Raw genomic sequence first — 54,006 nt, forward strand, 5'->3', positions numbered from 1 at the left:
CGTTGTCGATCTTGCGGGCGGCGATTTCGCGCAGTGCCAGCACGGTCGGCTTGTCTTCGGTGTCGTTGTCCAGGGTGGCCTGCACGCCGTTGGCGAGCTGACGGGCACGCTTGGAGGCCATCATGACCAGCTCGAAACGGTTGTTAACGACTTCCAGGCAATCTTCTACGGTGATGCGGGCCATACGGGCTCCCGGCGACCGGTCGGCCGCTCAGTCGAATGAGGGAAAGGGGACGGAGTGTACTGGCAGGGGCTGGACAAAATCAAGCCAACCCCCACCCGATTCTTTTGGAATCAGTCAGTTGCGCCCGTATCCGGGGTCAGCAGGGCCTGGATGAGGCCGGCGTGGCGGACCTTCTGGGCCTCCCGGCGCAGGCGGCTGGCGGTGAAGATGGCGCACAGCTCGTCCACGGCGGTGTCGAACACCTCGTTGACGATGACGTAGTCGAACTCGTTGAAGTGCAGCATTTCATCGCGGGCGGCACCCAGGCGCTGGGCGATGACCGCCTCGCTGTCCTGGCCGCGCTTGCGCATGCGGTCCTGCAGGGCCTGCTTGGACGGCGGCAGGATGAACACCGTCACCGTGCCCGGCACCAGCTGGCGCACCTGCTGGGCGCCCTGCCAGTCGATTTCCAGCAGCACGTCCTGGCCGGCGGACAGCTGCGGTTCCACCGACTGCCGGGCGGTGCCCTTCCAGTCGCCATGCACCCAGGCATGCTCGAAGAAGTCGCCGTCGGCGATCATTTCCTCGAACGTCTCGGCACTGACGAAGTGGTAGTGCTCGCCGTTCACCTCACCCGGGCGCATGGCGCGCGAGGTGAAGGAGATGGACAGGGCGATCTGCGGGTCACGCGCCAGGGTGGCGTTGACGATGCTGCTCTTGCCGGCACCCGAGGGGGCGGCAACGATGTACAGCGTACCGCGCGCAACGGCGGCCGACGGAGTGGACGGAGCGCTCATGCGCGGAACCCAAGTTGTTGATTTCGCAAAATTTATCCTCGATGTTCCAGAACCGGCGCGGAGGATCGCGCCAGCACGGCGGGAGCTGCGCGGAACATCCTGGAACCAGGCCCGGCAGATGGCTCCCCGGGGTGCGGGCACGCAACTTTAGCAGAGCGGGCCGGGATGGCTGATCCCACCGCCGCAGGAACTCCCCCCTCAGCGGGGCCGGTTTATCCTCGCCGCGGCAAACCCCGGAACCGAGCCGCACAAGACCGCCTCGACTTCATCCAGCCCCAGGCCGGCAGCAAGCGCTTCCAGCACCAGACACTCGCCCATGTATCCGGTGAGCCCGGCATTGTCGACCAGGCTGCACCAGACCAGCCGGTCAACAGGGCTCAAGCCGCGCTGCTGGTCGAGCCGGGAAGCATAGACAGCGTGCCACCGACGTCGCCCTGTCCTGTCCTGCTGGCTCCAATAGCAGCGCGCCGCGTCGACCGCCGCGCGTTGATCGGCATCCAGGCGGTCCCCCAGCCGGTCGCAGAAGGCCATGGCCAGCGTCGCCGTGGCGCGTGCGTCGTTTTCCAGCCCGGCGACGTCCAGAACCTCATCCAGCAGGTCCACGGTGGCGCGCATCGCCAGATGGGGATCGTTCGCGTCGTCCATGCGTACCCGCCTCCAGCAAACCCAATGAAGAAGGGCGCCCGAAGGCGCCCCGCTGCACATCATTCGATGTTCTGCACCTGCTCGCGGATCTGATCGATCAGCACCTTCAGCTCGACCGCGGCATTGGACGTGCGGCTGTCCACCGACTTCGACCCCAGCGTGTTGGCTTCGCGGTTGAACTCCTGCAGCAGGAAGTCCAGGCGGCGGCCCACCGGCTCGCGCTGCTTGAGCACGCGGCGGATCTCGACGATGTGGCTGCCCAGGCGGTCCAGCTCCTCGTCCACGTCCAGCTTCTGCAGCCACATCACCAGTTCCTGCTCGGCACGGCCGGGGTCGACCGGGTGCGGGAGGTCGGCCAGGCGGGCGGCCAGCTTGGCGCGCTGGCCGTCGCGAATGGCCGGAATCAGCGTGCGCACGTCATTGGCGATGCGCTCGATGCCATCCACGCGCTCGGCAATGGCGGCGGCCAGCTTGTCGCCCTCGCGCTCACGGGCGGCGACGAAGCCGTCCAGCGCCTGGTCCAACAGGGACAGGGCTTCGGCCTGCAGGGCGGCGGCGTCGGTGGCCTCGCCCTGGGTCACGCCCGGCAACTGCAGCAGTTCGGTGAAGCTGACCTGCAGGTTGGGGAAATCGGAGGTCAGCCGGTGCGCGAGCTGGCCCAGCTGGCCCAGCAGCGCTTCGTTCACCTGCAGGCTGGCGGCACCTTCCGGCGCGCGCAGGCGCATGACCAGGTCCAGCTTGCCGCGGCTCAGGCGGGCGGCGATGCGCTCGCGCAGCTGCGGTTCAAGCGCACGCAGTTCCTCGGGCAGGCGGGTGCCCACTTCCAGGAACCGGTGGTTGACCGAGCGCAGCTCGCAGCCCAGCGTGCCCCACGGGGTGACGCGCTCGCCGCCGGCATAGGCGGTCATGCTTCGAATCATGGAATGTGTCCGGTGCGTGCAAAGGGGGAATGGTACCCTAGCGCCCTCACCTGAGCCCCCCTGCCCGCCCCCTCAAGGTCGCGGGCATGGCGGCGTACTCCCTTGCCCTTACGGAACCCGCACCATGTCCGATTCCCGCCCCAGCGGCCGCCAGCCCGACCAGCTCCGCCCGGTCGTCATCCAACGCGGCTTCACCCGCCATGCCGAGGGTTCGGTGCTGGTGTGCTTCGGTGAAACCCGCGTGCTGTGCACCGCCAGCGTGGAAAACCGCGTGCCGGGCTTCCTGCGTGGCAAGGGCGAAGGCTGGGTGACCGCCGAGTACGGCATGCTGCCGCGCGCCACCCACACCCGCAGCGACCGTGAAGCCGCGCGTGGCAAGCAGGGCGGCCGCACCCTGGAAATCCAGCGCCTGATCGGCCGCAGCCTGCGTGCCTGCGTCGACCGCAACGCGCTGGGCGAACGCACCATCACCCTGGACTGCGACGTGCTGCAGGCCGACGGTGGCACCCGCACCGCCGCCATCACCGGCGCCTACGTGGCCCTGGTCGATGCGGTGAACGTGCTGATGAAGCGCGGCGACATCAAGCGCAACCCGATCCTGGGTGCGGTGGCCGCCGTATCGGTCGGCGTGTACCGCGGCACCCCGGTGCTGGACCTGGACTACGCCGAAGACAGCGACTGCGACACCGACATGAACGTGGTGATGAACGACGGCGGCGGTTTCATCGAACTGCAGGGCACCGCTGAAGGCCACGCCTTCCGCCGCGACGAACTGGACGCGCTGCTGGGCCTGGCCGAGAAGGGCGTGGGCGAGCTGCTGGCCGCACAGCAGGCGGCGCTGTCGGCATGAACCGCCGCATCGCCCTGACCACCCTGGTGGTGGCCGACTACGACGAAGCCATTGCCTGGTACACCGGCAAGCTCGGCTTCGCCCTGTTGGACGACATCGACCAGGGCAGCAAGCGCTGGGTGGTGGTCGGGCCGACCGATGGCAGCGCTGCCGCCCTGCTGCTGGCCCGCGCCAGCAACGAGGAACAGCGCAGCCGCATCGGCAACCAGACCGGTGGCCGCGTCGGCTTCTTCCTCAACACCGATGACTTCCACCGCGACCACGCCGCGATGCTGGCCGCCGGTGTCGAGTTCCTGGAAGCGCCGCGCGAGGAGCCCTATGCAACGGTTGCGGTGTTCCGCGATCTGTATGGCAACACCTGGGACCTGCTGGAGCCCCGCCAATGAAGAAACTGGTACTGGCCAGTCACAACGCCGGCAAGCTGGTGGAAATGCAGGAGATCCTCGCCGACCTGCCGCTGCAGATCACCTCGGCCGCTGAGCTGGGCCTGGGTGACGTGGAAGAGACCGGCCTGACCTTCGTCGAGAACGCGCTGCTGAAGGCGCGCGCGGCCTGCGAAGCGACCGGCCTGCCGGCGCTGGCCGATGATTCGGGCCTGATCGTCGATGCCCTCGGCGGTGCGCCCGGCCTGTACAGCGCGCGCTACGCCGGCCACCCGACCAATGCCGCGGCCAACAACGCCAAGCTGCTGGAAGCGATGGCCGATGTTCCCGATGGCCAGCGCAGTGCCCGCTTCTATGCGGTCATCGTGTTGCTGCGCCATGCCACCGACCCGCAGCCGCTGATCTGCGAAGGCCGCTGGGAAGGGCAGATCATCCGCGAACTGCGCGGCACGAACGGCTTCGGCTACAACCCGGTGTTCCTCGATACCACCCACGGCCTGACCGCTGCGGAAATGGAGCCGGCGTTGAAGAATGCCATCAGCCACCGCGCCACCGCCCTGCAGCAGCTCAAGCAGCAGCTGGCCACCTGGCTCTGATGCCGTCCTGATTACCCAAGGGAAGCCGGCCAGCGGCCGGCACTACCGATGAAGCCCATGCCGCACGACCACGACCACTGCAACCACCTGCCCGGCGAAGCCTGTTCCGGCGACCACGCGCACGACACCGCGCCGCGCCTGGTACCGCCGCCGCTGTCGCTGTACGTGCACCTGCCGTGGTGCGTGCGCAAATGTCCGTACTGCGATTTCAACTCGCACCAAGCCAAGGGCGAGCTGCCATTCGAGGCCTACATCGACGCCCTGCTGCGTGACCTCGACCAGGACCTGCCGCTGGTCTGGGGCCGGGTGGTGCACAGCGTGTTCTTCGGTGGCGGCACGCCCAGCCTGTTCCCGCCGGAAGCCATCGACCGCTTCCTGCAGCAGGCCAGCGCGCGACTGCGCTTCGCGCCCAATGCCGAGATCACCCTGGAAACCAACCCGGGTACCGCCGAGCACGGCCGCTTCGACCGCTACCGCGCGGCCGGCGTGAACCGCCTCAGCTTCGGCATCCAGAGCTTCGACGATGCCGCGCTGAAGCGCCTGGGCCGCATCCACGACAGTGGCGAAGCCGAGCGCGCGGTGAAGATGGCGCAGGACGCCGGCTACGACAATTTCAACATCGACCTGATGTACGCCCTGCCGGAACAGACCTTGGCCGGTGCCGAGGCCGACCTGGAACGCGCCTTTGCGCTGCAGCCGGCACACATCTCGCACTACCAGCTGACCCTGGAACCGAACACCGTGTTCTTCGCGCGGCCGCCGCAGGGCATCCCCGACGAGGACCATGCCTGGGACATGCAGGAACACTGCCAGGCGCTGCTGGCGCAGGCCGGTTTCGGCCAGTACGAAGTGAGCGCCTATGCCCGCCCCGGCCGGCAGAGCGCGCACAACCTGAACTACTGGCGCTTCGGCGATTACCTGGGCATCGGTGCCGGCGCGCACGGCAAGATCAGCTCCGGTGCCGAAGAACACGTGCTGCGACGCTGGAAGCTCAAGCACCCGCAGGCCTACATGGACAGCGCCGGCAGCCCAGCCTCGTTCGGTGGCGACGACGTGATCGCGGCCGACCGCCTGCCCTTCGAGTACATGCTGAACCTGCTGCGCCTGCATGAAGGCTTCGGCCTGCGCGATTTCGAGTCGCGCACCGGCCTGCCGCGCAGCGTGCTGGATGCGCCGCTGGCCGAGGCCGTGCAGCGCGGCTGGCTGACCGTGGCCGATGGCCATGTGCAGCCCACCGAGCTGGGCCGCCGCTTCACCAATGATGTGGTGAGCCTGTTCCTGGAGGATTGATCCTCCTGCGTCGCACCCGCCGGGCACGACCCGGCCGCTGGCCGGCCTTCGCTGCGTTTGAACGGGTGCCCACCGCAGAAAGTCCTCAAGTAGCGCCCGCGGCTGCCGACACGGTAGATTCCCATGTCGATCCGCGGGAATCCCGGAACTGCTCCCGATGTCTGCCGCTTTCCCTTTTGCCTCCCCTGACAGCGCGCGCCTGGCCGCCGCAGACCTTCCCCCACGCGTGCGCGAGCTGCTGGGTGAACTGCTGGTGCTGTGCCGGCATGTGCTGACCGCCCCGCTGATCCTCACCGTGGAAGCGGCCGAACAGGCGTTGCTGCACGATGCCGACCACGCCCGCAACCCGCAGATGCAGGCCGAGCTGCTGGCCCAGCGTGGCCAGCTGCATGCGTTTGCCGGCACCTTCTGCGATCGCATGCTCGATGCGCTGGCCGACAGCCTGGTGCAGCTGCGCGTGCCGCAGGACATCGCGCCGCCGGCAGCACCCGCCCGCCCGCCGGGCCTGCTGGGGCTGTCGCTGGTGGATGACCACGAAGTGGACCGCAACCTGGTGCTGACCGAGATGGTGCGCCGGGAGAACCAGCGTTCGGGCAATGCGCTGAACCTGCTGGGCCAGCGCCTTGCGGTGCTGGCCGCCGCCCCCGCGTTCGACAACGACACCCTGCCACTGGCACCGCAGGCGCTGTGCGCCCTGGTGCGGCGCCTGGCCGAACAGGATGGCCTGAGCGCGGAACTGCAGCTGGCGCTCTACCGCAGCTTCGAACGCCAGCTGCTGGAGCGCCTCGGCGACGTCCTGGAGCGCTCCAACACCCTGCTGGCGCAGCACGGCGTGCTGCCCGGCCTGGTCTACACCCCGTACCTGGCACGGTCGTCCAGCACCCGCCGGATCATCACCCAGTCCGTCGGCGGCGGTCGCGCGACGCAGCCCGCGCCGCGCTCGGCCGAACCGCTGACCGGCTGGAGCGGCTCGGGCCGCGCCGGTTCGTGGTCGGCGCTGATGCAGAACGCCTTCGCCGATGCCACGCCGCCGGGCGCAGCCAACCCGGAACTGACCACGCCACCGGCCAACCTGCTGCACGACCTGCTGCAACAGGCGCGGCATGCCGCACCGATGGCCATCGAACCGCCCTCGGTGCCCAGCGGGCTGGTGGATGCGGTGCTGGCGCGCCTGCAGGCACAGGCCGGTGCCGCCACCAGCATCACCGACCTGCAGACCGCGGTGACCGCGCAGCTGCGCAGCGAGCACGGTGCGCAGGCCCAGCTGGCCAGCCATGACCGCGACCACCTCGACCTGCTGCGCCTGTTGCTGCAGCAGGTGCAGCAGCAACAGCGCCCCGACCCCGTGCCGGCCGCCCTGCTGGCCCGCCTGCAGGTGCCGCTGGCACGCGCGGCGATGGCCGACCCCGCCTTCTTCGTGCGCGACGAACACCCCGCACGCGAACTGCTCAACACCATCGCCGAAGCCGGTGCCAACTGGCTGGGCGATGACGATGTGGACCCGCAGCTGATGCAGCGGCTGGCGCAGAGCGTGCAGGGCCTGCTGGGCCAGGATGCGCGCACGCCAGAGGCATTTGCGGCGGCCAACGAGGAAATCCAGCAGCACCAGCGCGCCGCCGCGCATCGGGCCGAGCTGGCCGAACGCCGCCATGTGGAAGCAGCACGGGGCAAGGAGCGGTTGGCCCTGGCCCGCCGCGAAGCCAGCGCGCAGATCGACCAGCAGTGCCAGGCACAGGAACCGCCACGCTTCGTGCAGACCCTGCTGCGCGAGGCCTGGGCCGACGCGCTGACCCTGACCCGGCTGCGCCATGGCGATGACTCGGCGCAGTGGCAGGAACGCCTGCAGCAGACCGAACGCATTGCCGCCGTCACCGCCGCGCCGGCCGAGGCCGACAGCGTGCCCGACGCGCCGCTGGCCGCGGAAGTGGAAGCGGCCCTGCTGCAGGTCGGCTACCACCCCGAGGAAGCTTCGGCGGTCGCCCGTCGCCTGGCCACGCCCGGCGGCGAAGACGAGCACACCTCACGCACCGAGCTGAGCGCGCGCCTGAAGGCACGTGCACGCCTGGGCGAGCATGCGGCGCCCCATACCGGCGCCCACGCCGCCGCACCGCGCACGGCGGCCGAACAGGCCAGCCATGACCAGCTGACCAGCCTGCCCTTCGGCAGCTGGTTCGACCTGGCCGACGAGGACGGCAGCGTGCGCCGCCAGCGCCTGTCCTGGTACAGCCTGCTGACCGGCCACGTGCTGTTCGTCAATCCACGCGGGCAGAAGAGCAGCGAAACCGACCTGGATACGCTGGCCCGGCAGATGGCCGCTGGCCGGGCGCAACTGGTCACCGAAGAAAAAGGCCGCCTGGTCGACCGCGCGTGGCAGGCCAGCCTGTCGGCCCTGCGCGCGTTGGCCGGTCGCCGCCGCCAGGAGCCTGACGCATGAGCCAGCTACCGCCGCAGGACACCCGCCGCGCACCGCGCCGCCAGGTGTCCGACCTGGTCCCGGTCACCGACCAGATGCGCGACAGCGTGGTGGGCCGGCTGGGCAATGTGTCCGAAACCGGCATGCTGATGCTGGCCAGCCAGCCGCTGCGTGACGACGCGCTGTACCAGCTGCGCTTCCCGCTGCCGCTGGGCGACGGCCGCAGCGCAGCCATCGATGTGGGCGTGCACCTGCTGTGGAGCGAGCCGGCGCATGCCCCGGGCCAGAGCTGGGCCGGGTTCCGCTTCCTGACCCTGTCGCGCGAACATCGGCATCTGCTGCGCGCCTGGATCGGCGAGGACAGCGACGAGGCGCCGGTTTCGACAGGCTGAGTGCCGGTTCCTGCACAGCGGTTTTCTGCGGTATGCGGCAGAATCTAGGGCCGTTTTCCGTGTCGAGCCACCGCAATGATCCAGCAAGACCCTGGCGCCCTGTATTCCGACCACCTGGCCGTGCTGTGCCGACGCGCCGAACAGGCGCTGGCACGCGGCGGCTTCGACCACCTGGTGGTGCCCAGCGGCACCCTGCACTACCAGGTATTCGACGATCGTGACTACCCGTACGCGGTGAACCCGCAGTTCAAGGCGTGGCTGCCGCTCACCCGCGTGCCCAACAGCTGGGTGGTGTTCACCCCGGGCAAGCGCCCGGCGGTGATCTTCCACCAGCCGTTCGACTACTGGCACGTGGTGCCGGACGCGCCCAGCGGCTGGTGGGTGGAGCACTTCGACATCCACATCATCCGCAAGCCGGAAGACGCGCTGGCCCTGCTGCCGGCCGATCCGTCGCGCTGCGCCATCCTGGGCGAGCCGCAGAGCACGCTGGGTGCCTACGTGCCGAACAACCCGGCGCCGGTGGTGAATTACCTGGAATGGCACCGCGCCTACAAGACGCCGTATGAAATCGCACTGATGCGCCAGGCGCAGGTGCTGGGCGTACGCGGCCATCGTGCTGCCGAAGCCGCGTTCCGCAATGGTGCCGATGAGTTCAACATCCACATGGCCTACTGCCAGGCCGTGGGCCAGGATGCCAATGAACTGCCGTACGGCAACATCGTCGCGCTGAACGAACACGCCGCCGTGCTGCACTACACCGAGCTGGGCCGCAAGGCGCCGCAGCCGCTGCGCAGCTTCCTGATCGATGCCGGCGCCAGCGCGCATGGCTACGCCAGCGACATCACCCGCACCTATGCGGCCAAGGGTCACGACGAGTTTGCCGCGATGATCGACGCGGTGGACGCCGCCCAGCAGCAGATGTGCGCGGCGGTGCGTGCCGGCTTCGACTACAAGCAGCTGCACGTGGACGCGCATCTTTCGCTGATGGGCGTGCTGAAGGATTTCGGCGTCATCAAGGTATCGCCGCAGACCGCGCTGGAGACCGGCGTCAGCGCCGCGTTCTTCCCGCACGGCATCGGCCACCTGATCGGCCTGCAGGTGCACGACGTGGCCGGTTTCGCGGCCAGTGAAGAAGGCGGCCGCATCGAGCGCCCGGTCGGCCACCCCTACCTGCGCCTGACCCGCGTGCTGGAACCGGGCATGGTGGTGACGATCGAGCCGGGCCTGTACTTCATCGACATGCTGCTGGACGAAGTGAAGGCCGCTGGCCATGGCGATGCAATCAACTGGGACCGCGTGGATTTCTTCCGCCCGTACGGCGGCATCCGCATCGAGGACGAGGTGCTGTGCACCGAGGGCGAAGCGGACAACCTGACGCGCCCGGAGTTTGCTGCAGCCAACGGCTGAGCCCCTCGTGGTTGGGCGCAGGGTGCGGCGGGATTACGGATGTCTGGCCGGGCGGATGGGCTGCGCAGGGGACGCTGCAAGTACGTCCATGTAAGCTCGGTCGCCGCATCCATGCGGCTCACGCCCCTGCGCAACCCATCCGCCCGGCCACGGACAGTTTCCGTGCGCGTCCAACCACGGAAAAGAAAAAGAAGATCAAGAGCGGGTCGCTTGCTGCGCTCGCTCTGTGTCGACCAAGGTCGACACCTACCAGTAGATCCACGCCATGCGTGGATGATTCACTCGACACCTGACAGATGTGCCGACCAACGGTCGGCACCCACCAACAGCCGCGCGTGCCAGTAGATCCACGCCATGCGTGGATGATGCATTCGATATCTGACAGATGTGCCAACCAACAGCCGCGCGCGCCAGTAGATCCACGCCATGCGTGGATGATTCATTCGATACCTGACAGATGTGCCAACCAACAGCCGCGCGCGCCAGTAGATCCACGCCATGCGTGGATGATTCACTCGATACCTGACCGATGTGCCGACCAACGGCCGGCACCCACCAACCGCCGCCGGTACCTGTGCTGTTGAGGTTGCCGGCCAGCGGCCGGCACTACCGCAGGTGCAGGGCTGCAAGCCCTGCAAACAAATCCTCAACCCGCCATCACCGCTTCAATCTCGTCGGCACTACGCGCCAATCCTTCGGTCAGCACGCGATGGCCGTCATCGGTAATCAGCACGTCGTCCTCGGTGCGGATGCCGATACCACGCCAGCGCGGCTCCACCGTCGTGTCGTCGGCGCCGACGTACAGCCCCGGCTCGATGGTGAACGCCATGCCCGGTTCCAACAGGCGGGAATCGCCGGCCAGGCGGTAGTCGCCCACGTCATGCACGTCCAGCCCGATCCAATGCCCGGTCTTGTGCCGGTAGAAGCGCTGGTACAGGCCCTCGGACAGGTTCTTCTCCAGCGTGCCCTTCAGCAGGCCCAGCCGCAGCAGGCCCTCGGTCAGGGTCTGCACCGCCGCCAGGTGGCCGGTCTCGTAGGCCACGCCCGGCTTGGCCTGGGCCAGCGCCGCCGCCTGTGCTTCACCCACCAGATCGTGCAGCGCGCGCTGCTCGGCACTGAAACGACCGTTTACCGGGAACGTCCGGGTGATGTCGCTGGCATAGCCGCGGTACTCGGCACCGGCATCGATCAGCACCAGCTCGCCATCGCGCGACCGTGCGTTGTTGTCGCGGTAATGCAGGATGCAGCCGTTGCGGCCAGCGCCCACGATGCTGCAGTAGGCCGGCACGGCGTCGTTGGCGCGGAACACGCGCTCCAGTTCGGCCTGCAGTTCGTACTCGTGGATGCCCGCCTTCGCCGCGCGCATTGCTGCCAGGTGCGCACGCACGCTGATCTGCGCCGCGTGGTGCATCAGCGCCACCTCCGCACCGGATTTGAACAGGCGCTGTTCGTGCAGCAGGTGGCCCAGTTCCAGGAACTCATGCGGCGGTTGCGCGCCGTGGCGCACCTGCGAACGCACGCGGTTGACCCAGCCGATCAGCTTCAGGTCGAAATCCGCATCGCGGCCGAAGTGGTAATAGACGCGCGATCGCCCTTCCAGCAGGCCCGGCAGGATGTCGTCCAGATCGTCGATCGGGTAGGCATCGTCCATGCCGTACTGCGCCACCGCGCCTTCCTGGCCGGCGCGACCGCCGTCCCAGGCCTCGCGTTCGGCATCGCGCTCGCGGCAGAACAGGATCACCTCACCGTGGCGACGGCCGGGAATCAGCACCAGCACCGCCTCCGGCTCGGGGAAGCCGCTGAGGTACTGGAAATCCGAATCCTGGCGGTACGGGTAATGCGTATCCAGGCTGCGCACCTTCTCCGATGCGGCCGGCAGCACCAGGATCGCGTCATCGCCGGCCATGTCCATCAACTGGCGGCGGCGACGCTTGTACTCGCCGGCCGCGATGCCGGTGCGCTGCTTGATGTCCATCAGTTCAGGCGCTGGCGGTGGCGCGCGGCCAGCACCACGTCACCGTGCAGCAGCAGCACCGCCACGCGGATGAACTCCTCGATCTCGGACAGGGCTTCGTCGTCGTCCTCGCCACCGGCCTCGAAATCCTCGCTGGACGCACGGGCCAGGCTGGCCATGTCGGTCAGCGCTTCCTCACCCTCTTCGGACAGGGTCGGGCGGCGGCCGCCGCTGCCCAGGCCGAAGCCACCGAGGAAGCTGCGGGTCCAGGCAAACATCGCGTCGGCCTGCGCGGCCACGTCGTCGTTGTCGGTCAGCAGCAGTTCGAAGGCGAAGTCGCGGTCCTCCAGCTGCTTGATGGTGGCTTCCAGCAGCTGCGCCAGCGCACTGCCGTCAGCCACCGGGGCCAGGTTGTCGTCGGCCAGCACGCGTGCCGGCCAGTCATTGCCGGGGGCGCCGCCGGCCGCCAGCCAGCCGCACAGGCCGCCATGCAGTTCGGCAGCGGTGGCGCCCAGGCCCAGTTCCTGGCTGGCGCGGGAAACGTCGTCGACGGAGGGAAGTTCGGTCATCGTGCGGCTCGTTCGTAAGGGAAACCCGGGGTGCGCACGCGCGCGCCCGTGAGCCCGCTAGTGTAGCAACCCAACCGGCTCCTCCTCGTGGCGGCCCGGCCCTGCTGCGGCAACGCTTGACCGCCCTTGCCCGGCTTGCCTATCGTGCGGCATGGAACCCGCCGATCCCCTTGCCCAGTTGCAGGCCTTCGCCGCCCGCGTGGAAGCGTTGCTCGAACGCAACCAGCGCCTGGCCGAGGAGAACCGCAGCCTGCGCCACCAGCAGGAACAGCTGGTGGCCGAGCGCTCGACGCTGCTGGCCAAGAACGAGCAGGCACGCTCGCGGGTGGAAGCGATGATCAGCCGGCTCAAATCCCTGGAGCAGCACACATGAGCGCCGAACCGGTCAGTGTCCGCATCCTCGATCGTGAATACACGGTGGGCGTGGGTGGCGATGAACGCGACAGCCTGATGGCCGCCGCCCGCCTGCTCGATGCGCGCATGCGCGAGATCCGCGGCAGCAACCGCATGGCCGCGGTCGACCGGGTCGCGGTGCTGGCCGCACTCAACCTGGCCCACGAGCTGCAGCAGCTGCGGGATGAGAATGCCCGGCAGGCCGTGGCCCTGCAGCAGACCCTGGCCGATCTGAACCGGCGCCTGGACCGGGCGATCGACAGCAGCACGTAAGAAGGGTGTGCATCGCGCCTTTTCATAACTGAATTGGCACGTACTGTTGCCGACGAACGGCCTATCCAGATCGCGCGTGCTGGCTATAATGGCCACGCGTTCTCTGCGGTACTCGACGGCATGTGCAAACATTCGCCTTGTCCCTTAAGAACGACACCGGGAGCGCGACAGCGCCGGGAGTGCAGGTCCGCCTTGTAGCGGGAAGCCCGATGGTTCTCCAGCGTTCCCACTTGAGCCCCCGGGTTCAAGGTCGTTTCGCATGCATCGACATTGCGGAGAATGCAATATTCCAGCAAGGGCGGCGTCTTCGGGCGTCGCCCTTGTTCTTTACGGCACAATGGCGGCTGTTTCCCGCCGCACGCTGCCATGACCGACCCGCGCCAGGCCCTGCGCCACGACCTGCGGCAACGCCGCCGCGATCTTTCCGCGCCCGCGCGCATCGCCGCCGCCGAATCGCTGGCCGATGCCCTGCTTGCCCTGCCCTTCGCCCCGCGCACCGGCCCGGTGGCCGGCTATTGGGCGTTGGATGGCGAGATCGCCCTGCACCGCTGGCAGCTGCAGTTGCCCGAAGGCCTCACCTATTGCCTGCCGGTGCTGGCCGGCGAGGTGCTGCGCTTCGCACCGTGGCGCCCCGGCCAACCGCTGACCAGCAACCGTTACGGCATCCCCGAGCCCGACGTGGCGCTGGCAGACACCCTGGAACCGGCGCAGATGGCGCTGGTGGTGACCCCGCTGGTGGGCTTCGACCACCAGTGCCGGCGGCTGGGCATGGGGGGCGGCTGGTATGATCGCAGCTTCGCCTTCCGCCACGACCGGCCGGCGCCGCCCTGGCTGGTCGGTGCTGCATTCGCGGTGCAGCAGGTCGAGTCCTTGCCGGTGGCGTCGTGGGACGTGCCGGTGGATGCGATCTGCACCGAAGACGGCACCCTGTTCCCCTCCGCTGCCCCCGTGAACGCATGACCGCCCGCAAGCGCTATTGGCTGATGAAGTCCGAACCGGACGCTTTTTCCATCGATGACCTGGCCAAGGTGAAGGTCGAGCCCTGGAACGGGGTGCGCAACTACCAGGCGCGCAACTTCATGCGCGATGGCATGCAGGTCGGCGACGGCATCCTGTTCTACCACTCCAATACCAAAGTGCCGGGCATCGTCGGCCTGGCCACGGTGGCCAGCGCGGCCTACCCGGACGACACCCAGTTCGACCCGGCATCCGACTACCACGACCCCAAGAGCACGCGCGAGAATCCGCGCTGGATGCTGGTGGACGTGGGCTTCGAGCGCAAGCTGAAGCAGGTGATCGCGCTGGACGAGATCAAGCTGCACGCCGACGAACTCGGCGAGGGCTTCCCACTGGTTGCCAAGGGCAACCGCCTGTCGGTGTTCCCGGTAACGGCCGCGCAGTGGAAGCTGCTGCTGTCGCTCGAAAAAAAATCCTGATTCCCTGCCTGAGAGTCCTCCCATGTCCGAAGCCAAGCGCCTGGCCGCCGAGAAAGCCATCGAATACGTCCAGGACGGCATGATCGTCGGTGTCGGCACCGGTTCCACCGTTGCCTATTTCATCGATGCCCTGGCCCGCATCCAGCACCGCATCAAGGGCGCGGTGTCCAGTTCCGAGCAGAGCACCGCGCGCCTGAAGCAGCACGGCATCGAGGTGATCGAGCTGAACCATGCCGGCACCCTGTCGCTGTACGTGGACGGCGCCGATGAGTGCGACGCCAACAAGTGCCTGATCAAGGGCGGCGGTGCCGCGCTGACCCGCGAGAAGATCATCGCCGAGGCCAGCGAGCGCTTCGTCTGCATCGTCGACCCGAGCAAGCAGGTGCCGGTGCTGGGCAGGTTCCCGCTGCCGGTGGAAGTGATCCCGATGGCGCGCAGCCTGGTGGCCCGCCAGATCCGCGACATGACCGGCGGCCAGCCGACCTGGCGCGAGGGCGTGGTGACCGACAACGGCAACCAGATCCTGGACATCCACAACCTGGAGATCACCGATCCGGAAAAGCTGGAGCGCGAGCTCAACCAGCTGCCGGGCGTGGTCTGCGTCGGCCTGTTCGCCCGCCGTCGCGCCGATGTGGTGATCGTCGGCGGCGAACCGCCGGTCGTGCTCTGATTTACGGAAGGATGCTGACATGTCGCTGCGCTCGCTGCTGATCCTCCCGCTGCTGGCCCTGACCGGCTGTGCTACCGATGCCGCCCGCCACTGGGTGGAACTGAATGGCGCCCGCTACCAAGTCGAGCTGGCCACCAATGACGAAACCCGCGCCCGCGGGCTGATGTTCCGCGACCAGATGCAGGCCGACCACGGCATGCTGTTCGTCCACGACCGCGAGGAAATGCAGGCGTACTGGATGAAGAACACCAAGATCGCGCTGGACATCCTGTACTTCGACAGCGAGCGCAAGCTGGTCAGCCAGCAGCGCGACGTGCCGCCGTGCTCGGCCGGCGACATGTGCCCGCCCTACCCCAGCGGCGGCCCGGCGCGGTACGTGCTGGAGCTCAATGCCGGGCAGGCCGAGAAGTTGAAGCTGAAGGACGGCACCCCGCTGACCTTCGGCCCGGGCATCGACAAATAAGGGTTGGCCGGGCTGCGCCCGGCACCCACGGTCGGAATCCGGGGCCGGATCCCTTTCGCGCGCGGAAGGGCTCCGGCCCCGCTTCTTCATGGCGCTGTTCTTTTCACGCCACACCGCTTGAAACCGCCTGCAATTGCCTCCAGTCTGTGGCCATGCAGGACCGGATCACACTCCCCGACTGGGACGCACTGGCCGACGTCGATGACGAGGCGCTGCCACTGTTGCCGACCGCGTTGCTGATCGCGCGCGATGAATACCCCGACCTGCAGCCCGGCGTGTACGACGCGCTGGTGCAGAGCCATGTCGACCACCTGCGTGCGGAAGTGGACACCATCGAGCGCTGGCCGCTGAAGATGGCCGCGGTCAACCGCCACCTGTTCGACGAACTGGGCTACAGCGGCGACCACCAGGAGTACTACGACCCGCGCAACAGCTACCTCAACCAGGTGTTCGAGCGCCGCCTGGGCAACCCCATTTCGCTGGCCCTGGTGCAGATGGAAGTCGCCCGGCGGCTGGGCATTCCGCTCGATGGCGTGTCCTTCCCCGGCCACTTCCTGGTGCGCCTGCCGGTGGATGACGGCGTGCTGGTGATGGACCCGTTCAATGGTGGCCGCCCGCTGGACGTGGACGAACTGCGCGAGCGGGCCAAGTCACACCTCGGCGGGCAGGCCCCGGACGACCAGGTGCTGGCGCAGATCCTCGACCCGGCGCCGACGCGCGCGATCCTCATCCGCATGCTGCGCAACCTGCACGGCGTGTATGCCGAAGCCAGCGAGTGGGACCGCGCCGCGCGCAGTGCCGACCGCCTGCTGAAGCTGGCCCCGGAACAGGACGACGCCCTGCGCGACCGTGGCCTGGCCTACCTGCAGCTGGATTACCTGGCCGGCGCCCGTCACGACCTTGGCCAGTACCTGCGCCGCAACCCCGAGGCCAGCGATGCGCAGTGGCTGCGCGAGAAGCTGATCGACCTGGGTGGGCCGATGCCGCGGCTGCATTGATTTGCCGCTGTGCGGACCAACGGTCCGCACCCACCCCAACGGTCCGCACCCACCCTCGATCAATCGATCTCGACCATCTCGAAGTCGTCCTTGGTCACCCCGCAGTCCGGACAGGTCCAGGTCTCGGGAATGTCCTCCCAGCGCGTGCCCGGGGCGATGCCTTCTTCCGGCAGACCGTCCGCTTCGCGGTAGATGAAGCCGCAGACCACGCACATCCAGGTACGCAAGGTGGTGGGGGTGGCGTCGGTCATCGGATAATCAGGGCTGGATTCACGGGCTGCCATTGTCCCATCGCGGCCCACTCACCGGTAGCCATCAATGACTTCTGCTTCCCCGGCGCCCCGCGGCGTCTACCTGATCACCCCGGATGAACCCGATACCGCACGCCTGCTGGCGCGCACGGCGCCGCTGCTGGCCGCCGGTGCCACCTGGCTGCAGTACCGCAACAAGACCGCCAGCGATGCGCTGCGGCGGGAGCAGGCCACCGCCCTGCAGGCGCTGTGCGCCGCCCACGGCATGCCGCTCATCATCAACGACGACCCGGCGCTGGCCCTGGCCGTGGGCGCGGCCGGCGTGCACCTGGGCGGCACCGACGGCGATATCCCCAGCGCGCGTGCCCTGCTCGGGCCGGCCGCCATCATCGGCGCGTCCTGCTACGACCAGCTGGCCAATGCCGAACAGGCCGTGGCCGCCGGTGCCAGCTACGTGGCTTTCGGTGCCTTCTTCCCCACCACCACCAAGGTCACCAGCAGCCGCGCCCATGCCGACCTGCTGCGGCAAAGCGCCGCACTGGGTGTGCCGCGGGTGGCGATCGGTGGCCTGACGCCGGACAATGTCGGTCCCATCATCGATGCCGGCGCCGACCTGGTGGCCGTGGTCAGCGGCATCTACGCCGCGCAGGACCCGGTCGCGACCCAGCGCGCCTTCCTCGCCCAGTTCGCGTAACGCCCAGGAAAGCCCCATGAACCACGACCAGTCCCACGCCCTGTTCTCCCGCGCCCAGCAGCTGCTGCCGGGTGGCGTCAATTCACCGGTGCGCGCGTTCAAGTCCGTCGGCGGCGAACCGTTCTTCGTCGAGCGCGCCGATGGCGCCTACCTGCATGACGTCGACGGCAACCGCTACATCGACTACGTCGGTTCCTGGGGCCCGATGATCGTCGGCCACAACCACCCGGCCGTGCGCCAGGCGGTGAAGAAGGCCATCGACAACGGCCTGTCCTTCGGCGCGCCCTGTGCGGCCGAAGTGACCATGGCCGAGACCATCACCCGCCTGGTGCCCTCCTGCGAGATGGTACGCATGGTCAACTCCGGCACCGAGGCCACGCTGTCGGCCATCCGCCTGGCCCGTGGCGCCACCGGCCGCAACCGCATCGTCAAGTTCGAAGGCTGTTACCACGGCCACGGCGACTCGTTCCTGGTCAAGGCCGGCAGCGGCATGCTGACCCTGGGCGTGCCGACCTCGCCGGGCGTACCGGCCGGCCTGAGCGAACTGACCCTGACCCTGCCCTACAACGACTTCGACGCCGCCACGGCGCTGTTCGAAGCGCAGGGCAGCGACATCGCCGGCCTCATCATCGAACCGGTGGTGGGCAACGCCAACTGCATCCCGCCGCGCGAGGGCTACCTGCAGCACCTGCGCGACCTGTGCACCCAGCATGGTGCGCTGCTGATCTTCGACGAAGTGATGACCGGTTTCCGCGTGGCCCTCGGCGGTGCGCAGGCGCATTACGGCGTCACCCCGGACCTGAGCACCTTCGGCAAGATCATCGGCGGCGGCATGCCGGTGGGCGCCTACGGTGGCCGCCGCGACCTGATGCAGCAGATCGCCCCGGCCGGCCCGATCTACCAGGCCGGCACGCTGAGCGGCAATCCGGTGGCGATGGCTGCGGGTCTGGCGATGCTGGAACTGGTGTCGCAGCCGGGCTTCCACGCTGACCTGGCCGAGCGCACCGCGCGCCTGTGCGAGGGCCTGGAAGCGGCCGCCGCCGAAGCCGGCGTGGCCGTGACCACCACCTGCGTGGGCGCGATGTTCGGGCTGTTCTTCACCAGTGAAAAGGTGGAGACCTATGCGCAGGCCACCGCCTGTGACATCCCGGCGTTCAACCGCTTCTTCCACGCGATGCTGGAACAGGGCGTGTTCCTGGCACCGTCGGCCTACGAGGCCGGCTTCATGTCCAGCGCGCACGACGACGCGGTGATCGATGCCACCCTGGCCGCTGCCCGCGTGGCGTTCAAGGCTGCCAAGGGGTAAGCCTCCGGTGGGTGCCAACCCTGGTTGGCACCTCCGGACCATCATCCACGCATGGCGTGGATCTACCACGCATTGCCGTGGCACGGCATCCACGCATGGCGTGGATCTACCACGCATTGCCGTGGCACGGCATCCACGCATGGCGTGGATCTACCGGTAGAGCCACGCCATGCGTGGCTGCAATCAACCGAAGACGAAGCTGCCCTTCATCATCGCGAAGTGGCCGGGGAACGAGCAGAAGAAGGTGTAATCGCCGCCCTTCTGCAGGCCCTTGGTGGAGAAACGCACGCGCGTGGTTTCGCCGCCGCCGATCACCTTGGTGTGCGCCAGCACGCGCTTGTCGGCCTTGGGCAGATAGCTGTCGGCCAGGGTCATGCGCATGCCGGCCATCGCCACCGGCTGGTAGTCGGCGGTGCGGGTCAGCACCCAGTTGTGGCCCATCGCCGTGGCCGCCAGCTTGCCGGTGTGGCGCAGGGTCAGGTCCACTTCGCTGCAGTCGGCGGCCACCTTGATCTGGCGCGTGCTGAAGCTCATCTGATCGGTGCTGTCGATGCTTACCGCGCACACGCGCGCCATCGCCGACGGCGCCAGCATCACCGTACCCAGTCCCACTGCCACCATCCAAGCCTTCATCGTTGCGTCTCCTTCTGGTTCACCGGCCATTCTAGGCAGGGCCACCCGCCATCGTCTGCGACCGTCTGTCGCACGCACGCGGCAGGGTGTTCGCGCATCGACGGCAATGGCATGCTCAGGCCATGCGGATCGACCTGTTGCTGCTGGATGTGGACGGCGTGCTGGTGCAGTACCAGCGCACGCAGCGCGTGCTGCACCTGGCGCAGGCGCTGGATGTGCCGGCCGCGTCGGTACAGGCAGCACTGTATGAAAGCGGGCTGGAAACGGCGCATGACAGTGGCGCGCTCGATGCCACCGCCTATCTTGCACGCCTGGGCCAACAACTGGGGCGTACGGTGGATGCACCCACGTGGATTGCCGCGCGCCAGGCCGCCAGCCATCCACAGGACGCGGTGCTGCAGCGCCTTGAGCATCTGCAGGTGCCGCTGGCGGTGCTGACCAACAACGGTGCGTTGATGGTGCAGGCACTGCCCAGCCTGCTGCCGTCGCTGTTCCCCGCACTGAATGGCCGGGTGTTCTGCAGTGCCGACTTCGGCCTGCGCAAACCGCAGCCGGCGGTGTTCCTGCGCGTGCTCGAGGTGCTGCAGGTGGCGCCTGCGCGCACCCTGTTCGTCGATGATCTGTTCGCCAACGTGCGCGGCGCACGCGCTGCCGGCCTGCACGCGGAAACGGTGCGCGACGGGCGCGGGCTGGGCAAGGTACTGAAGCGCTACGCGATCCTGTAGAGCCGAGCCCATGCTCGGCTGCCGTTGCCTGACACCACGAGGAGCCGAGCATGGGCTCGGCTCTACAGTGCCCCCCGACGCCGGGATCAGCGCGCGGCGACGAACGCTGCGATTGCGGCGTGCAGGCGCTTGAGGCCTTCGGCCACTTCTTCGTCGGTGATGTTCAGCGACGGCACGAAGCGCAGCACGTCCGGGCCGGCCTGCAGTGTCAGCAGGCCCTGGTCGGCGGCATGGTCGAGGATGGCACCGGCCTGGCCGGCGAAGGCCGGGCTCAGCACCGCGCCCAGCATCAGGCCGCGGCCCCGCACGCCACTGAACACGCCGAACTCTTCGCTGATGCGGGCAAACCCATCGCGCAGCGCCTTCGACTGGCGGCTGACGTTGGCGGCGATCTCCGGCGAGGCCAGCTTGCGCAGGGCCACGCGGGCCACGGCAGCGGCCAGCGGGTTGCCACCAAAGGTGGTGCCGTGGGCGCCGAACTGCATGGTCTCGGCCACCTTCGGGCCGGCCAGCATCGCGCCGATCGGGAAGCCACCGCCCAGTGCCTTGGCCAGGGTGACCATGTCCGGCACCACGTCGTCCTGCCAGTGCGCGAACAGGGTACCGGTGCGGCCCATGCCGGCCTGGATCTCGTCCAGCACCAGCAGGGCATCGTGCTGGTCGCACAGCTCGCGCACGCGCTTGAGGAAGCCGGACTTGGCCGGCATCACGCCGCCCTCGCCCTGCACCGGCTCAAGCATGACGGCGGCCACGTCGCCGGCGGCCATCGCGGTTTCCAGCTGCACTTCATCGTTGAAGTCGATGTAGCGGAAACCACCGGGCAGCGGCTCGTAGCCTTCCTGGTACTTCGGCTGGGCGGTGGCGGTCACCGCGCCCATGGTGCGGCCGTGGAAGCTGCCGCGGAAGGTGATGATGACGCGCTTGTCGGCCGGGCGACCCTTGCTGGAGGCCCACTTGCGGACCATCTTGATCGCCACTTCGTTGGCTTCGGCGCCGGAATTGCACAGGAACACGCGCTCGGCGAAGCGGCTGGCCTGCACCAGTTCCTCGGCCAGGTGCAGCGGCGGCGCGCTGTAGAACACGTTGCTGGTGTGCCACAGCTTGCCGGCCTGCTCGACCAGCGCGGCCACCAGGTCCGGGTCGTTATGGCCCAGGCCGCACACGGCAATGCCGGCGGCCAGGTCGATGAACTCGCGGCCCTGGCTGTCCCACACGCGGGCGCCCTGGCCTCGCTCCAGCACCACCTGGCGGGGCTTGTACACCGGCAGGTAGTAGTGCGACAGGGAGATCAACGGATCGGTAGCGGCGGTCATGGCAGTGGAGTGGGTTCAGGAACCCCCATTCTCGCCCCCCAGCCCCTGCGGCACAATGTGCGGATGCGCCCGTTTTCCGCCCCCCAGCTGAACCCCGCCACCGCTTCCGGCTGGCGCCGGACCTGGTTCGACATCATCTACCGCCACGACACCCGGCCGTCCCGCAATTTCGACCTGATCCTGGTGGTGGCCATCATCGCCAGCATCCTGGTGGTGATGATCGACAGCGTGCAGCACCTGCACGTGGCGTGGTCGGACTGGCTGTACGTCATCGAATGGGGCTTCACCGCCCTGTTCACGATCGAGTACCTGCTGCGGCTGGCGGTGGTGAAGCGGCCGCTGCGCTACGCGGTCAGCATCTGGGGCATCATCGACCTGCTGTCGATCCTGCCGGCCTATCTGTCGCTGTTCATCCCCGGCGCGCAGAGCCTGCTGGTGGTGCGCGCACTGCGCATGCTGCGGGTGTTCCGCATCCTCAAGCTGACCCGCTACATCGAGGAAAGCGGCGTCCTGCTGCAGTCGCTGTGGCGCAGCCGGCGCAAGATCCTGCTGTTCCTGTTCACGGTCATCACCATCACGATCATCGCCGGCACCCTGATGTACATCATCGAGGGCCCGGCGCATGGGTTCAGCAACATCCCGGCCAGCATGTACTGGGCGGTGGTGACCATGGCCACGGTCGGCTTCGGCGACATCGTGCCGCAGACCGTGCTGGGCCGCTTCGTCACCTCGGTGCTGATCCTGATCGGCTACAGCATCATCGCCGTGCCCACCGGCATCTACACCGCCGAGCTGGCCAGCACCATGCGCGAGGCCGACATGGCGGCGCGCCGGGATGCGCGTGGCTGCCCGCACTGCGGGCTGGAAGGCCACGAACCCGACGCGCGCCATTGCCGCAGGTGCGGCAGTGCCCTGCCGGACACCTTCAACACGTAGATCCACGCCATGCGTGGGTGAGAACCTGCACAGTGCGGCCCAACGGTCCGCACCCACCAGAGTCAGTAGATCCACGCCATGCGTGGATGCACCCGTCAGCGCATGCGGTTGCTGGTGGTCACCAGCATGCGTGGGTGCACCAGAGCCAGTAGATCCACGCCATGCGTGGATAAGACCCGGCACAGTGCGGACCAACGGTCCGCACCCACCAGATCAGTACCCGTCAGCGCATGCGGTTGCTGGTGGTCACCAGGTCGTTGTACGCATCCAGGATGTCCGACTGCGCGCCTTCCGGGGCCGAGGTGAGCCAGCTGCCGGAGGCCTTGCGCTCGGCAGCCAGACCTTCGGCGCTGATCGGCTTGCCCTGCTCGATGCGTTCGATGCCACGGCCGGCCTTGCGGATCAGCATCTCGGCCGAGCGCTGCACATGGCCCCACATCGGGTCGTCCTTGCCGATGCCAGCCGCCTGCATTTCCTTCACCAGCGCCTCGTAATCCGCCAGGCGCGTACGCAGCGCGGCGACGTCCGGCTTCTCATCCTGGAAGGCCACCGCAAGCTGCTTGCCCTCGCCCACCAGGCGCAGGTGGTAATAGGCCATCGAGCGGCCTTCGCTCTTTTCGATCTGCTTCAGCTGCGCGGCACGGCGGTCTTCCTCGTTCTTTTCCAGCGCCACATCCAGTGCGTCGCTGGCCTTGAAGAAGGCCGCATAGGCCTGCATCAGCGGCGCATGCTGGCTGCGCATGCCTTCGCCACCATCGCGACGGAATTCCTCGCGGGTGAAGTAGCCATCGGCCTGCTCGATCTTCGCGTACAAGGCCTGGAATGCCTGCTGGTAGTCGCGCACCGACGCATCCATCGGCGTCGCCGGTGCCATCGCCAGGGCATCGGTCAGCGGCTGGCCGCAGTACTCCACCCGGTGCGAAAGCACCTTGCCCGGCGAGCGCGGCTGCGCTTCCTTGCCGGTCGGGCCGGCCTCGACATCCTTGATCCAGCCGGTGTAGGTCTCGAAACCCTCGTGGATGGGCTGCTCCACACCGTTGTAGCACTCGATGTAGGCATTGACCTTGGCCAGGCTGGGATCAGCCAGCGACAGGCCGGTGGAGTTGTTGCAGCCGGCCAGGCCGGCCACGGCGCCGAGCAGCAGCACCGGCAGTACACGTACAGAAGCGTTCACATCAGTTCCTTGCAGAAAAAAAAGAGCACCGCCTTATTGGCGGTTGCTCTGGAATACCAGTGAGTTGTATTCCTGCATCAGCTTACCCGGCGAGCCGTGCGGTGCCATGGTGGTGTCCAGCATGCGCCGCTCGATGTCGCTGTAAGGAGTCTTCTCCGCGACGCGCTTGAGGCGCTCCTTGCTCTCGCGGCGGAAATTCTCGGCGGTGCGCTCGAAGCTGTTCCAGTCCAGCTTGCCCGGCTCCTGCTCAGCCACCTTGGCGTGGGCCTCGTCGGAGATCGCGTTGAACGCATCCAGGCGCCGGCGCGCCTCGGTCACGTCGAAGTTGTCTTCGGCCATCAGGTCCATCAGCGCCTTGGCATCACGCATGATGGCCAACCGATAGAAGTTGCGGGTACGGCCTTCCTGCGCTTCCACCTTGGCCAGCTGGGAGTCCTGCAGGCGGTCGTTCGCGACATCCAGCGCATCGCTGAACACACCGCTGGCCTCGACGAAGGTGCCGAATGCAGACATCAACGGCGCGTGCAGCGCCTTGCCGCGCGCGAAGCCATCGTCTTCGTAGTCGTCGCGCTGGTAGTAGTCGGCCGCTTCGTGGGTGATCGGCTGCAGTGCATGCAGTGCATCCAGGTAGCCCTGCGCAGCCTTGTCCAGTTCGGGCAGCGACGGCTGCGCGGCGATGGCTTCGGGCAGTGCCTTGTCGCAGAGCTTGAGGTCACCGGCGGTCAGGTCCGGCGGACCGATCGGGCGTTCCTCGCGACCGGTCGGGCCGGCCTCGGGATCCTTCATCCAGACCGTGTACGGGCCGATGCCCGCGTGGATCTTGCGGTCCACATCGTTGTAGCACTCGATGTAGCCGTTGAGCTTGCCCATCAGGGCCTGGTCGCTGTCGGCCCCGGTGTCGGCGGCCGCCGTGTCGCCCTTGCCGGCGTTGGCGGCGGCATCGGCCGGGGCTGCAGGCTTGCCACCACAGGCAGCCAGGGCAAGGGAGAGCGAAGCAGCCAGGGTGGCCGCGCGGAGCATCGGTCGCATAGGGGTACGTCCTTGTTGAAAACGGTTCCAGCCCCACATTCTACCCAACCTTGGCGGTGGCCATCCTTGACCACTGCCTCAGAAGCACTCGTCGCCGATCAATCCAGGAACAGGTCCGGCAGCAGCGGCCGCGAGGCGTCCACCGCGTAAGCGGACAGATCGGTCACACCGGCTTCGGCCAGCACCTCGTCATCAATGAGGAAACGGCCGTGGAAACCGGCGGCCTCGCGCACCAGCACCGCGTGTGCGGCGTCGGCCATGATCTGCGGCGTGCGGCAGCCGGCCGCATCCACGCCGGGGATCATGTTGATCGCATCGGTGGCGATGACGGTGCGCGGCCACAGCGCATTGACCGCCACGCCCTGCGGGCCGAATTCAGCGGCCAGGCCGAGGGTAACGAAGCTCATGCCCATCTTGGCCAGCGTGTAGCCGGTATGCGGGCCCCACCACTTCGGTTCCAGGCTGGGCGGCGGCGCCAGGGTCAGGATGTGCGGGTTGGGCGCCTGCAGCAGGTAAGGCAGGCAGGCCTGCGCGCACAGGAAACTGCCGCGCGAATTGACCTGCTGCATCAGGTCGAACCGCTTCATTGGCGTGTCCAGCGCGCCGCGCAGCCAGATCGCGCTGGCGTTGTTGATGAGGATGTCGATGCCACCGAAGGTATCGACCGTGGCGGCCACGGCAGCCTTCACCTGGTCCTCTTCGCGGATGTCGCACTTCAGCGCGAGGCCCTGGCCACCGGCTGCGGTCACCGCTTCGGCGGCGCTGTGGATGGTGCCGGGCAGCTTCGGGTTGGGCACCGACGACTTCGCAGCGATGGCCACGTTGGCGCCATCGCGTGCCGCACGCAGTGCGATGGCCAGGCCGATGCCACGCGAGGCACCGGTGATGAAAAGGGTTTTGCCCTGCAGACTGCCCACGTTCCACACTCCAGCGTATGCCATGAGCCGCTAGTATGCCGCGCCGACGCGGAGTTCACCGCGCGTTGACGATACTGGCGCCCCGGTCACACGCACGAGGTATACGCCATGCGCCGTTCCCGCCTGCTGCTGCCTGCCCTGGGCCTGGCCCTGCTCACCGCCTGCCAGGGCCGTTCGCCTGAACCCGGCACCGAACCCGCCACGGGCGATGCGCCTGCCGCCAGCAAGGCGGCCGATGGTTCACTGCGCTGGAGCGAGTCGGTGGTCTGGGATGGCGACCTCAACGCATGCCGCCAGGGCGAGAACAACGCCACGCGCGCGTGCCTGGCCGAGACGATGAAGTCCGCCGGCGCCAGCGCCGATGCCGTCGCCGCTGCCGAGCAGCTGTCCACCGGCGGCGAGCTGGCCTACGTGACGGCCTGGCATGAACACGATGGCCTGGGCGTGGCTACGGTGGAATATCCGTTCCGCGCCAACACCAACGAAGGCACGCGACTGGTGGATGCCGGTGGCAAGCGCATCGATGTCGACGCGGTGCAGCTGGACGACACCCTGCGCGCCGATCCGGGCGTGCAGGCCGTACTGGCCGCGCATCCGCAGGCCACCCCGTTCGCACCCGCGCAGGCGGCCGGTACTGCACCGCTTGATGAGGGCGGCATCCGCCTGCTGTACCGCACGCCGCTGCGCGACTGCCATGCCTGCCCGGATGTCGGCCAGCTGCAGATCGGCTATGACTTCGATGGCAAGCGCAATTTCATCGGCCAGCAGGTGGTGCCGGCGGCGCCGTGATACCGGAACGTTGCGTGCCCGCCAGGCATGGCCCGGCGCTACCGAACCGGGCTCGGCGGCCTTGGTCTATTCCTGGTACAGAACGTCGAGGGCATCACCGCCGGCAAGACGCTGCACTTGGTCCAGCGTGTCCACGGCCATGACCGAGTACGTTACTTCCACACCGGAGTGCAGGCGTCCCTCAGCAGTGTGCTCGTCAGTCTCCACTGATATCAGCTTGCGGATTCCGGCGAACCGGTAGTGGGATGGCTTGCCGTCGTCCCCCATCAGGCGGCCGCTCAGATCCTCGTACTCGGAGGCCAGAGCCGTTGCATCCGCCAGCGCCTGCTCGTCGCTGTCCGCGCTGATCAGGTAGACGTTCTCATGCACCAGGAACGATTCCTGTCCTTCGCTTTCGTAGTAGAAGATGGCGTGCGCGCAGTACCACATGGATCACCCCGATCAATTTTCTGGTGCTGAAATCAACGCGTGCGGGCCGCGAATGCTTCGATGCGAAGGCGGCTTTCGATGACGGACCTCACATACGATGCCCGCTTGGTGCTGGAGGCCGCACAACCGGCGAGCACGGTCATCGCCTCTGCCCGCATCTCCTGCCCTCCGGTGAACGCGAACACGGAGAACGCGGGCTCGATATAGCCGGGATCATGCTGCGCGAATTCCCTTTGATCTTCGATGCTGAACAGGGTCGCGTAGTCAGCCCACTCGATGTAGCGCTTCCAGAAGGCAGGCGGACTCCACGGCCCGCAGGTTTCTTCAACCGACTGCAGGAGTTCGCGGAGCTGCCCAGCGCAGGCATCGAAAAGATCGCCGCGCAGATCCGTGGCTGCGACATTCCCTGGATCAAGGGTCTGCCAACAGAAAACCATGAAGTCCGCAACAAAGCCCTCTTCACAGCCTTCGAAGAAACTGCTCCTGTACCAGGCAAGCGTTTTCGCAACATCAGCCGATTCATCAGAATCAATCATCGCCCCCACCTTTCCGGCGACATCAATGCCTGCGCTGACCGACAAACGCGACTCACCCGAACATCAACCATCGGGCAAGCTACCGAGCAGGGAAGCTTGCCCACTCCCTGGATGCGCAACACCACTCAATCCGCCTCTTCAACTTTCGATACTCTCGAAATGATCGGTCGTTTAATGGACCCTACGCACGCGCCATTCACCGCCCCATCAACGTAAACCCCCTGCACCATTGCAAAATATACTCCCGGCTCGAGCACGTCCGAAGAATCCTCATATCTCACACCATCAAGGTCCACCGCCGCGCATGCGATGAAATCAATGCGACGGAGAGCATCGGCTGACGGCCCAAGGACATCCCCACCTCCCTCTCCATGAAGAAGATAACCAAACACTGCAACGTTCCTGTTCTTGTAATCGACCGAGTTGGCAAGGAGCGCATGGATCGGAATCTGGCAGTACTGAACTCCCTCGTACGCACCTGTCAGATCCTGACACCGCCCTCCACCTTCAGCGGCAACCTGCGCAGTCGACTCAACGGCCCACAACAGAAGGACCATTGGGAGCAGCCTATGGATCTTTTTCAAACCGACCAGCATGGATCACCTCATCCGGCTTAGAATTTTTTACAGCGCGTCTCCGCCTTGCCCGACTCTATTCCTGGTACAGAACCTCGATGGCATCGCCGCGGGGAAGACGCTGCACTTGGTCCAGCGTGTCCACGGCCACGACCGAGTAGGTGACCTCAACGCCCGAGGGCAGCCCGCCGTCTCCGGCGTCATGATCTGCTGCGACGGATATCAGCTTGCGGATTCCGGCGATGGGCGCAGCGGTCAGGATACGGGACAGCGACGTTGCCGTGCATGCTCCCCTTGCAGGCAATCAACACTCCGCACAGCAGAACAGCCATGAACCAGACGCCCCCTCACGCGATCTTCCTTGATGAGTCATCCAGCCATCGATGCACAGGCACCCCCTTCTTCTATACAGCGTGCCTTCCCGAGTACACAAGACGATCAGTCGGTTTCTTGCTAGCCGAAATCAAGAAGGCATCAAGATAGTCCGGCACATACCAATCATCCCAAGACGCAAGACCGTAGAAGGCATTTACAAACTCTTCCACGATACCCGAGCCTCGAACTTTGGCGCCGATGAATCCGCTCCTGCGCAGCGTCTCATAGGGGGCCGCTTCGACCACGCCACCAGTGTCACGAACTGGGCCGCGCGGCCCTGCCAGACTATGATTTGATTCACGCCGTCCCCTTGCGTCCGCATGCGCACCCGCACCATGCGGGCCGGCTCGACGCTTCGCAACACATCCCGTCTTCAGTCGTAGGCCTGCACCTGCCTGCGCAGCAGATGCGGCACGATCCGTCGATGCACCGGCGCCACCGGCAGCATGTAGACGCGCCCGAACGCGTTGTGGGTATGCACCACGGTGGCCACTTCCAGCACGTCGCCCTGCCACTGCAGCGCAAGCTGCACGCGCAGATGGCGGTCGTTGTCTTCCAGCACGATGGCGTCCTCATCCAGCGACTGCAGGGTGAAGATGCCCAGACGCTGGCCCGCTCTCGGCGCGGCGGTGTCCTGCACGGCGCGCAACGAGCCCAGGTCCTTCATGCCGAGCAGGCGCATGCCGCGGTTGCGCAGCGCCATCAGGCCATCGAACCAGCCGGGGATGGTCGCCGCCATGTCACGGTAGGCCTGCAGGGCGCTGCGGCCGTTGCGATGGGTGCGGGCCTGGCAGGCGTGCACGAAGTCGGCACCGGGCAGCTGCGCGCGCAGCACGCTGCCCGCGCTCGGCGGCGCGGTCACCACCTGCGATGGACTCACGGCTTCGGCCCCTGCCCTTCGTTGTCTTCCCAATGCAGGATGCGGCGGGTGACAAAGCGGTAGACCGGCTTGCCGATGGCGAACCACAGCTCGCGCACCCACGAAGTGCGCTTGAGCACGCGCTTCTCCACCGGGGTGAGCGATTCGCGGCAGTACATGCGCTTGTGCTTGAGCAGGTGGCGCAGGTCTTCGCGGGCGAGCAGGCGCATCCAGCGCGAGCGCGGGTGGCCGATCACCGCCAGCTGGAAGTCGATCAGTGCCGGGCGGCCGTCCGCGGTCACCAGCCAGTTGGCCTCCTTGGCCAGGTCGTTGTGGGCGACGCCGCGCCGGTGAAGTTGCTGCAGCAGCCGGCGCGCAGCACGGAACCAGGCGAGGTCGCCGCGCGGCGGGCGCTGGTACATGGCATCGCCGGCCATGAAGCTGCGGTCGAGGTGGCGACCGTCCCAGTCCAGCAGCTGCGGCACGTCGGCCATGCCCTCGATATGTCGCAGCGCGCGTGCTTCGCGGCGGGCCAGCCACCACGCCGGCACGCGCAGCCACAGCGGCGTTGCGCCCAGGTCGCGGCGTACGAAGGGGCCCTGCGGCCCCTGCACGAGCAGGATGCGGCCGAAGCTGTCGGCCTTCAGGGCATGCGTTGGAGCGTCGGTCGAGTGCGGCATGCGCCCATTCTAGGCGATGGCGCTGGTTGCAAACGGTCACCAAGCCGCTGGGAACCAGTCACCTTCACGCCTCTATAATCGGGCAATGGACTCTTCATGGATCGACGCCACCCTCGCGTGGATTGCCGCCCATCCCGTACTCGCGGGCGCGGTTATTTTTCTGATCGCCTTCTGCGATGCGGTCATCATTCTCGGTGCCATCGTGCCGGCGCTGCCCCTGCTGTTCGCAGTGGGCGTGTTCATCGGCCTGGGGCAGATCTCCGGGCCGTATGCGGTGGCGGCGGCAGCGCTGGGTGCGTTTGCTGGTGATGGCATCAGTTACTGGATCGGCCGCCGCTGGGGCGACCGCCTGCGTCGGGTCTGGCCGTTCAGCCGCTACCCGCAGCTGCTGGACCGTGGCGAGAACCTGTTCCGCCGCAATGCCTTCAAGAGCATCCTGATTGCGCGCTATGTCGGCGCCATCCGGCCGTTCGTGCCCGCCATCGCCGGCATGCTGAAGATGCCGGCCAGCCGCTACGTGCAGGCCAGCGGCATCGCCAGCCTGTCCTGGGCGGTGCTGTTCCTGGCCCCGGGCTGGATCCTGGGCGAGGCGTATGACGCGGTTGCCGCTGTTGCTGGACGCCTGGTGGTGGTGGTCGGCCTGCTGATGGTCATCTTGGGCCTGGTCTGGGCCATCGTGCTGTACGGCTACCGCTGGTCGGCTGCGCGCATGGACCACTGGCTGGCGCGCCTGCTGGACTGGTCCAACCGCCATCCCACGCTGGGCCGCTACACGGTGGGCGTGCTCGACCCCAAGCGTCGTGAATCGGTACCGCTGGCGATGCTGGCGCTGATGCTGCTGTTGCTGGGCTGGGGCTGGTTCGCGCTGCTGACCGTGGTGGTCGCCCATGGCGAACCGCTGGCCATCGACCTGCTGGTGCACCAGGCCATGCTGGCCCTGCGCAACCCGTTGGCCGACTACCCGATGGCGGCACTGGCCTCGCTGGGCGCGTGGCAGGTGCTGATGCCGGCCACCGCCGCGGCCATGGGCTACCTGGTATGGCGCCGGCGCTGGATGGCCGCCGCGCACTGGCTGGCCGCACTGGCCTTCGGCCTGGCGCTGACCAAGCTGCTGGGCACCACCGTGGACGTGGTGCGCCCGGTCGATGCCAGCAGCGGCTTCGGCTTCCCCTCGGTGTCGGTCACAATGGCCACCATCACCTTCGGCTTCTTCGCGGTGCTGATCGCCCGCGAGATGCCCGGCCGCACCCGCGTCTGGCCGTACCTGGTGTCGGGCATCGTGGTCAGCCTGATCGGCTTCTCGCGCCTTTACCTGGGCGCGCACTGGCTGAGCGATGTCATCGGCGGGATGCTGTTCGGCACGTTCTGGCTGCTGGTGCTGGGCATCGCCTACCGCCGCCGCTTCAACCGCTCGTTCTGGGTGAAGCCGGTGGCGTGGCTGTTCTACGGCGTCTTCGCAGTGGCGGCCATGTGGTACGCGCCGCGCAACATCCCGGTGAAGCTGGAACGCTTCGAACCGACCCTGCCCGCACCCACTGCGATCGACATGCAGGCCTGGTGGCAGCATGACTGGGCCAAGCTACCGGCGCGCCGCAACGAGTTCGACGATGACCAGCGCTGGCCGCTGGACGTGCAGGTGGCCGGCCCGCTGGCGCCGCTGCAGGCCCAGCTGCAGGCGCGCGGCTGGACCGTGCAGGCGCAGGCCGGCTGGGAAGAAGCGCTGCTGATGCTGGACAAGAACACCGGCGCCGACGAACTGCCGGTGCTGCCGGCCACGCTGGAAACGCGCGTGGAGGCCCTGCTGATGGTGCGCCAGGGCGCAAGGCCGGATGAGCGTTACGTGCTGCGCCTGTGGCAGGCACCGGGCCAGCTGCAGCCGGGCGAAGTGCCGCTGTGGCTGGGCAGTGCGCAGACCCTGCGCTACGAGCGCCACTTCGAGTGGATCGGGATGTGGCATCCGGTGCGTGGCATCGACCCCGCGTTCAATGCGGTGAAGGACGCCGTGCAGGGCATGCCGCAGCACGAGGACGTGCATGCCGAGACCGGGTTGCCGGTGCTGCGGTTGAAGACGCAGCCGTGATGGATCCGCCGGGCATGGCCCGGCGCTACCGGAACGTGTAGAGCCGAGCCTGTGCTCGGCTGATCTTCGCGCGATCCGGCAAGCCGAGCATCGGCTCGGCTCTACAGTAGATCCACGCCATGCGTGGATGGCCGTTCCCGTAGATCCACGCCATGCGTGGATGGCCGTTCCCGTAGATCCACGCCACGCGTGGATGGCTGTTACGGCATCCAGCCCAGCAACTGCTGCAACCGCTGGTGCGGGTCGTCCATCTGCAGCAGCTGCAGGCGCTGCTGCTCGCCCAGCGGCAGCAGTTCGGCCAGCCGCCAGCCGACCCAGCTGGCCTGGTCCAGCAACGCCGGGTTCGCCGGCGCATACGCCTCGCCCGCCTGCTCGATGATGTGCCCCAGCACCGTGGCCAGCAGCGCATGCTGTGGCTTCAGTTCGTCATCGGGGTCCTCTTCGCACCAGCGCACATCGGCCACGACCAGGCCGTTGTCGCGCACGCGGGTACGCTCGACATGGAAGCGGCGGGTGCCGCGCAGGCGCAGCTGCAGCACGCCATCGGCACCGACATCGAAATCCTCGATGCGCACCTGCACGCCGTAGGCGGCCGGGGTGGCCGGTTCGCCCACTTCCTGTCCCTCCAGGATCAGGCAGACGCCGAAGCCCTCGCCGCTGCGGCCGGTGTCGCGCACCAAATCCAGGTAGCGGCGCTCGAACACGCGCAGGCCAACCGCCGCGCCGGGCACCAGCGTGGTGTGCAGCGGAAACAACGGCAGCGAAACGTCGGTACTCATCGGGCCTGCAGGGCGGCGAGGAAGCGGCGAGGGGCGCCGTCGAAGCCACCGTTGGACATGAACACCACGTGGTCACCGCTGCGCACGCTGGACTGCAGCTGTGCCAGCAGCGCGTCGGTGTCCGGCACGGCATGGGCCTGGCCACGCACGGCGGCGATCACCGCTGCGGCATCCCAGGCCAGTTCCGGCCGGTGCAGGAACACCACTTCGTCGGCCAGTGCCAGCGACGGCGCCAGCGCCTGCGCGTGCGCACCCAGCCGCATCGAATTGCTGCGCGGCTCCATCGCCACCACGATGCGCGCGTCGCCGACCTTGGCACGCAGGCCTTCGAGCGTGGTCGCGATCGCCGTGGGGTGGTGGGCGAAATCATCGTAGACGGTGATGCCGTCGTGGCTGCCGATCACTTCCATGCGGCGCTTCACGCTGCGGAAGCGCGCCAGCGCCGGGATCACCTCGGCGGGGGCCACGCCCACCGCATGTGCGGCGGCCAGTGCGGCCAGGCCGTTGAGCACGTTGTGGCGGCCCAGCAGTGACCAGTGCACATCGCCCAGCGCTTGCCCACGGTGATGCACGCGGAACGCGCTCCCATCGGCGGCCAGCAGCTCGGCATGCCATTCCAGCGACGGGTCGAAACCGAAGCGCTCGACCGGGGTCCAGCAGCCCATCTGCAGCACCTTGGCCAGGTGCGCGTCCTCGCCATTGACGATCAGGCGGCCGCGCGCGGGCACCGTGCGCACCAGGTGGTGGAACTGGCGCTCGATGGCCTCCACGTCCGGGAAGATGTCGGCGTGGTCGTATTCGAGGTTGTTGAGGATGGCCACCAGCGGCCGGTAGTGCACGAACTTGCTGCGCTTGTCGAAGAAGGCGGTGTCGTACTCATCGGCCTCGACCACGAACTCGCGGCCCTGGCCCAGGCGGGCGGAGACGCCGAAATCCTCGGCCACGCCACCGATCAGGAAGCCCGGCGAGCGCCCGGCGCTTTCCAGCAGCCAGGTCAGGATGGTGGTGGTGGTGGTCTTGCCGTGGGTGCCGGCCACGGCCAGCGTGTCGCGGCCCGGCAGGACCTGCTCGGACAGCCACTGGGCGCCGGAGATGTAGCGCTGGCCGGCATCGAGCACGGCTTCCACGGCCGGATTGCCGCGCGACAGGGCGTTGCCGATCACCACCTCGGCGGTGCCCGGCGGCACGCTGTCGGCGCGGTAGCCCTGGTCCAGGGCGATGCCCAGCTGCTCCAGCTGGGTGGACATCGGCGGATAGATGGCCTGGTCGCTGCCGCTGACCGTGTGGCCCAGTTCCCGTGCCAGGGCGGCCACGCCACCCATGAAGGTGCCGGCGATTGCAAGGATATGTACGCTGCTCATGACCGGGGATTGTGACCGATCACGGCTGTATAGGGCCATTGTCTGCAATGGGGTCAGACAACTCCTACACCGGTTGTGAGAAAACTCCAATCGTCTGTCAGGGAATTCCCGATAGCGCAGGTATGTGAACCCGTACACAATTCAGGAAGCCAGCCGTAGTACCCGAACCGGTCCTACTCCCCAAGAGGCCATCCCCAAGGGAGCTCATGCTGCGGAGCCCTGAGCAAGCTCATCGCTGGCACCTATGAAACGAAACAGGCCTGGTCCGCAAGGACCAGGCCTGTTTCGTCGTGGCTGCACGGTGGCCGGCACCGGGCCGGCCGACCGCCATCAGCCCTTGATCGCCGCCAGGATGCGGGCTTCGATCTCATCCAGGTCACCGACGCCATCGACGCGGGCCAGGGTGCCACGGCCGGCATAGAAGTCGACCACCGGGGCGGTCTGGTCGTTGTAGACCTGCAGGCGCTGGCGCACCGCTTCCGGGTTGTCGTCGGCGCGGCCCTGTTCCTGGGCGCGGCCGGCGATGCGCTCGACCAGCAGCTCGGTGGCCACGTCCAGCTGCACCACGGCGTCCAGCGGCTGGCCGATCTTGGCCAGCAGGCCGTCCATCGCATTGGCCTGGGCCACATTGCGCGGGTAGCCGTCCAGGATGAAGCCCTTGGCGACATCGGCCTGGGTCAGGCGCGACTCCAGCATGCCCAGCAGGATGTCATCGGACACCAGGTTGCCGGCATCCATCACCGCCTTGGCCTGCTTGCCCAGCTCCGAGCCCGCGGCGATTTCCGCGCGCAGCATGTCACCGGTCGAAATATGGGCGATGCCCAGCTTTTCCTTCAGGCGCGTCGCCTGCGTCCCCTTGCCCGAACCGGGCGGTCCCAACAGAACCAATCGCATTGACCTGACTCCAACGTGTTGAAAACAAAGAAGGTTCGCGCCCCGGACGGACCGGTATCGCTGCACCGCAATAGCGCCACTTTAGCGCATACGGGTAATGTCACTGCAATGTCCCCCTCACCGAGCAGGTAGAAGCATGCGCAACGGTACCCTCCTCTACGCCCAGTCCGGCGGCGTCACGGCGGTCATCAACGCCACCGCAGCGGCGGTCATCGAGCAGGCCCGGGCCAAGGGCATCAAGGTCCTGGCCGCCCGCAACGGCATCCTCGGCGCCCTGCGCGAGGAGCTGATCGACACCAGCAAGGAGAGTGCCGCCGCCATCCGCGCCCTGGCCCACACCCCGGGCGGCGCCTTCGGGTCGTGCCGGGTCAAGCTGAAATCGCTGGAGGCCGACCGGGCCCGTTACGACCGCCTGCTGGAGGTGCTGCGCGCCCACGACGTGCGCTGGTTCCTCTACAACGGCGGCAACGACTCGGCCGACACCGCGCTGAAGGTCTCGCTGCTGGCCAAGGCCTCCGGCTACGACCTGACCTGCATCGGCGTGCCCAAGACCATCGACAACGACCTGGCCGTGACCGACACCTGCCCGGGCTTCGGCTCGGCGGCCAAGTACACCGCGGTCTCCGTCCGCGAGGCCGCGCTGGACGTGGCGGCGATGGCCGAGACCTCCACCCGCGTCTTCATCTACGAAGCAATGGGCCGCCATGCCGGCTGGCTGGCCGCCGCCGCGGGCCTGGCCGGCAACGGCGAGGACGAGGCCCCGCACATCATCCTGCTGCCCGAGCGTGCCTATGACGAGGCCACCTTCCTGGCCAAGGTCAAGGCCGTGGTCGAGCGCGTCGGCTACTGCGTGGTGGTGGCCTCCGAAGGCATCGCCACCGCCGACGGCCGCTTCGTCGCCGATGCCGGCGGCAGCAAGGACTCCTTCGGCCATTCGCAGCTGGGCGGCGTCGCCGCGTACCTGGCGGGCCGGGTCAAGGACCAGCTGGGCCTGAAGGTGCACTGGGCCCTGCCCGATTACCTGCAGCGCTCGGCCCGGCACCTGGCCAGCAAGACCGACTGGGAACAGGCGCAGGCGGTGGGCAAGGCGGCCGTGCAGCTGGCACTGAAGGGCCAGAGCGGGGTGATGCCGGTGATCGTGCGCAGCAGCGATGCGCCCTACCGCTGGAACATCGAGGCCGCGCCGCTGGCGAAGATCGCCAACCACGAGAAGAAGATGCCCGCCAGCTTCATCCGCCGCGATGGTTTCGGCATCACCGCCAAGGCGCGCGCCTATCTGTCGCCGCTGATCAAGGGCGAAGCCCCCCTGCCCTACGGCAGCGACGGCCTGCCGAAGTACGTCACCCTCAAGAACGTGGCGGTGAAGCAGAAGCTGGCCGCCTTCGAAGGTTGATCCACGTCACAACTTGTGACCCAGGGCTCTTTCCAGCGGAAAGGGCCCTTGATGGTTGGATTGCGGCGAACTGAGAAGCAGCCCACAATCGGGGCCCGGCCCGGGGCAAGGGGCCGATGCGTGCCAACCCGTCTGTCGCCCGCTCCTGCGGGCGCGTAGTGCCACACCACAAGGACTGTATCCATGAAGCGCCAGACCTTCCTCGCCGTGCTGCTGTGCACGGCTGCCGCGCCCGCGTTCGCCGCGACCTGCGAAGCCAACTTCCAGAAGAAGGGCAACCCCTTCACCGGCACCACCTTCACTTCGTCGGTCAGCCACCCGGACCTGAGCGTGGCCAGCGCCATCGGCCAGATGCGGGTCATCGCCAAGAACGCCAACATGGACGTGCTGAGCGAGGACATCGAAGGCGGTTCGATGCTGATCGAAGAACCGGAGAGCATGGCGCACAAGCCGATCCCGATGATCATCAGCGCTACCTCCGAAGGCGGCCAGGGCACCGTTGCCATGGTGGTGAAGGTCAACAAGGGAGCCATCGCCTCGGCTGACGGCGTCCGTACCGAGATGTGCAAGCTGCTCAACCAGGTCAAGCCGGGCAAGGCCGGTGACCAGGCTGCCAAGGCCACGCCGCAGGCATCGGCAGTGACCATTGCCGCCGACCGCTTCGGCTTCCAGCTGCGCAACCAGAACAAGGACAACCCCGCTGCGATCGAGCCGCGCTACAAGGGCAAGACCTACGTCATCAGCGGGCGCATCGCCTCGGTGCTGAAGAGCGGTGGCACCTACAACACCACCTTCGACCTGCCCAGCGATGGCAGCATCGATTTCGAGCGCGTGGCCATCTCCTGCTCGTTCGCCGCCAACCAGACCGCTTATGCGCTGTCCCTGCGCCCGCGCGAGAAGGTGACGCTGACCGGCGTGGTCGACAACTACGACCAGATCGGCCGCGTGCTGTGGCTGAAGGACTGCCGCGGCAACTGACCGCCGCCGCCATGGCATGACCGAAGGCCCGGGTGCGCAAGTGCCCGGGCCTTCTGTTTGCGGCCCGGTTCACGCCTGCGGCACGTCACGGGCGCGAAGATGTGGTCCTGCACAAGGAGAAACACCATGGCCCTGCATGTGGTCCGTCTTGGCAGCCCGCGCACGCCCGGTGAGGGCCTGCGCATCGGCACGGTGCGGCGGCCGCCACGTGGCGTGGCGCGCAGTGAATTCGCCCGGCAGGACTGGTATGACGTCTGGTTTCCGACCCTGGCCCCCAGCCCGGAGCTGGTGAAACAGGCCCACGGGGCGACCACCGCGGCGGACTGGAATGCCTTCTTCCGCCACTACAAGGCCGAAATGAAGGCGCCCGACGCGGCGCATGCGCTGGATCTGCTGGCGGCGCTGTCGCAGCACAGCGACATCGCCGTGGGTTGCTACTGCGAAGACGAGGCGCACTGCCACCGCACGGCACTGCGCGAGCTGCTGGTTGCGCGCGGGGCGAAGCTGGTTGGGGGGTAGATCCACGCCATGCGTGGATGAGGCATCGGTGCCGACCAACGGTCGGCAGCCACCGACAATTCACCAACGGTCGGCACCCACCGACAATTCACCGATGGTCGGCACCCACCTGTATCAATTGCAGGCCTTGCCTTCCACCTGCAGCTGCGCGGCGAACATCGTCACCTGCGGGATCTTGCCGGCGGCGGCCTGCTTCTTTGCCTCTTCCAGGTATATGCGCGACTGGCCCTGGCCATCCAGGGCCTGGGTGTTGTTGACCGGCAGGCGCCACACCCGCACCACCGCCTGCTGTGCCGGGCAGGCGGCATTCGGCACGCGGATCACGTCGTTGAGCTTCCAGCCCTTGTCGGCACTAGGCTGTGCCTTGGCGTAATCAACGAAGCGGGCGCGCGGCCGGCACTGTTCGCTGGTGCTCACGGCGGAGAAGCGGTACGGCTCGGCGGCCTGCCCGGTGAACACGCCCTCCAGTCGCGCGCAGGCCTCGGGAATCTGCCGCAGGGTGTGCACGGCGCCCACCGCCTGCGGGGCACCCACCGCCCGCTGCAGTTCAGGCGTTTCCGCAGCCAGCGCGGGCATGGCCGGCACCAGGGCGGCAAGCATCAGCAGGGACAGGCGCATGGGGAATCTCCGTCAGGACTGTGCGCAGGCTTGCAGAGCGTGGCTTAACGGGGTGCAAAGGGTCTGTGGCTCTCAAAGCATGCCCATGGACCGGCGGCGGGTTCCGCGCGCATGGCGATGCGTTCATCTGGAGGGCGCCCACGGATCATGCGGCGCGGCGCGGCCCGGCGCTACCATCCGGGCGCGGAGCGACGCATACTGCGGGCACCAGGGAATGCTGAACACCGCCATACGTCGGACGACCGTTCCGGTCGGCACGGGTTGGTTCCAGGCTGCAACCCGTCGTCCCCCTCGTGGTGCCGTTCATCGCCACTGGATGCTCACCATCCATTCTGCGGAGGGGTCTGATGCTGGAACGTCATGGGCTGTCACTGGCGCTGGGCTGCGCCATTCTCGCGATCCTCTACGGGATCATCTCGGCGCGCTGGATCCTGCGCCAACCCACCGGCAATGAACGCATGATCGCGATCGCCACCGCGATCCAGGAAGGCGCGCGTGCCTACCTCAACCGCCAGTACCTGACCATCGGCGTAGCCGGCGTGGTGCTGTTCGTGCTGGTCGGCGTCTTCCTCAGCTGGTACACCGCCATTGGTTTCGCCGTCGGTGCGGTCCTGTCCGGCGCGGCCGGCTACATCGGCATGAATGTCTCGGTCCGCGCCAACGTGCGCACCGCCGAGGCCGCGCGCAACGGCATCAGCGCGGCGATGGACGTGGCCTTCCGCGGCGGTGCCATCACCGGCATGCTGGTGGTCGGCCTGGGCCTGCTGGGCGTGGCCGGTTACTACGCACTGCTGCTGCGCATGGGCCTGCCGATGGAACAGGCGCTGCACGCGCTGGTCGGCCTGGCCTTCGGCTCTTCGCTCATCTCGATCTTCGCGCGCCTGGGGGGCGGCATCTTCACCAAGGGCGCTGACGTCGGCGCCGACCTGGTGGGCAAGGTGGAAGCCGGCATTCCCGAGGACGACCCGCGCAACCCGGCGGTGATCGCCGACAACGTCGGTGACAATGTCGGCGACTGCGCCGGCATGGCTGCCGACCTGTTCGAGACATACGCGGTCACCGTCATCGCCACGATGCTGCTGGGCAGCCTGATGCTGAGCGAAGCCGGTGCCAATGCGGTGCTGTACCCGCTGGTGCTGGGCGGGGTGTCGATCATCGCTTCGATCATCGGCGCACTGTTCGTGAAGGTGAAGCCGGGCGGCTCGATCATGGGCGCGCTGTACAAGGGCGTGATCGTCTCCGGCGTGCTGGCCGCCATCGCGTTCTACCCGATCACCACCGGGCTGATGAACGACAACGTGCATGGCCCGATGGCGCTGTATGGCTGCGCACTGATCGGCCTGGTGCTGACCGGCCTGATCGTGTGGATCACCGAGTACTACACCGGCACGCAGTACAAGCCGGTGCAGCACGTGGCGCAGGCCTCGACCACCGGGCATGGCACCAACATCATCGCCGGCCTCGGCATCTCGATGAAGTCCACCGCCCTGCCCGTGGTCGCCGTGTGTGCGGCGATCTGGGGTGCGTATGCGCTGGCCGGCCTGTACGGCATCGCCATCGCCGCCACCGCGATGCTGTCGATGGCCGGCATGATCGTGGCGCTGGATGCCTACGGACCGATCACCGACAACGCCGGCGGCATCGCCGAGATGGCTGAGCTGCCTTCGGACATCCGCGACATCACCGACCCGCTCGATGCGGTGGGCAACACCACCAAGGCGGTGACCAAGGGCTATGCGATCGGCTCGGCAGCACTTGCCGCGCTGGTGTTGTTCGCTGATTACACGCACAACCTGCAGGCGGCCAACCCCGGCCAGGAGTTCCGCTTCGACCTCAGTGACCACACGGTGATCATCGGCCTGCTGATCGGCGGCCTGATCCCCTACCTGTTCGGCGCGATGGCGATGGAAGCGGTCGGCCGTGCGGCCGGTGCGGTGGTGGAGGAAGTGCGACGCCAGTTCCGCGAGATCCCCGGCATCATGCAGGGCACCGGCAAGCCGCAGTACGACAGGGCCGTGGACATGCTGACCCGCTCGGCCATCCGCGAAATGATCGTGCCTTCGCTGCTGCCGGTGGCCGTGCCGGTGGTGGTGGGCCTGCTGCTGGGGCCACGCGCGCTGGGCGGCCTGCTGATCGGCACCATCGTCACCGGCCTGTTCGTGGCCATTTCGATGACCACCGGCGGCGGCGCCTGGGACAACGCCAAGAAGTACATCGAGGATGGCCACTTTGGCGGCAAGGGCAGCGAGGCGCACAAGGCCGCGGTGACCGGCGACACCGTCGGCGACCCGTACAAGGACACCGCCGGCCCGGCGATCAATCCGCTGATCAAGATCATCAACATCGTGGCGCTGCTGCTGGTGCCGCTGCTGTAGATCCACGCCATGCGTGGATGGGGTCGGATCCCTTTCCGCAGGAAAGGGCTCCGACCCCGCCGTCGATCAACGCTCCGTAGAGTCGAGCTTGCTCGACTGCCCTTGCGTTGCAGGCCAAAAGCAGTCGAGCAAGCTCGACTCTACGGTCTGGGGCTCCGCAACCGCATGGCGATAATCACCACCAGCGCAATCACCCAGCAGGCATAGATGGGCTTGTCCCACCCGTCATAGGTGCTGTGCGGACTGGAGATGAAGGCCAGCGACGCGAGCCACGCACAGAGCAGGCCGGGCAGGCGCGCGCCGCGCCAGATGCAGAACGCAGCAAACACCAGCAGCGGCCAGGTAAAGATGACGGCGGGCGTGAACGGTGCCAGCGAAACAAAGGCCACGCAGGCAGCGAAGACCACGCTGCACCAGGCAAGTACCCGCAGCGTCCGTGTTGTCATGGCAGCCTCCGGTCATCCGTTGACGGTCGGGGCGATGATAGTGGTTTCCGCTGGGGTCAGAGCCCTTTCCTGCGGAAAGGGATCCGACCCCGTTGCCGACCCCGCTTCCGGTCAACGACCGCGCAGGTAGAACGCGACCGGCACCATCACTTCCACCGGGTCGCCGGCCACTTCGGCCGGCGGCACCGGAACCGGGCTGGCGCGCTGCACGGTTTCCAGGGTTTCCTGGTCCAGCAACGCGAAGCCACTGCCGCGCTCGATGCGCGCGGCGGACACGCGCCCGTCGCGGTACACGGCAAACCGCACATACACCACGCCCTGCTGGCGCAGGCGCTCGGACTGGCGCGGGTAGCGCCGGTGCTGCTGCAGGTGGCCCAGCAACAGGCCCTGCCAGGTGGCGTTGGCGCGGCTGCGCTCGCCAGCGGTGGTCTGCTGCGCGGCGTATCGCGTGGCAACGTCGGCGGGAACCTCCGGCGGTGCGGTGCTGCGCTCGACATTGGCGTCCGCGCTGTCCTGCGCCGTGCTGGCCGGCACCTGCGGTTTCGGCGGCAGATCCCCCTGCGGCTGCGGCGGCACTTTGGGCACGGGCGGCGGTTGCGGCGTGGTTTCGCGGCGCTGCTGTTCCTGCTGCAGCGGCCCGGTCGGCAGCGCGCGTGGCGGAGCCGGTGGCGCCTGCACGGTCGGTGCCAGCTCCAGCATCAGCGCGGCCGGTGGCGCTGCCGTGGGCGCCGGTGCAGCGCGCGCATGCCACCACCACACGATGCTGGCCAGCACCGCGTGTGCCAGCAGCACGATCGCCAGGCTGGTCGCCCAGCGCCGCAGCGTGCTCATCGTGCGCCCTGCTCCAGGCCAACCAGGGCCACCTTCAGGTAACCCGCCGCACGCAGTGCATCGAGGGTGGCCATCAACTCGCCATAGGGCACGCGCTGGTCGGCGCGCAGGTAGATGCGCTGCTCCGCATCACCGTGCGTGGCCGCCTGCAGCGCAGCGGACAGGCCGTCGCGCGCGACCGGCATTTCGCCCACGCGCAGCGACAGGTCGGCCTGCACGGTCACGTACACCGGTGCCTGTTCGCTCGGCGTGGCCTTCGCGCTGCTGGCCGGCAGCTGCACCGGTACCGACACGGTGGCCAGTGGCGCGGCCACCATGAAGATGATCAGCAGCACCAGCATCACGTCGATGAAGGGCGTGACATTGATCTCGTGCGCTTCTTCGGGCGTGTCGTCGCGGTCGGATGCGGTCCTGATCGCCATTCAGTGCACCGCACGCAGTGCACTGGCAGGAGCACGCGCAGCGGCACGGTCCAGATCGCGCGAGACCAGCTGCTGCACCGCCGCCGACAGATCACCCAGCAGGCCACGCAGGCCAGCCAGCACGCGGCTGAAGTGGTTGTAGACCAGCACGGCGGGAATCGCCGCGACCAGGCCCAGCGCGGTGGCCAGCAACGCCTCGGCGATGCCCGGTGCAACCACCGCCAGGTTGGTGGTGTTGCTGTGGGCGATGCCGATGAAGCTGTTCATGATGCCCCACACGGTGCCGAACAGGCCCACGAACGGCGCCACCGCACCGATGCTGGCGAGTACGCCGATGCCGCGCCGCTGCACGCGTGCGGTATCCAGTTCCAGCCGGTCCAGGCGCGAGGCGACGCGTTCCTTGATGCCGTCACGGCACGCCAGGTCCTGCGACAGGCGCAGTTCGCTGCGTGCCGCCTCCAGCATCGCCGCCGCAGTGCCTTCGGCCAGCGCAGCATCCACATCGCCGGCCGGCAGGCTTGGCGCCTCCAGCAGCCGCGCGCGGGCCGCACGCAGCGCGCGCGCCTGCCGCGACAGCTCCCAGCCCTTGGCCAGCAGCACGGTCCAGGTGGCCAGCGAGGCGACGGCCAGCGCGATCATCACGGCTTTGACCACCACGTCGGCGGCCAGGTACATGCCCCACGGGGTCAGGGCGGGTGTGGCCAGGGGCGCCAGGTCAGCAGGCAGCATCGTCGGGGGTTCCATCAGAATCATGAGGAGACGCGCGGCGGCGGGCCGCGCGGGGTTCGGCATCGTCCACTTCCACCAGCGGGGTGGGATCGAGCCGCGGCGCTGGCCGGCTCAGTACGTAGCCGGCGCTGGCCGCAAAGAACAGGCCCACGCCCAGCAGCAACCGCCAGGAGGGATGCGCGCCCCAGCAGAACAGCGCGAAGCCCACCGCCATGCCGGCGCTGGCGAACGCCTTGCCCTTGCGCGACACCGCCCCCTGCTCGCGCCACAGGCGCAGCGAGGGGCCATAGCGCGGATGGGCCAGCAGGCGCTGCTCGAACTTCGGCGAACTGCGGGCGAAGCAGCCCACCGCCAGGATCAGGAAGATGGTGGTGGGCATCACCGGCAACAACGCACCGATCACGCCCAGGCCGACCATCAGCCAGCCCAGCGCGAACCAGAGCCAGCGCATCAGCGGTGGCCGCTCATGCGCCGAATTCCACTTCGACATGGCCATGCACGCTGCGGAAGGCCGCGTCGGCGGCGTCGATCACCTGCTGTTCCTGCTCGGCCGACAGCGGCACCGCGTCCAGCGCCGCCGTGAACTCGCGCCAGTGGCGGGCGGCGCCATCGGGGTGTGCCGCCAGGTGGCGGGCACCGAAATCACGGTCCAGGCCCAGCGCGGCGGCCATCTTGTACAGCACCGTGCCGCCCAGGTTGGAGCCTTCGGCCACGTACAGCCAGCCCAGCGCGGCCGGCAGCGGCAGGTCCGCAGCCAACGGCGTGATGTCCTGGCCCGGCAGGGTCTGCTCGAGATCCTGCAGGTCGTTGCGCACCTGCTGCAGGCGGCGGCGTTCGTGCAGGGCCGGCAGCAGTGCGTCCAGCGCGGGGCTGGCGTAGAGCGCGTCGATGCTGCGGTGGAAACGGTACTGCACGCGCAGGAAGCGGGCGAAGTTGCCACGGTCGGCGAAGATGTCACCGGCCATGATGCGCTTGTCGAGCGCGCCATGACTGTCACGGGTGGCGGCCTTCAGGCGCACGCTGCGGCTGTCGTCGGGGGAAGTTGTCGCGGTCATCGGGGGGTGCCAGGGGGAAGCGTCGATCATGAGACGTGCCACGAGGGGGTTCCCCCAAGACGGCATGCGTCGATAATGCAGCTTACCTTTCCCCTGCCAGGCAGTTTCCAATGATCACCACCGAACCGAGCATGACCAACCTGTTCCTGCAGCTGGGCCTGGACGCCAGCGCCGATGCCATCGCCGGGTTCATCGCCCAGCACCAGCTGGCCACGGAAGTGGAAGTGGCCGACGCCCCGTTCTGGAGCGATGCGCAGCGCCAGTTCCTGGCCGAATCGCTGCAGGCCGATGCCGCCTGGACCACCGTGGTGGACGAGCTGAATGAAGCGCTGCACGAAGACGCGGTGAAGGCCGCGCGCGGGTTGTAAGCGCGCCAAAGGAAACGCCGGGCATGGCCCGGCGCTACCGTTTCATCTGCGCGATCCGCCGGGCATGGCCCGGCGCTACCGTTTCATCTGCGTGATCCGCCGGGCATGGCCCGGCGCTACCGTCTTTCTGCCTGATCCGCGCTACCGGTTTTCAGTAGATCCACGCCATGCGTGGATGGCCGGTCAGTACTTCCAGGTCAACGCCAGGCGCGCGGTGCGGCCCGGGGCCGGCATCACGCCCAGGGCCAGCGGGTCCAGGTAGTAGCGGTCGGTCAGGTTGTCGACGTTGGCTTCCACCGACAGCTGGTCGTTGAAGCTCCAGCTGGCGAACACGTCCACCAGGGTGGTCGGGCGGTACAGCTGCTGGATCGCCGACAGGCCGACGTTCCATTCCTTGTCCAGCTTGCTGATCGGGCCGGCGTTGTGGACCACGCGGGTACCGAAGGTCAGCCGCTCGTCGAACAGGCGCGAACCGACGGTCAGGTTGACCATGTAGCGCGGCGGGTTCTGCGTGTTGGAGTACGAACCCTCGAAACCACCATCGACGCAGTCGGGCGTGTTGGCCAGTTCCTCGATCCTGCGCTGCACGCCATAGGCGCGACGCTCGGCGGCGATGTCCGGTGCGCAGGTCTTGGCCTTGAAGTAGTAGTGCGCCGACAGATCGGCGAACAGCTTGCCGCTGTCATAGCTGGACTGGAACTCCAAGCCCGACACCTTGAACTGGTCGACGTTGCGGATCAGGCCGGCCGACAGCGTGCGGTAATCGCGGGTGATCAGGTCGTCGATGCGGGTGTCGAAGTAGGCCAGCTTCAGCGCCAGGCGGTCGCCGGCGGTGAACAGGTCGTGGCGGATGGTGCTGGCGCCCAGTTCCCAGCTGCGCGCACGTTCGGGCTTGAGTTCGGCCACCGGCTTGGCGGCGGTGAACAGCCCCAGAGTGGTCTCGAACAGGCTCGGCAGCTTGGTGCCTTCGGCGTACTTCAGGTAGACCAAGCTGTCTTCGCTGAAGCGGAAGGCGACGCTGGCGGTCGGCGAGAAGGCGCTGTCGCGGCGGCGGATCGGCTTGGACCAGGTCCAGCTGACCGGCACTTCCAGGTCTTCGGCTTCATCGGCGTCGTAGAAGTTCCAGCCGCCGATGTCAGCCACGGTACCGCGCTCGTAGGGCGAGGCCAGCAGCGAATCCTGGGTGAAGTTGCCGTTGGCATCGGGGTACCAGTTCAGCAGGGCGATGCGCTTGGCCCGCCACGACGGCAGGCTCGGGTCGCCGTTGAGCAGTTCGGTGTAGCGGTACTGGCCCTGCACCTCGTACTGGTCGGGGGTGGCCAGGCGGTTGCGGTCGTGCACGTCCACGCGGTTCCAGCGGCCACCGGCCTGCACTTCCCAATGCTCGTCCGGTGCCCACTTCAGCGAGGCCACCGCACTGTATTCCTTGCGCTCGGCGTTGCGCAGGAAGCGGTTGTTGACCAGGTCATCGTGCATGATCGGGCCGGAGCTGCCCGGCGCGATGTCCTCGTCGCTGTAGGCCAGGCCATAGTCGAGGGTGAAGCGGCCGGCGCTGGTCTCGAAGATCGAGGTGTTGCTGGCGTCCAGGCCGAAGCGCTTCTGCCGCAGCGGATTGCGGTAGGCGTCCTTGTAGCCGGGGTTGCCACTGAAGCTCGGTGCGTCGTACCACTCGGTGCGGCGGTCGTAGTACCACGGGGTGATGCCGGTCAGGTTGTTGTACATCACGCTGTCGGTATCGGTGTACCAGGCGTTGATGCGCAGGTCGACCTTGTCGCTGTCCGGGTTGAAGCGGTATCGCGCGCTGTAGCTGTCCATGTCGACGTGGCCCGGGTCCCACTGCGGCACGCGGTCGCGGTCCACGCGGGTGATCTGCGAGGCCATGATCTCGCCCGCCGTGCCTTCATAGCGGCGGTAGCCCAGCTCCAGGGTCTGCACATCATCGATGCGCCAGGTGCCCTTGAGCAGCGCCGACTTCGACCGCGAGGACGTGTTGAACACTTCCGTGCGCGGCAGGTTCAGCGGTGCCAGCGTGCGCCGCGTCTGCGGAAAATCGTCGTAGCCGTGCTTGCCCGAGAAGTAGTTGCCGTTGTCGCGGTACGCATAGGCGGCGACCAGATCGAAGCGATCCCAATGGCCGGCGGCGGCGACGTTGAAGAACTGGCTGCCGCTGGCACCCCGGTCGGTGCGTGGTGCGGCGTCGTAGCCCGGCAGGTTGTTGGCGCTGTTGTTGGCCAGGCCACCACGCACGCGTACGCCGACATCGCGGCCTTCGCGCAGGACGTCGTCGACGTTCAGCGTTTCCATTTCCACCACGCCACCGATGCCACCGGAGGCGTTGGCCTGCAGGCTCGGACCCTTGGTGATGGTCAACCGCGAGATCAGGTCCGGGTCCAGGTAGGTGCGCTGCGACTGGCCGGCGTAGCCACGGTAGGTGTCCATGCTGGACTGGCCGCCGTCGATGATGACCGGCACGCGGCTCTGCCCCTGGATGCCGCGGATGTTGACGTCGAAGCCGTTGCCCACGCGCGGATCGCCCGCAGTGACGCCGGCCACGCCCTTGACGATGTCGCCGTTGGACGTGCCGCGGAAGCGTTCCAGCTGGGTACGGTTGATCGTGGTGGTGGAACCGACGCTGCGGTAGCTGTCGAGCAGGCGCGCTTCATCGCTGACCGCACCGCCTTCGATGTGCTCGCCGGACACGCTCAGCGTGTCGGTGACGATGACGCCGTTGCCGGCCTGTGCCGGCGCCGCTTCCAGCGTCACCGCGTCGCTGCCGACCCGGCGCGCGACCAGGCCGCTGCCCTGCAGCAGGCGCGACAGCGCATCACTGGCCGACAGCGTGCCGCTGACCGCCTGCGAGGTGACACCGTTGCCGAGCGTGGCCGGATAGGCCACCTGCACGCCGGACTGGCGCATGTAGGCGCGCAGCGCGCCATCCAGCGGCTGGGCAGGAATGTCGAAGCGCAGCAGCGCGGCGGGCGCGGTGGTGCTGGACTGGGCCAGCACGGTCGGCGCGGTGCCGGCCAGGCCAGCGGCGAGCAGGGCGATGCACAGACGGGACGGGCGCGGCGCGCGGCCCGGACGACGGAAGTCGGACATGGGAAACCTGTGAGGGGAACGGAGCCGCGGGCGCGGCGTCATCCGCGCGGGGCGCGGACACAACGACGTACGTGGCGGCGGCGGGTACGTTCGCTGGGTAGGACGAATGGGGCGCGGGGAACCCCAAGGCCGATTCATCCACACGTGGTGTGGATCTACCGGTGCGTGATGCAGTAGAGCCACGCCATGCGTGGCTGCAGGGTTGCCGATCGATTCATCCACGCATGGCGTGGATCTACCGGTGGACGATGGCTACGCCCAAGGGCAGGCGGGTGACCTGCAGGCCTGCGGTCGCGGCCAGCGTGTCCAGCGCCTGTTCCGGCTGGTCGATGCGCAGGGCCGCGCTGACTGCCGGCAGGTGCGACAGGTCACCGCGCACGAAGGTCGGGCCACGGCGATAGCGGCCCACCTCCTGCACGGCATCGGCCACCGTGGCGTCATCCAGCAGCAGCTCGCCCTGGCGCCAGGCGCCGACGCGGTCGGCAGCCACGTCCGCCAGGCGGGTCACGCCGCTGTGTGCGCCGTACATCGCGCGCTGCCCCACCTGCAGGTAGGTCCAGCCACCATCGATCGGGTTGGCCACGCGCACCCGTCCCTGCCCCACTTCGGTTTCCACCGTGCTGTCATGGCGGGCGACGGTGAACGCAGTGGAGATGTCTTCGACCACGCCATTGCCGGCGGCCACGCTGAAGCGGCGCTGCGCATCCGGGGTCACCTCGAACCAGGCGCGCCCCTGCAGCAGCTCGATACGGCGGGCGCGTGCATCGAAGTGCACGGCAATGGCGCTGTCGGCATCGAGCACTGCACGGCTGCCGTCGGGCAGCTGCACCGCCTGCACCTGGTGGTTGCTGCGATGGTCGGCCTGCAGGCGCAGCCAGGCGTCGGGGGCGGTTACCAGCAGCGCCAGAGCGGCTGCTACGGCGGCGGCCCAGTGCAGGCGGCGGCGGGAACGCACACGCCCACGCGCCGCCGGAAGCGTTGCGGCTGTGGCCGCTGCCACCGGCGATGCGCCGAGGCAGCGCCACAGGCGCCGTTCGTGCTCGAAGGCGCGACGATGCCCAGGCTGCGCCAGCCACTGCTCGAACGCCTGCATGCGCGCATCGCTGTGCTCGCCGGACGCCAGGAACACGATCCAGTCCCGGGCCTGTTCGGCCACGGGGTCGTCTGCGCGGGCGCTGGAAGGAGAGTGCGGGCTCATCGGCTGGCAGGCGGGCGCGGTCAGGCGCAGTGGAAAGGACGGAACCGCACTGCGGCCCGTGGATCAAGACGTTCGTCGTGCAGCGGCCCCCAAGGGCGATTGATCATCGACCCTCGCGGGCCCAGGCCAACCGGGCCAGGGCGCTGCGCACGTGGTTTTCCACCGTGGTGACCGACACGCCCAGGCGGCGGGCGATCTCGGCCTGGGTCAGCCCCTGCAGCCGGTTGAGGCGGAAGATGGTGCGGGTCGGCTCAGGCAGGTGCCCGGCGGCATCCAGCACCCGCTGCAGCTCATCCTGGGCCATCACCTGGTCTTCGGTGGACACCTCGTCCTCCTCCTGCCACAGGTAGTGCTCGGCCAGCAGGCGGTTGCGGCGCGTCGACTCGCGGCCATGGTCGGTGGCCAGGTTGATCGCCAGGCGGTACAGGTAGGCACGCGGGTTGTCGATGCACTGCTGGTTGTCGACACCACGCGCCTTGAACCAGACCGCCTGGATCACATCCTCGGCACCACTGTCGCCGCCGAGGATGCGCTGCACCCGGCGCAGCAGCGCTGGCCGTTCACGGATCAGCAGTTCGGTGAGGGTGGCGGCATTGGAAGGCATGCGCGGCGGACGGGACAGACGGGGGCGGCGCGCATGCTACTCCGTAAATGCGAATCAGTCACGTTTACACCTCCGTCACCCCCGCTCCTAGAGGCAGTCGGTCAGTGCCTCATAGGCGCTGACCGTACTGCCTGGCAACGAGGCATCCAGTGCGTCGTCGGGCGACCCTGCTTCCCACAGCTGAAGGAGCTGCTCGAGCGAGGTGCCGGCAGCCAGCGGCAGCTTGCAGGCGTACATCGCGTGGTCAACATCGATCTTTCCGGTCTGCCGCACCCACGTCTGGCTACCAGCAAATGTCCAGACGCAGCTGCCAACGGCCCCCGAGGCCTGATGCACCGAACAGCGCAGACGCATGGCGCGAAGGTTGTAGTACTCGCCCTCGCAGAAGGTGTCGCCGCAGATGTTGTCAAACCCCCTTTCAAGGCGACGCTCGGCGGCAACGAACCTCGCGTGGCCAGCGCCTGGAGCGGGATAGTCCCGGGCATCCACATACAGCGGCCCCGCCTGGGCAGTTCCTGCCAGCAGCAGAGCGCAGGCCAGCCCTTGTCGCACGTGCGCGCGCATCAGCCTGTCCTCCCGGTGTTGCCGATGCACCCGGGCAGTACGTCAAACAGCCCATGGTCGAGCCCGGGCAGAGGCGCCGACAGGCCTCCCGGGGCATCCAGCGCGGCATGGAAGGCCTCAACCGGCACTCCCGGGCGAAGCTCCAGAGGGCAGGCCCAGCGCCTGTTGTCAGCGTGTACCTCGCCACTGTCGGCGTCCACCGACAGTTCGCTGGCCACCACCACCCATACGCATCGCTGCACGGTACCGCGATGGGCCAGCACGGCACAGCGGAACTGCAGCACCTGGTAGTTGCTGTAGTCACCCTCGCACCAGGTATCGGCGCAAAGCCGGTCAAACTCCCGCTGCAAGGCCGACTCCAGCCCATAGGCGCGGTCCCAGTTGGCCTCCGGCCGGGGGTAGTCGATCAGGTCGACGTGCAGGCCACGGGCGAGCACGGGCAGGGGTGCCAGCAGCAGGGCGACACAACAGCACCAGCGGTTCCAGTTCATGGCAGGGCTCCTTGGTATGGACGTCCAGCCTGCCCATGCGGCGGGGAGGAGCCCATCGGGGAACCCCGCCCCGGCCCCTCCGGCGGGGACCACTACGAAGGTCGGCGCTGCCCTACCCTGCACAGCGCCCGGCAAAGGCATAAAATGGTCAGCTATCCGTCCACATCCCCCACCTGGAGCACACCATGGGTCTGGAACTCGTCTCGCCCGGCAAGAACCCGCCGGAAGAAATCAACGTCATCATCGAGATCCCGAAGGACTCGGAGCCGGTGAAGTACGAAGTGGACAAGGAAACCGGCGCGATCTTCGTCGACCGCATCCTGTCGACCCCGATGCGCTACCCGTGCAACTACGGCTACGTGCCGAGCACCCTGTGCGGCGATGGCGACCCGGCCGACGTGCTGGTGGTGCTGCCGCTGCCGCTGGTCCCGGGCTCGGTCGTGCGTTGCCGTCCGGTCGGCGTGCTGAAGATGAGCGATGAAGCGGGCAGCGACGAGAAGATCCTGGCCGTGCCGGTCTCGAAGATCTTCAGCGGCTACGCCCATGTCGAAGACATCGCCCAGGTGTCCAGCCACTGGCTGGAGCGCATCGGCCACTTCTTCGAGCACTACAAGGACCTGGAAAAGGGCAAGTGGGTCAAGCTGGACGGTTGGGGTGGCGCGGCCGAGGCCAAGCAGATCCTGATCGAGGCGCACCAGCGCCACCTCGACAGCAAGGCCTGAGCCTGAACAGGATCGCTCCGGTGCTGCGCGCCGGAGCGATGCTGGTCACGTTTCAACACTGCGGGCCATCACTGTTGGCGCCGTATTAGGTAAATTGCGTCACTTCACACGTCATCGATGCACACCGTCGAGACAGCCAGGGGAATGTGTCGTGCGTATTCTGCTAGTTGGGGATTCAGCCAGCCTGCCGGCTGAGCTGAGCGAATTCATTGCCGATCTTGGGGAAGAATGGCAACCGCTGACCGCCGTCGATGGCCACACTGCGATGACCGCAGTGGCTGCGCAGGGCGTGGATGCGGTGATCGTCTGCCCGCAGCTGCCCGATCTCAACGCAACCACGTTGCTCGGCCAGATCCGCACGCTGCGGCCTGAAACCATCCGTATCGCGCTGGTCGATGCCCAGCATGGCAACCGGCCGCCGCCGGCGCGCCTGATCGGCGTGGCCCACCGCTTCCTGCCGCTGCCGCTGGCGCCGGAAGTGCTGCTGGAAGCGCTGACCAGCCTGGAAGAGCTGCGCGACGTGCTGGACAGCCCGCGCCTGCGCGATGCCATCGGCCGCATCGAGAAGCTGCCCTCGCCGCCGCATCTGTACCTGAGCCTGACCCAGGCGCTGGAACATGACGACGACACCGACAGTGCCGACGTGGCCAAGCTGGTTGCCGCCGATCCGGCGATCGCGGCCAAGGTGCTGCAGCTGTCCAATTCGGCGTTCTTCAGCCAGGGCCGCACCATTGCCGACCTGCGCACCGCGGTGACCCGCCTGGGCCTGGCCACGCTGCGTGACCTGGTGCTGGCCAGCGAAGTGTTTTCCGCACCGACGCTGTCCACTGCCGAGCGCAATTCGCTGCAGCAGCGCGCGCTGATGGCCTCGCGCCTTGCCGCGCGCCTGCTGCCCGAATCCAGTGCCGAGCTGGGCGCGACGGCCGCCCTGCTGGCCGATATCGGCCTGCTGCTGCCGGGTGTGCGCAACGAGCGCAGCGAACCGGCGCTGGCCGACGATCCGCGCCCCGGCCATGCCGAGGCCGGTGCCTACCTGCTGGGCCTGTGGGGCCTGCCGATGCCGATCATCGAAGCAGTGGCCTTCCACCTGCAGCCGCAACGTGCCAACACGCGCAGCTTCTGGGTGACCGGTGCGGTGCACGTGGCCCTGGCGCTGGTCAACGGCGACCCGGTGGACGAGGACTACCTGCAGCGTGCCGGCGTGCTGAACAAGCTGCCGCAGTGGCGCGAGCATGCCAACAGCCTGATGGGGCTGGTACCGACCGAGGCCTGAGCCTGGCGGCGCGGGCAGAGACCAGGGGGCAGGCCGCGAGGCCTGCCCTTTTTTCATGTGCGCGTGCCACACGGCAGGCGCCGCACAAAGAAAGAGGGCGGACCTTGCGGCCCGCCCTCCTCTACTACGTACGTATTGCGACGCTTCGATGGATCAGAAGCGCTGGGTGTACTTCATGTACAGGAAGCGACCCACGTCGAAGCCACCGTAGTAGGCGAACGCCGAGTTCGGGGCCGAGTACATCAGCGGACCCTTGTGATCGAACACGTTGTTGGCGCCCAGGGCGATGGTGGCGTCCCACGGTGCCTTCCAGCTGACCTGCAGGTCGTGGAAGGTGTTGGAGCCGGTCTTGCGCAGCGGGTCAGCCTCGCCGTTGGCGTAGTGGTTCGGCGCATTGCACCAGAACTCGCCGGTGTCGATGCAGCCTTCCTTCATGCCCGAGTAGTAGCGAGCGGTGTAGTTCACGCCGAAATCGCCGTACTGCCAGTTGACGCCGAGGTTCGAACGCACGCGGAACAGGCCGGCTTCGCCGACGCGACCGATCGTGATGGTGTCGCCGTCGCTGTTCTGGCCTTCTTCGTCGTACTTGGACATGTAGCTGGTCGTCCAGTCGATGTTGAACTGGCCGATGGCCAGCTCCGGCAGGCGGTACTTGACACCCAGGTCGAAACCTTCGGTTTCCATCTTGCCGAGGTTGGCGGTGCCGTAGGTGATGGCGCTGACGTGGCCGTCATTGCCACGGACGACGTCCGCACAACGGGCCGAGTTGCCCAGCACGTAGCAGTCACGCAGGATGCGGTCGACGCTGTCAGCGATGATCATGTCGCTGATTTCGTACTTGTACCAATCCAGCGACAGATCCAGGCCCTGCACGAACTGCGGGCTCCACACCAGGCCGAAGGTGGTGCTCTTCGAGGTTTCCGGCTTCAGGTTCGGGTTGGCACCGGAGATGAACTGGTCACCCGACTGGCACGGCAGGGTCGAGCAGACCTTGCCAGCCTGGCCCACCTGGGTGTAACCGACCGGCACGCCGGCCGAGTTGCACGCTGCGTTGCCGTTGACCGAACCCGGAGCGGTGATGCCGCAGGGATCGATGTACGACTCGAAGCTCGAGCTCAGGCCACCGTACAGATCGTTGATGGTCGGAGCACGGAAGCCTTCGGCGTAGGTGCCGCGGACCAGCAGGCCGTCCATCGGACGCCAGGTCAGGCCGAACTTGCTGTTGGTGGTGCCACCGAAGTTGCTGTAGTCCGAATAACGGCTGGCAACGTTCAGGGTCAGTTCCTTGGCGAAGGCCACGTCAGCCAGCAGCGGCACGTTCAGTTCGAGGTAGACCTCGTTCAGATCGTACTCACCACGGGTCGGCTTCTGGCC

Annotated in this window: 60 protein-coding genes and 1 other RNA gene (2 of these 61 cut by a window edge); 28 read left to right on the plus strand and 33 right to left on the minus strand. The window is 67.7% G+C overall.

Annotated elements, in window-relative coordinates:
• From rpoZ to QMZ26_RS09665, 4 genes are all read right to left on the minus strand, one after another.
• Nucleotides 1-184, minus strand: the 5' portion of a protein-coding gene (gene rpoZ, locus QMZ26_RS09650; RefSeq protein ID WP_079223054.1) for a DNA-directed RNA polymerase subunit omega. 113 nt of this gene lie to the left of the window's left edge; the window shows 184 of its 297 coding nt (coding positions 1-184); its start codon is at nt 182-184; the stop codon falls past the left edge of the window.
• A gap of 110 nt (nt 185-294) precedes the next feature.
• Nucleotides 295-960 (minus strand): guanylate kinase, encoded by a 666-nt coding sequence (gene gmk / locus QMZ26_RS09655; RefSeq protein WP_283221322.1) that lies wholly within the window; start codon nt 958-960, stop codon nt 295-297.
• A gap of 198 nt (nt 961-1,158) precedes the next feature.
• Nucleotides 1,159-1,605: a hypothetical protein gene (locus QMZ26_RS09660; RefSeq protein ID WP_200733227.1), complete on the minus strand. Its 447-nt coding sequence runs from the start codon at nt 1,603-1,605 to the stop codon at nt 1,159-1,161.
• Nucleotides 1,606-1,664: 59 nt separating this feature from the next.
• Complete coding sequence (locus QMZ26_RS09665) at nt 1,665-2,525, minus strand: YicC/YloC family endoribonuclease (RefSeq protein WP_108769871.1); 861 nt, start codon at nt 2,523-2,525, stop codon at nt 1,665-1,667.
• Between the two features lie 124 nt (nt 2,526-2,649).
• Here QMZ26_RS09665 and rph point away from each other — a divergent pair, with 124 nt between their 5' ends.
• The 7 genes from rph (at nt 2,650) to pepQ (ending at nt 9,856) form a co-directional block, all read left to right on the plus strand.
• Nucleotides 2,650-3,375, plus strand: coding sequence for a ribonuclease PH (gene rph, locus QMZ26_RS09670; protein WP_005410889.1), 726 nt, complete (start codon nt 2,650-2,652; stop codon nt 3,373-3,375).
• Entirely contained in the window at nt 3,372-3,761 is a 390-nt protein-coding gene (locus QMZ26_RS09675; RefSeq protein WP_283221323.1) for a VOC family protein, read from the plus strand. The genes rph and QMZ26_RS09675 overlap by 4 nt, the downstream gene beginning before the upstream one ends.
• Nucleotides 3,758-4,354, plus strand: coding sequence for an RdgB/HAM1 family non-canonical purine NTP pyrophosphatase (rdgB, locus tag QMZ26_RS09680; protein WP_283221324.1), 597 nt, complete (start codon nt 3,758-3,760; stop codon nt 4,352-4,354). The genes QMZ26_RS09675 and rdgB overlap by 4 nt, the downstream gene beginning before the upstream one ends.
• Nucleotides 4,355-4,411: 57 nt before the next feature.
• Nucleotides 4,412-5,644: a radical SAM family heme chaperone HemW gene (gene hemW, locus QMZ26_RS09685; protein WP_283221325.1), complete on the plus strand. Its 1,233-nt coding sequence runs from the start codon at nt 4,412-4,414 to the stop codon at nt 5,642-5,644.
• A gap of 157 nt (nt 5,645-5,801) precedes the next feature.
• Nucleotides 5,802-8,078, plus strand: a complete 2,277-nt coding sequence (locus QMZ26_RS09690; protein ID WP_283221326.1) for a DUF1631 family protein — start codon at nt 5,802-5,804, stop codon at nt 8,076-8,078.
• A complete protein-coding gene (locus QMZ26_RS09695; RefSeq protein WP_108747295.1) occupies nt 8,075-8,449 on the plus strand; it encodes a PilZ domain-containing protein in 375 nt (124 codons plus the stop codon). Before QMZ26_RS09690 ends, QMZ26_RS09695 begins: the two co-directional genes overlap by 4 nt.
• Nucleotides 8,450-8,524: 75 nt before the next feature.
• Nucleotides 8,525-9,856 (plus strand): Xaa-Pro dipeptidase, encoded by a 1,332-nt coding sequence (gene pepQ, locus QMZ26_RS09700; protein WP_283221327.1) that lies wholly within the window; start codon nt 8,525-8,527, stop codon nt 9,854-9,856.
• A gap of 646 nt (nt 9,857-10,502) precedes the next feature.
• On the opposite strand, the gene QMZ26_RS09705 is transcribed toward pepQ, so the two are convergent.
• Nucleotides 10,503-11,825 carry an aminopeptidase P N-terminal domain-containing protein gene (locus QMZ26_RS09705; protein WP_108747877.1) on the minus strand — a complete coding sequence of 441 codons (1,323 nt, stop codon included), beginning with the start codon at nt 11,823-11,825 and terminating at the stop codon, nt 10,503-10,505.
• A gap of 5 nt (nt 11,826-11,830) precedes the next feature.
• Nucleotides 11,831-12,379 carry a UPF0149 family protein gene (locus QMZ26_RS09710; protein ID WP_079223078.1) on the minus strand — a complete coding sequence of 183 codons (549 nt, stop codon included), beginning with the start codon at nt 12,377-12,379 and terminating at the stop codon, nt 11,831-11,833.
• A gap of 151 nt (nt 12,380-12,530) precedes the next feature.
• Between QMZ26_RS09710 and QMZ26_RS09715 the strand changes: the two genes are divergently transcribed.
• The 8 genes from QMZ26_RS09715 to QMZ26_RS09750 all read left to right on the plus strand — a co-directional run bounded on the left by QMZ26_RS09715 (nt 12,531) and on the right by QMZ26_RS09750 (nt 16,612).
• A complete protein-coding gene (locus QMZ26_RS09715; protein WP_079223080.1) occupies nt 12,531-12,752 on the plus strand; it encodes a TIGR02449 family protein in 222 nt (73 codons plus the stop codon).
• A complete protein-coding gene (locus QMZ26_RS09720; protein WP_108747297.1) occupies nt 12,749-13,045 on the plus strand; it encodes a cell division protein ZapA in 297 nt (98 codons plus the stop codon). Before QMZ26_RS09715 ends, QMZ26_RS09720 begins: the two co-directional genes overlap by 4 nt.
• A gap of 97 nt (nt 13,046-13,142) precedes the next feature.
• Nucleotides 13,143-13,328, plus strand: a non-coding RNA gene (gene ssrS / locus QMZ26_RS09725) — 6S RNA.
• An 83-nt stretch (nt 13,329-13,411) separates the two neighbouring features.
• Nucleotides 13,412-14,005, plus strand: a complete 594-nt coding sequence (locus tag QMZ26_RS09730) for a 5-formyltetrahydrofolate cyclo-ligase (RefSeq protein WP_108760434.1) — start codon at nt 13,412-13,414, stop codon at nt 14,003-14,005.
• Entirely contained in the window at nt 14,002-14,481 is a 480-nt protein-coding gene (locus QMZ26_RS09735) for an EVE domain-containing protein (RefSeq protein WP_079223085.1), read from the plus strand. The genes QMZ26_RS09730 and QMZ26_RS09735 overlap by 4 nt, the downstream gene beginning before the upstream one ends.
• 22 nt (nt 14,482-14,503) lie before the next feature.
• Nucleotides 14,504-15,151, plus strand: coding sequence for a ribose-5-phosphate isomerase RpiA (rpiA, locus tag QMZ26_RS09740; RefSeq protein WP_079223087.1), 648 nt, complete (start codon nt 14,504-14,506; stop codon nt 15,149-15,151).
• Nucleotides 15,152-15,170: 19 nt separating this feature from the next.
• A complete protein-coding gene (locus QMZ26_RS09745) occupies nt 15,171-15,614 on the plus strand; it encodes a DUF192 domain-containing protein (protein ID WP_200732632.1) in 444 nt (147 codons plus the stop codon).
• Between the two features lie 152 nt (nt 15,615-15,766).
• Nucleotides 15,767-16,612: a SirB1 family protein gene (locus QMZ26_RS09750; protein WP_079223091.1), complete on the plus strand. Its 846-nt coding sequence runs from the start codon at nt 15,767-15,769 to the stop codon at nt 16,610-16,612.
• Between the two features lie 59 nt (nt 16,613-16,671).
• Here the strand turns inward: QMZ26_RS09750 and QMZ26_RS09755 are convergent, their stop codons facing one another.
• Nucleotides 16,672-16,896, minus strand: a complete 225-nt coding sequence (locus QMZ26_RS09755; protein ID WP_079223092.1) for a rubredoxin — start codon at nt 16,894-16,896, stop codon at nt 16,672-16,674.
• Between the two features lie 34 nt (nt 16,897-16,930).
• Here QMZ26_RS09755 and thiE point away from each other — a divergent pair, with 34 nt between their 5' ends.
• Together thiE and hemL are read left to right on the plus strand one after the other, a co-directional pair.
• Nucleotides 16,931-17,557, plus strand: coding sequence for a thiamine phosphate synthase (gene thiE, locus QMZ26_RS09760; RefSeq protein WP_283221328.1), 627 nt, complete (start codon nt 16,931-16,933; stop codon nt 17,555-17,557).
• Nucleotides 17,558-17,573: 16 nt separating this feature from the next.
• Nucleotides 17,574-18,863, plus strand: coding sequence for a glutamate-1-semialdehyde 2,1-aminomutase (gene hemL / locus QMZ26_RS09765; protein WP_283221329.1), 1,290 nt, complete (start codon nt 17,574-17,576; stop codon nt 18,861-18,863).
• A gap of 183 nt (nt 18,864-19,046) precedes the next feature.
• On the opposite strand, the gene azu is transcribed toward hemL, so the two are convergent.
• Entirely contained in the window at nt 19,047-19,496 is a 450-nt protein-coding gene (gene azu, locus QMZ26_RS09770) for an azurin (protein ID WP_283221330.1), read from the minus strand.
• A 122-nt stretch (nt 19,497-19,618) separates the two neighbouring features.
• Between azu and QMZ26_RS09775 the strand changes: the two genes are divergently transcribed.
• A complete protein-coding gene (locus QMZ26_RS09775) occupies nt 19,619-20,221 on the plus strand; it encodes an HAD-IA family hydrolase (RefSeq protein ID WP_283221331.1) in 603 nt (200 codons plus the stop codon).
• An 86-nt stretch (nt 20,222-20,307) separates the two neighbouring features.
• On the opposite strand, the gene QMZ26_RS09780 is transcribed toward QMZ26_RS09775, so the two are convergent.
• Nucleotides 20,308-21,534: an acetylornithine transaminase gene (locus QMZ26_RS09780; protein ID WP_079223099.1), complete on the minus strand. Its 1,227-nt coding sequence runs from the start codon at nt 21,532-21,534 to the stop codon at nt 20,308-20,310.
• A 63-nt stretch (nt 21,535-21,597) separates the two neighbouring features.
• Between QMZ26_RS09780 and QMZ26_RS09785 the strand changes: the two genes are divergently transcribed.
• Nucleotides 21,598-22,470, plus strand: coding sequence for an ion transporter (locus tag QMZ26_RS09785; RefSeq protein WP_108760427.1), 873 nt, complete (start codon nt 21,598-21,600; stop codon nt 22,468-22,470).
• Between the two features lie 223 nt (nt 22,471-22,693).
• Here the strand turns inward: QMZ26_RS09785 and QMZ26_RS09790 are convergent, their stop codons facing one another.
• The 3 genes from QMZ26_RS09790 to QMZ26_RS09800 form a co-directional block, all read right to left on the minus strand.
• Nucleotides 22,694-23,644, minus strand: coding sequence for a YiiG family protein (locus QMZ26_RS09790; protein ID WP_283221332.1), 951 nt, complete (start codon nt 23,642-23,644; stop codon nt 22,694-22,696).
• 33 nt (nt 23,645-23,677) lie between these two features.
• Nucleotides 23,678-24,673, minus strand: a complete 996-nt coding sequence (locus QMZ26_RS09795; RefSeq protein WP_283221333.1) for a YiiG family protein — start codon at nt 24,671-24,673, stop codon at nt 23,678-23,680.
• A gap of 98 nt (nt 24,674-24,771) precedes the next feature.
• On the minus strand, nt 24,772-25,614 hold the full coding sequence (locus QMZ26_RS09800; RefSeq protein WP_079223103.1) for an NAD(P)-dependent oxidoreductase: 843 nt from the start codon (nt 25,612-25,614) through the stop codon (nt 24,772-24,774).
• A gap of 84 nt (nt 25,615-25,698) precedes the next feature.
• Between QMZ26_RS09800 and QMZ26_RS09805 the strand changes: the two genes are divergently transcribed.
• Nucleotides 25,699-26,379, plus strand: coding sequence for a hypothetical protein (locus QMZ26_RS09805; RefSeq protein ID WP_283221334.1), 681 nt, complete (start codon nt 25,699-25,701; stop codon nt 26,377-26,379).
• A 66-nt stretch (nt 26,380-26,445) separates the two neighbouring features.
• Here QMZ26_RS09805 and QMZ26_RS09810 read toward each other — a convergent pair whose 3' ends face one another.
• From QMZ26_RS09810 to QMZ26_RS09830, 5 genes are all read right to left on the minus strand, one after another.
• Nucleotides 26,446-26,808, minus strand: coding sequence for a DUF4288 domain-containing protein (locus QMZ26_RS09810; RefSeq protein WP_200732624.1), 363 nt, complete (start codon nt 26,806-26,808; stop codon nt 26,446-26,448).
• A gap of 32 nt (nt 26,809-26,840) precedes the next feature.
• Nucleotides 26,841-27,344: a hypothetical protein gene (locus QMZ26_RS09815; protein ID WP_200732623.1), complete on the minus strand. Its 504-nt coding sequence runs from the start codon at nt 27,342-27,344 to the stop codon at nt 26,841-26,843.
• A gap of 125 nt (nt 27,345-27,469) precedes the next feature.
• A complete protein-coding gene (locus tag QMZ26_RS09820; RefSeq protein WP_283221335.1) occupies nt 27,470-27,940 on the minus strand; it encodes a hypothetical protein in 471 nt (156 codons plus the stop codon).
• 727 nt (nt 27,941-28,667) lie between these two features.
• Nucleotides 28,668-29,174 carry a DUF2867 domain-containing protein gene (locus tag QMZ26_RS09825; protein ID WP_283221336.1) on the minus strand — a complete coding sequence of 169 codons (507 nt, stop codon included), beginning with the start codon at nt 29,172-29,174 and terminating at the stop codon, nt 28,668-28,670.
• The gene (locus tag QMZ26_RS09830) at nt 29,171-29,833 is read right to left on the minus strand and encodes a serine/threonine-protein kinase (RefSeq protein ID WP_283221337.1); all 663 of its coding nucleotides are present in this window, start codon (nt 29,831-29,833) and stop codon (nt 29,171-29,173) included. Before QMZ26_RS09830 ends, QMZ26_RS09825 begins: the two co-directional genes overlap by 4 nt.
• Before the next feature lie 85 nt (nt 29,834-29,918).
• Between QMZ26_RS09830 and QMZ26_RS09835 the strand changes: the two genes are divergently transcribed.
• Nucleotides 29,919-31,913: a bifunctional DedA family/phosphatase PAP2 family protein gene (locus tag QMZ26_RS09835; RefSeq protein ID WP_283221338.1), complete on the plus strand. Its 1,995-nt coding sequence runs from the start codon at nt 29,919-29,921 to the stop codon at nt 31,911-31,913.
• 200 nt (nt 31,914-32,113) lie between these two features.
• On the opposite strand, the gene QMZ26_RS09840 is transcribed toward QMZ26_RS09835, so the two are convergent.
• From QMZ26_RS09840 to QMZ26_RS09850, 3 genes are all read right to left on the minus strand, one after another.
• Complete coding sequence (locus tag QMZ26_RS09840; RefSeq protein WP_079223110.1) at nt 32,114-32,692, minus strand: LON peptidase substrate-binding domain-containing protein; 579 nt, start codon at nt 32,690-32,692, stop codon at nt 32,114-32,116.
• Complete coding sequence (gene mpl, locus QMZ26_RS09845) at nt 32,689-34,053, minus strand: UDP-N-acetylmuramate:L-alanyl-gamma-D-glutamyl-meso-diaminopimelate ligase (RefSeq protein ID WP_283221339.1); 1,365 nt, start codon at nt 34,051-34,053, stop codon at nt 32,689-32,691. The genes QMZ26_RS09840 and mpl overlap by 4 nt, the downstream gene beginning before the upstream one ends.
• A gap of 330 nt (nt 34,054-34,383) precedes the next feature.
• Nucleotides 34,384-34,947, minus strand: a complete 564-nt coding sequence (locus QMZ26_RS09850) for an adenylate kinase (RefSeq protein ID WP_079223114.1) — start codon at nt 34,945-34,947, stop codon at nt 34,384-34,386.
• A 136-nt stretch (nt 34,948-35,083) separates the two neighbouring features.
• Between QMZ26_RS09850 and QMZ26_RS09855 the strand changes: the two genes are divergently transcribed.
• The 3 genes from QMZ26_RS09855 (at nt 35,084) to QMZ26_RS09865 (ending at nt 37,837) form a co-directional block, all read left to right on the plus strand.
• The gene (locus QMZ26_RS09855; protein WP_283221340.1) at nt 35,084-36,340 is read left to right on the plus strand and encodes a 6-phosphofructokinase; all 1,257 of its coding nucleotides are present in this window, start codon (nt 35,084-35,086) and stop codon (nt 36,338-36,340) included.
• Between the two features lie 183 nt (nt 36,341-36,523).
• Entirely contained in the window at nt 36,524-37,318 is a 795-nt protein-coding gene (locus QMZ26_RS09860; RefSeq protein ID WP_200732618.1) for a hypothetical protein, read from the plus strand.
• 126 nt (nt 37,319-37,444) lie between these two features.
• Nucleotides 37,445-37,837 carry a DUF488 family protein gene (locus tag QMZ26_RS09865; RefSeq protein WP_283221341.1) on the plus strand — a complete coding sequence of 131 codons (393 nt, stop codon included), beginning with the start codon at nt 37,445-37,447 and terminating at the stop codon, nt 37,835-37,837.
• A gap of 114 nt (nt 37,838-37,951) precedes the next feature.
• On the opposite strand, the gene QMZ26_RS09870 is transcribed toward QMZ26_RS09865, so the two are convergent.
• On the minus strand, nt 37,952-38,455 hold the full coding sequence (locus QMZ26_RS09870) for a hypothetical protein (RefSeq protein WP_283221342.1): 504 nt from the start codon (nt 38,453-38,455) through the stop codon (nt 37,952-37,954).
• 347 nt (nt 38,456-38,802) lie between these two features.
• Between QMZ26_RS09870 and QMZ26_RS09875 the strand changes: the two genes are divergently transcribed.
• Nucleotides 38,803-40,830 (plus strand): sodium-translocating pyrophosphatase, encoded by a 2,028-nt coding sequence (locus QMZ26_RS09875; protein ID WP_283221343.1) that lies wholly within the window; start codon nt 38,803-38,805, stop codon nt 40,828-40,830.
• 140 nt (nt 40,831-40,970) lie between these two features.
• Here the strand turns inward: QMZ26_RS09875 and QMZ26_RS09880 are convergent, their stop codons facing one another.
• The 6 genes from QMZ26_RS09880 to QMZ26_RS09905 all read right to left on the minus strand — a co-directional run bounded on the left by QMZ26_RS09880 (nt 40,971) and on the right by QMZ26_RS09905 (nt 44,313).
• Nucleotides 40,971-41,237, minus strand: coding sequence for a hypothetical protein (locus QMZ26_RS09880; RefSeq protein WP_283221344.1), 267 nt, complete (start codon nt 41,235-41,237; stop codon nt 40,971-40,973).
• Between the two features lie 150 nt (nt 41,238-41,387).
• A complete protein-coding gene (locus QMZ26_RS09885; RefSeq protein WP_283221345.1) occupies nt 41,388-42,107 on the minus strand; it encodes an energy transducer TonB in 720 nt (239 codons plus the stop codon).
• Nucleotides 42,104-42,529 carry a TonB system transport protein ExbD gene (gene exbD, locus QMZ26_RS09890; protein WP_283221346.1) on the minus strand — a complete coding sequence of 142 codons (426 nt, stop codon included), beginning with the start codon at nt 42,527-42,529 and terminating at the stop codon, nt 42,104-42,106. The genes QMZ26_RS09885 and exbD overlap by 4 nt, the downstream gene beginning before the upstream one ends.
• Nucleotides 42,530-43,258 carry a tonB-system energizer ExbB gene (gene exbB, locus QMZ26_RS09895; protein ID WP_283221347.1) on the minus strand — a complete coding sequence of 243 codons (729 nt, stop codon included), beginning with the start codon at nt 43,256-43,258 and terminating at the stop codon, nt 42,530-42,532.
• Nucleotides 43,245-43,709 carry a YbaN family protein gene (locus tag QMZ26_RS09900; RefSeq protein ID WP_345782669.1) on the minus strand — a complete coding sequence of 155 codons (465 nt, stop codon included), beginning with the start codon at nt 43,707-43,709 and terminating at the stop codon, nt 43,245-43,247. The genes exbB and QMZ26_RS09900 overlap by 14 nt, the downstream gene beginning before the upstream one ends.
• Before the next feature lie 13 nt (nt 43,710-43,722).
• Complete coding sequence (locus QMZ26_RS09905) at nt 43,723-44,313, minus strand: biliverdin-producing heme oxygenase (RefSeq protein WP_283221349.1); 591 nt, start codon at nt 44,311-44,313, stop codon at nt 43,723-43,725.
• A 110-nt stretch (nt 44,314-44,423) separates the two neighbouring features.
• Between QMZ26_RS09905 and QMZ26_RS09910 the strand changes: the two genes are divergently transcribed.
• Nucleotides 44,424-44,681 carry a DUF2789 domain-containing protein gene (locus tag QMZ26_RS09910; protein WP_283221350.1) on the plus strand — a complete coding sequence of 86 codons (258 nt, stop codon included), beginning with the start codon at nt 44,424-44,426 and terminating at the stop codon, nt 44,679-44,681.
• Nucleotides 44,682-44,864: 183 nt separating this feature from the next.
• Here QMZ26_RS09910 and QMZ26_RS09915 read toward each other — a convergent pair whose 3' ends face one another.
• From QMZ26_RS09915 to QMZ26_RS09935, 5 genes are all read right to left on the minus strand, one after another.
• Nucleotides 44,865-47,780 carry a TonB-dependent receptor gene (locus tag QMZ26_RS09915; protein WP_283221351.1) on the minus strand — a complete coding sequence of 972 codons (2,916 nt, stop codon included), beginning with the start codon at nt 47,778-47,780 and terminating at the stop codon, nt 44,865-44,867.
• A 235-nt stretch (nt 47,781-48,015) separates the two neighbouring features.
• Complete coding sequence (locus QMZ26_RS09920) at nt 48,016-48,978, minus strand: FecR domain-containing protein (protein WP_283221352.1); 963 nt, start codon at nt 48,976-48,978, stop codon at nt 48,016-48,018.
• Nucleotides 48,979-49,081: 103 nt separating this feature from the next.
• Entirely contained in the window at nt 49,082-49,582 is a 501-nt protein-coding gene (locus QMZ26_RS09925; RefSeq protein ID WP_079223135.1) for an RNA polymerase sigma factor, read from the minus strand.
• Between the two features lie 87 nt (nt 49,583-49,669).
• Nucleotides 49,670-50,146, minus strand: coding sequence for a hypothetical protein (locus QMZ26_RS09930; RefSeq protein ID WP_283221353.1), 477 nt, complete (start codon nt 50,144-50,146; stop codon nt 49,670-49,672).
• Nucleotides 50,146-50,637, minus strand: coding sequence for a hypothetical protein (locus QMZ26_RS09935; protein ID WP_283221354.1), 492 nt, complete (start codon nt 50,635-50,637; stop codon nt 50,146-50,148). Before QMZ26_RS09935 ends, QMZ26_RS09930 begins: the two co-directional genes overlap by 1 nt.
• Before the next feature lie 185 nt (nt 50,638-50,822).
• On the opposite strand from QMZ26_RS09935, the gene ppa reads away from it, so the two are divergent.
• Nucleotides 50,823-51,359, plus strand: coding sequence for an inorganic diphosphatase (gene ppa, locus QMZ26_RS09940; RefSeq protein ID WP_005410935.1), 537 nt, complete (start codon nt 50,823-50,825; stop codon nt 51,357-51,359).
• Between the two features lie 151 nt (nt 51,360-51,510).
• Nucleotides 51,511-52,632 carry an HDOD domain-containing protein gene (locus QMZ26_RS09945; protein ID WP_079223137.1) on the plus strand — a complete coding sequence of 374 codons (1,122 nt, stop codon included), beginning with the start codon at nt 51,511-51,513 and terminating at the stop codon, nt 52,630-52,632.
• A gap of 153 nt (nt 52,633-52,785) precedes the next feature.
• Here the strand turns inward: QMZ26_RS09945 and QMZ26_RS09950 are convergent, their stop codons facing one another.
• Nucleotides 52,786-54,006: the 3' portion of a TonB-dependent receptor gene (locus QMZ26_RS09950; RefSeq protein WP_283221355.1), read on the minus strand. 1,644 nt of this gene lie beyond the right edge of the window; only the last 1,221 of its 2,865 coding nucleotides appear in the window; the start codon falls outside the window, past its right edge — the gene reads right to left on this strand; its stop codon occupies nt 52,786-52,788.

It is taken from the genome of Stenotrophomonas sp. PFBMAA-4, assembly GCF_030053215.1.
Classification (GTDB): domain Bacteria; phylum Pseudomonadota; class Gammaproteobacteria; order Xanthomonadales; family Xanthomonadaceae; genus Stenotrophomonas.

Bases quoted from the DNA above. Each gene is read 5' to 3' on its own strand.
- exbD (WP_283221346.1), bottom strand. From the start codon at position 42,529: ATGGCGATCAGGACCGCATCCGACCGCGACGACACGCCCGAAGAAGCG.
- QMZ26_RS09905 (WP_283221349.1), bottom strand. From the start codon at position 44,313: ATGACCGCGACAACTTCCCCCGACGACAGCCGCAGCGTGCGCCTGAAG.
- QMZ26_RS09775 (WP_283221331.1), top strand. From the start codon at position 19,619: ATGCGGATCGACCTGTTGCTGCTGGATGTGGACGGCGTGCTGGTGCAG.
- exbB (WP_283221347.1), bottom strand. From the start codon at position 43,258: ATGCTGCCTGCTGACCTGGCGCCCCTGGCCACACCCGCCCTGACCCCG.
- QMZ26_RS09910 (WP_283221350.1), top strand. From the start codon at position 44,424: ATGATCACCACCGAACCGAGCATGACCAACCTGTTCCTGCAGCTGGGC.
- ppa (WP_005410935.1), top strand. From the start codon at position 50,823: ATGGGTCTGGAACTCGTCTCGCCCGGCAAGAACCCGCCGGAAGAAATC.
- QMZ26_RS09870 (WP_283221342.1), bottom strand. From the start codon at position 38,455: ATGCGCCTGTCCCTGCTGATGCTTGCCGCCCTGGTGCCGGCCATGCCC.
- QMZ26_RS09715 (WP_079223080.1), top strand. From the start codon at position 12,531: ATGGAACCCGCCGATCCCCTTGCCCAGTTGCAGGCCTTCGCCGCCCGC.
- mpl (WP_283221339.1), bottom strand. From the start codon at position 34,053: ATGAGCAGCGTACATATCCTTGCAATCGCCGGCACCTTCATGGGTGGC.
- QMZ26_RS09830 (WP_283221337.1), bottom strand. From the start codon at position 29,833: ATGCCGCACTCGACCGACGCTCCAACGCATGCCCTGAAGGCCGACAGC.
- QMZ26_RS09750 (WP_079223091.1), top strand. From the start codon at position 15,767: ATGCAGGACCGGATCACACTCCCCGACTGGGACGCACTGGCCGACGTC.
- QMZ26_RS09860 (WP_200732618.1), top strand. From the start codon at position 36,524: ATGAAGCGCCAGACCTTCCTCGCCGTGCTGCTGTGCACGGCTGCCGCG.
- thiE (WP_283221328.1), top strand. From the start codon at position 16,931: ATGACTTCTGCTTCCCCGGCGCCCCGCGGCGTCTACCTGATCACCCCG.
- rpiA (WP_079223087.1), top strand. From the start codon at position 14,504: ATGTCCGAAGCCAAGCGCCTGGCCGCCGAGAAAGCCATCGAATACGTC.
- azu (WP_283221330.1), bottom strand. From the start codon at position 19,496: ATGAAGGCTTGGATGGTGGCAGTGGGACTGGGTACGGTGATGCTGGCG.
- QMZ26_RS09930 (WP_283221353.1), bottom strand. From the start codon at position 50,146: ATGCGCGCGCACGTGCGACAAGGGCTGGCCTGCGCTCTGCTGCTGGCA.
- QMZ26_RS09710 (WP_079223078.1), bottom strand. From the start codon at position 12,379: ATGACCGAACTTCCCTCCGTCGACGACGTTTCCCGCGCCAGCCAGGAA.
- QMZ26_RS09780 (WP_079223099.1), bottom strand. From the start codon at position 21,534: ATGACCGCCGCTACCGATCCGTTGATCTCCCTGTCGCACTACTACCTG.
- QMZ26_RS09805 (WP_283221334.1), top strand. From the start codon at position 25,699: ATGCGCCGTTCCCGCCTGCTGCTGCCTGCCCTGGGCCTGGCCCTGCTC.
- QMZ26_RS09755 (WP_079223092.1), bottom strand. From the start codon at position 16,896: ATGGCAGCCCGTGAATCCAGCCCTGATTATCCGATGACCGACGCCACC.
- rdgB (WP_283221324.1), top strand. From the start codon at position 3,758: ATGAAGAAACTGGTACTGGCCAGTCACAACGCCGGCAAGCTGGTGGAA.
- QMZ26_RS09810 (WP_200732624.1), bottom strand. From the start codon at position 26,808: ATGTGGTACTGCGCGCACGCCATCTTCTACTACGAAAGCGAAGGACAG.
- QMZ26_RS09900 (WP_345782669.1), bottom strand. From the start codon at position 43,709: ATGCGCTGGCTCTGGTTCGCGCTGGGCTGGCTGATGGTCGGCCTGGGC.
- gmk (WP_283221322.1), bottom strand. From the start codon at position 960: ATGAGCGCTCCGTCCACTCCGTCGGCCGCCGTTGCGCGCGGTACGCTG.
- QMZ26_RS09690 (WP_283221326.1), top strand. From the start codon at position 5,802: ATGTCTGCCGCTTTCCCTTTTGCCTCCCCTGACAGCGCGCGCCTGGCC.
- pepQ (WP_283221327.1), top strand. From the start codon at position 8,525: ATGATCCAGCAAGACCCTGGCGCCCTGTATTCCGACCACCTGGCCGTG.
- QMZ26_RS09915 (WP_283221351.1), bottom strand. From the start codon at position 47,780: ATGTCCGACTTCCGTCGTCCGGGCCGCGCGCCGCGCCCGTCCCGTCTG.
- QMZ26_RS09800 (WP_079223103.1), bottom strand. From the start codon at position 25,614: ATGGCATACGCTGGAGTGTGGAACGTGGGCAGTCTGCAGGGCAAAACC.
- QMZ26_RS09735 (WP_079223085.1), top strand. From the start codon at position 14,002: ATGACCGCCCGCAAGCGCTATTGGCTGATGAAGTCCGAACCGGACGCT.
- QMZ26_RS09920 (WP_283221352.1), bottom strand. From the start codon at position 48,978: ATGAGCCCGCACTCTCCTTCCAGCGCCCGCGCAGACGACCCCGTGGCC.
- QMZ26_RS09675 (WP_283221323.1), top strand. From the start codon at position 3,372: ATGAACCGCCGCATCGCCCTGACCACCCTGGTGGTGGCCGACTACGAC.
- QMZ26_RS09785 (WP_108760427.1), top strand. From the start codon at position 21,598: ATGCGCCCGTTTTCCGCCCCCCAGCTGAACCCCGCCACCGCTTCCGGC.
- QMZ26_RS09720 (WP_108747297.1), top strand. From the start codon at position 12,749: ATGAGCGCCGAACCGGTCAGTGTCCGCATCCTCGATCGTGAATACACG.
- QMZ26_RS09885 (WP_283221345.1), bottom strand. From the start codon at position 42,107: ATGAGCACGCTGCGGCGCTGGGCGACCAGCCTGGCGATCGTGCTGCTG.
- QMZ26_RS09745 (WP_200732632.1), top strand. From the start codon at position 15,171: ATGTCGCTGCGCTCGCTGCTGATCCTCCCGCTGCTGGCCCTGACCGGC.
- QMZ26_RS09855 (WP_283221340.1), top strand. From the start codon at position 35,084: ATGCGCAACGGTACCCTCCTCTACGCCCAGTCCGGCGGCGTCACGGCG.
- QMZ26_RS09730 (WP_108760434.1), top strand. From the start codon at position 13,412: ATGACCGACCCGCGCCAGGCCCTGCGCCACGACCTGCGGCAACGCCGC.
- QMZ26_RS09875 (WP_283221343.1), top strand. From the start codon at position 38,803: ATGCTGGAACGTCATGGGCTGTCACTGGCGCTGGGCTGCGCCATTCTC.
- QMZ26_RS09795 (WP_283221333.1), bottom strand. From the start codon at position 24,673: ATGCGACCGATGCTCCGCGCGGCCACCCTGGCTGCTTCGCTCTCCCTT.
- QMZ26_RS09850 (WP_079223114.1), bottom strand. From the start codon at position 34,947: ATGCGATTGGTTCTGTTGGGACCGCCCGGTTCGGGCAAGGGGACGCAG.
- hemW (WP_283221325.1), top strand. From the start codon at position 4,412: ATGCCGCACGACCACGACCACTGCAACCACCTGCCCGGCGAAGCCTGT.
- QMZ26_RS09925 (WP_079223135.1), bottom strand. From the start codon at position 49,582: ATGCCTTCCAATGCCGCCACCCTCACCGAACTGCTGATCCGTGAACGG.
- rph (WP_005410889.1), top strand. From the start codon at position 2,650: ATGTCCGATTCCCGCCCCAGCGGCCGCCAGCCCGACCAGCTCCGCCCG.
- QMZ26_RS09865 (WP_283221341.1), top strand. From the start codon at position 37,445: ATGGCCCTGCATGTGGTCCGTCTTGGCAGCCCGCGCACGCCCGGTGAG.
- QMZ26_RS09840 (WP_079223110.1), bottom strand. From the start codon at position 32,692: ATGAGTACCGACGTTTCGCTGCCGTTGTTTCCGCTGCACACCACGCTG.
- QMZ26_RS09820 (WP_283221335.1), bottom strand. From the start codon at position 27,940: ATGCTGGTCGGTTTGAAAAAGATCCATAGGCTGCTCCCAATGGTCCTT.
- hemL (WP_283221329.1), top strand. From the start codon at position 17,574: ATGAACCACGACCAGTCCCACGCCCTGTTCTCCCGCGCCCAGCAGCTG.
- QMZ26_RS09665 (WP_108769871.1), bottom strand. From the start codon at position 2,525: ATGATTCGAAGCATGACCGCCTATGCCGGCGGCGAGCGCGTCACCCCG.
- QMZ26_RS09695 (WP_108747295.1), top strand. From the start codon at position 8,075: ATGAGCCAGCTACCGCCGCAGGACACCCGCCGCGCACCGCGCCGCCAG.
- QMZ26_RS09835 (WP_283221338.1), top strand. From the start codon at position 29,919: ATGGACTCTTCATGGATCGACGCCACCCTCGCGTGGATTGCCGCCCAT.
- QMZ26_RS09815 (WP_200732623.1), bottom strand. From the start codon at position 27,344: ATGATTGATTCTGATGAATCGGCTGATGTTGCGAAAACGCTTGCCTGG.
- QMZ26_RS09935 (WP_283221354.1), bottom strand. From the start codon at position 50,637: ATGAACTGGAACCGCTGGTGCTGTTGTGTCGCCCTGCTGCTGGCACCC.
- QMZ26_RS09660 (WP_200733227.1), bottom strand. From the start codon at position 1,605: ATGGACGACGCGAACGATCCCCATCTGGCGATGCGCGCCACCGTGGAC.